The organism is Pseudoalteromonas arabiensis (assembly GCF_001550155.1).
GTDB classification, from domain to species: domain Bacteria; phylum Pseudomonadota; class Gammaproteobacteria; order Enterobacterales; family Alteromonadaceae; genus Pseudoalteromonas; species Pseudoalteromonas arabiensis.
This window is the reverse complement of sequence record NZ_LRUF01000009.1, coordinates 57,672-100,261: the sequence shown is the minus strand read 5'-3', so window position 1 is coordinate 100,261 and position 42,590 is coordinate 57,672. Positions and strand designations below refer to the sequence as shown.

Below are 42,590 nucleotides of genomic sequence, written 5' to 3'. Positions count from 1 at the left end.
TAATGCCGATCAGTTAAGAATATTTTCATGATCGGTTGACCGATCTTTTAAAGGCTTCAAAATCCGATATCAGAAACTGATATCGGATTTTTTTATGTCTTTACTCACAAACCTCGATGAAACATTTAGTCATGCGGAAGACTTGAAGGCTGTCGATAAGCTTATGTCTTTTGTCGACCCTGAACTTCTTCAGCAAGCCTATACACTATCGGGCGTAGCAACTATCAGACGTCGCCGGTTACCTCTGGATTCGGTCGTATTTACTATCGTGGGTATGAGTCTTTTTCGTAATGACCCTGTCTGGGACATCGCAAATAAACTTGATATCTCATTACCAGGTAAAAATCGATTTGTTGCCCCCAGTGCGGTAGTTCAAGCTCGGCAACGACTAGGTGATGAAGCTGTCGGTCACGTCTTTAAGCTGATGGCACAACGGGCCTTTGGTGATTTTGCCTTTGAACAGTGGTGTGGTTTAAATGTGTTAGCAGTTGATGGCGTGATGTTTCGTGCTCAGGATACCGGTGAGAACCTTACTGCATTCGGTTGTGACCGTAATGCTAAAGGCGATAATCCGTATCCACAGGTACGCATGTGTAGTCTGATGGAAACCTCCAGCCACCTTCTACTGGCCAGTGAGTTTGACAGTCGGGATGTGGGGGAGATGTCTCTTGCGCAGCGGCTTATTCCTTCGGTTCCCAATAACTCTCTGACTCTTTTCGACAGAGGATATTATTCGCTGGGGTTATTGTACTTATGGATGACTAAAGGCGTTAATACGCACTGGATGCTCCCTGCCCGTAAAGATCTACAGTACACAGTAAAACACCGACTAAGCGAACATGATGCTGTTATCACTCTCAAGACTTCGCCTCAGGCTCGGAAAAAATTTGATGGTCTACCAGAAACCATCGACGCGAGGCTAACCAGTTACAAAGTAGACGGGAAAAGCTACCATGTGCTCAGTTCAATGGTCGATGTATTGCAGTTTCCCTACGAAGAAGTTGTTGATGTGTACGTTCAACGCTGGGAAATAGAGCTAGGGTTCAGGGAAATGAAACAGACGCTAAATCAGGCCAAGCTAACACTTCGTAGCAAGAAACCTGAGATGGTACGACAGGAGCTCTGGGGACTACTACTGGCCTACAACCTGATTCGGATGATTATGCTGGATGCCGTTAAAGATATGCCTGAGCTATCCCCATCGCGGCTTAGCTTCGGCCTCTGCATGAGACACATCATCGTGTTCTTCCTAACCACTTTACCGGAAACAGTAACCAAGTTGCCCGTTCACTATGAATACCTGATGGAATCGTTAAGGATGATGAAATTACCTGACAAACGGCCTGATAGGTATTACCCAAGAGTTGTGAGGAAAAGACCGACTAAATACCCCACAAAGAAAAAAGCCAGTCAGCTTAACTGACTGGCATTAGGCAAGTTGCCGGCTTTTTCAATTTAAAACGATTTACAGACCTAATTTCTTCTCTAGATAGTGAATGTTTGTTCCACCATTTTGGAAGTTTTCATCTGCTAAAATTTTCTTGTGCAGTGGTGTATTCGTCTTAATACCATCAATGACTAATTCATTTAACGCATTACGTGAACGCGCAATTGCTACATCACGGTTTTCGCCATAACAAATAAGCTTACCAATCATTGAATCGTAATGAGGAGGTACTGTGTAATCTGCATAAATATGGCTGTCCCAACGAATACCTAAACCGCCTGCAGGGTGGAATCGCGTGATTTTACCTGGTGATGGAATAAAGGTTTCTGGGTCTTCTGCATTAATACGGCACTCAATTGCATGACCGCGAATAACCACATCTTCTTGTGTGAATGACAATGGCTGGCCAGCTGCAATCTTTAGTTGTTCTTTGATTAAGTCAACACCAGTCACCATTTCTGTTACTGGGTGCTCAACCTGAATACGTGTGTTCATTTCAATGAAGTAGAACTCGCCGTTTTCATATAAGAACTCGAACGTACCTGCACCGCGATAACCAATTTCGATACATGCACGAGTACAGCGGTCGCCGATAAATTTACGCATTTCAGCAGTGATACCTGGCGCTGGCGCTTCTTCAACTACTTTTTGGTGACGACGCTGCATTGAACAATCACGCTCACCTAAATGAACCGCATTACCTTGACCATCGGCAAGTACTTGTACTTCGATATGACGTGGGTTTTCAAGGAATTTCTCCATGTAAACCATGCCATTACCAAAGAACTGTTTCGCTTCTTGCTGAGTAAGAGCAATTGAATCGATTAGTTCTTTTTCACTGCGAACAACACGCATACCACGACCACCGCCGCCGCCTGCTGCTTTAATGATTACAGGGTAACCAATACGCTTAGCTATTTGGATATTACGTTCGCTGTCAGCCGTTAATGGACCATCAGAGCCTGGTACACAAGGCACGCCTGCTTTACGCATTGCTTCAATTGCCGACACTTTGTCGCCCATTAAGCGAATAGTGTCACCTTTAGGACCGATGAAAACAAAGCCGCTTTGTTCAACCTGATCTGCGAAATCCGCATTTTCAGATAAGAAACCGTAACCTGGGTGAATCGCAACCGCATCTGTTACTTCTGCCGCAGCAATGATACGTGGAATATCTAGGTAACTTTCAGACGCAGCTGGTTTACCAATACAAATTGTTTCGTCTGCCAGTAACACGTGCTTAAGATCACGGTCTGCCGTTGAGTGCACAGCAACAGTTTTGATCCCAAGCTCTTTGCAGGCGCGCAATACGCGAAGTGCAATTTCACCTCGGTTTGCAATGACTACTTTATCTAACATAGAGTTGGCCTTTTGTTGCGCTATTATTCAATGATGAATAAAGGTTGATCGAATTCTACCGGCTCGCCATTTTCAACTAAGATAGCTTTTACTGTGCCTGCTTTATCAGATTCGATTTGGTTCATCATCTTCATTGCTTCAACGATACATAACGTATCGCCAACATTTACTTTTGAGCCTACTTCTACATAAGGTGCTGCTTCAGGAGAAGCTGCTGAGTAGAATGAACCAACCATAGGTGATTTAACTTGGTGGCCAGTCGGTGCAGCTGGAGCAGGCGCTTCTGCTGCTGGTGCCTCTGCTACTGGAGCTGGTGCCGCTGCTGGCGCAGGTGCTGCAAACTGTTGAGGTGCATAATGCATTGCAGGACCTGCACTCATATTATTACGGTTAATGCGTACTGACTCTTCACCTTCAGTGATTTCTAATTCAGCAATACCCGATTCTTCTACTAGTTCGATAAGTTTTTTAATCTTGCGAATATCCATTAAACGACCCGCCTGTTAGTTTATTTAAAAATTATTGTGTGTTTTGCAATCGGTTAACAGCAGCTTCCAACGCTACTTTATAACCCATTGCACCTAATCCAATTACAACGCCTTGTGCTACATCCGAAAAATACGAATGATGACGAAATGCCTCACGAGCATGTACATTACTTAAATGCACCTCGTAAAAGGGAACGTCTATACTCAATAATGCATCTCGCAATGCGACGCTGGTATGCGTATAGGCTGCAGGATTGATAATAATTGCATCAACCGCTTGCCAAGCTTGGTGAATACGCTCAATGAGCGCGGCTTCACTATTGCTTTGAAAATGCGCCAAATCAACATTGTGACCAACAGCGACCTTGCTAAGTTCAGCCATAATCTCGTCAAGAGACTGTGTGCCGTACTTTTCAGGCTCTCGCTTGCCAAGCATGTTTAAATTAGGCCCATTTATAACTAAAAGCTTTAATTTTGCAGCCATAATACGCGATATATCCTTTAAGTAACTAGTTTAACTATATTCACTCTAAACCCTTCCTTAACTTAAGGGCTCAAATGAAAAATAGCAACTATTTCTCACGTTAACCACCTATTATAGATATTTCGACGTAAATAGCAGCAAAATACTGGTCTAATCACTACCCAAATAAGTGAAGAGCAGGTATAGCAAGGCACACAACTTCGTTAGGAAAGTGCTTTGAGTCTAAACAAAACTAGTTACTCTCAAAAAAAACAATCCAAATATATTAGATTTGCAAATTAAAAGTGGTATAAAAAACGAAAACGCCACTCGAATGAGTGGCGTTTTAAAATTTCGCTGCAAAGTTACGCTTATTTTGCTGTTTTTCGTACTTTTGCTAAATGCTCAGCAAAATCTTTGGCATTTAAAAAACCTGTTACGCGTTGCTCAACTAACTCATTACCTTGTGTGTCGAAGAATAAAATACTTGGTAAACCAAATACGGTGTACTCTTCCATCAGCTCGATGGTTTTAGCGTCACTTTCAGTTAAATCAACTTGAATCAGTTCAAAATGTGCAAACTCGCTTTGTACAGCTGTATCTGGGAAAGTGTAATGTTCAAACTCTTTACACGCGACACACCAGTCGGCATATAAGTCGACCATCACTAAACGCCCTTCGCTACTTGCCTGAACAATCTCTTCTTTCAATTCAGTTAAATTAGCAACTTGTTTAAAGCCATGTGTTTGCGCTGATGCTCCGGCAACAGAAGCTTGGCTAGGCCAAAAATAATTTTTTGTTAAACTCGCACCAGTAACAACTAATAAAGTTGCAGCAAACCATAATGCAGTTTTTAACTTGCCCTGTGATTGCCCACTTTGCCAATGGTGTAAATACAACGCCGTTGCAAGTGCTAACAATCCTGCCATCAGCCAAATAATGTCAATATCGACAATACGCTCTAGCAGAATAAGCGGCACAACGAGCATGATAAAACCAAACAGGGTTTTTACTTGCTCCATCCAACCACCCGCTTTGGGTAATAGCTTACCGCCTGATGTACCTAACAATAACAAGGGTATGCCCATGCCTAAACTCAGCACATACAAGGTTAAACCACCCACTAGGTAGTCACCGCTTTGCGCTACATATAAAAGTGCTGCCGATAGCGGTGCTGTTGTACACGGTGAGGCTATCAAGCCAGATAAAACCCCCATCATAAAGACGCCAACATAATTACCGCCTTTTTGCTGGTTGCTTACCTGTGTGAGCTTATTCATCATGCCACTTGGCAGCTTAATTTCGTACCAACCAAACATCGACATTGCTAAAAGTACAAATAAAATACTAAAGCTAATAAGCACTGTCGGGTGTTGTAAATACCCTTGCACTTGGCCACCCAGTGACGCAACCACTAACCCTAATGCAGCGTATGTGACGGCCATGCCTTGCACATAAACAAACGACAACGAAAACGCCTTTTTGGTTGATAGGTTTTGCTGACCCGCGATCAAGCTAGACAAAATAGGGAACATCGGAAATACACAAGGTGTAAACGCAAGGCCAATCCCCACTAAAAAGAAAATAACGAGATTAGTAAGTAGTCCTTGTGATGCCAATTTATCAGTATAAGATTGCTCTTGAGCTGGCTTGGCGCTCTCATCAATAGTCGTTTGGTTTACAGTCGGTGACTCAGCATTTACACCTAATGCAGCTAAGGCGTTACTTGTTGACGCATTGTCTGAAACTTGTTCACCAGCAATCACAGATAGGGGAATAGTACGCACTTCTGGTGGATAACAAAGCCCCGCTTCAGCGCAGCCCTGAAAACGTACTTTTACAACCGCTCCCTCAGTAACATTACTGACTTTATTGATAATACTGAGAGAATTAAAAAATACCTCAGTCTTTCCAAAGAACTCATCTTCGATGATGACTCCCTCACCCAGATCAGGCGTTTCAATGTCAGCGCCTTTTGCGATAATTTCAATTTTCTTTTTATACAAATAGTAATCTGGCGCAATATCCCAACCAATAAATAACGTTTTGCCTTGCTGATCAAAGTCAAAAACAAATGCTTGATCAACGGGTAAAAAGGTTTGCTCAGCGGGTTGCTGTAATAAATTTCCGAGTAAGTTGCTATTACTTGCACTGGCTGGCATTAGCCATAGCGCACAGAGTAATAAAAAGAACGATCGCATTAACTGAGTACCTCATCCATCCAATTAAAATAGGCTAAATTGCCTGTAGCAACATCAACGACCTGAATTTCAGGTATCTCATAACTATGCAACTTCTTGATAGTTTGGATCACCTCATTCATTTTTTCTGACTTAGTTTTAATAAGTAACTTGCTTTCTGTTTCACTCGTTACCTCACCTTCCCACATGTAAATGGACTCAACAGTTGGCAAAATGTTCACACACGCAGCGAGTTTCTCTTTCACTAAATGTTGTGCTAACTGACGAGCCTCTGCTTCATTTGCGCAGGTCGTAAAAATAAGTCGAAAATGCGTTGTCATAAGGAACCTTTATTTGATTACTTGAGTCGCACCATAGTAGCCGATAGCGGATACAATGTGTAGCGGCGACAGTGATCCATGGTTCCACCTTGAAAAAAGACCTGTTCACCCTTATTTATATTTCATTGACTCGTAAGAGTGGCATTTTTAGAGAGTGTTATGTTTAGATTTTTGTTTTTATTATTTATTTTAGTGCCCATCGTGGAGATTGCTTTACTCATCCAAGTGAGTGAAGTGATCGGCGGCTTTGCCACCATAGCACTTGTGATTGTGACCGCCCTAGTTGGCGCGAAATTAGTGAAGCAACAAGGTATAGGCGCCATTCAAAACGTGCAATTACAGATGGCACAAGGACAAATGCCAGCAAAAGAGTTATTCACTGGATTATGTGTGATTATTGCCGGTGTTTTACTCGTTACACCTGGCATCATGACTGATGTTTTTGGCTTTTTATTGCTAACACCTGCTATTCGTAACAAGCTTGCTGCAAGCCTTGCGAGTCAAGCAACGGTGCGTATGAGTTCACAAGCAAATCACAGCTCTGCTCACTTTCAATATCACAGCAAAACCCCACAACATGAAGAGCCAACTCACCAACCAACAACGATTGATGGTGAGTATGAAAGAAAAGATTAAAATTTTTTAATTTTTATACTTGGATTTTTTTAAGCCACCCCCATTATTGAAGGCAATGAAATGCATCGGGTGGCTCAACCTCCCCTGCAAAACACACGATTTTTTCTGTACTGTTCAGAAACTGTTAGGAGAACTAAATAAATGAACATTCGCCCTTTACATGATCGCGTCATCGTTAAGCGTCTAGAAGAAGAAACTAAGTCTGCTGGCGGTATTGTATTAACTGGCTCTGCAGCTGAAAAATCAACGCGCGGAGAAGTAATCGCTGTTGGTAATGGCCGTATTTTAGACAACGGTGAAGTAAGAGCTCTAGAAGTAAAAGCTGGTGACACAGTGCTATTCGGCTCATACGTTGAAAAAACTGAAAAGATCGAAGGTCAAGAGTACCTGATCATGCGTGAAGACAACATTCTAGGCATTGTAGGCTAATCCTACTTTTCGTTTAGCAACCCGTTTATAGAATTTAAGAGGAATTTAATCATGGCAGCAAAAGAAGTACTTTTTGCAGGTGACGCACGTGGCAAAATGCTAACTGGCGTAAATATTTTAGCAAACGCAGTGAAAGTAACTTTAGGTCCTAAAGGCCGTAACGTTGTATTAGATAAATCATTCGGCGCGCCAGTCATCACCAAAGATGGTGTATCTGTCGCTAAAGAGATCGAGCTTGAAGACAAGTTCGAAAACATGGGCGCACAAATGGTTAAAGAAGTAGCGTCTAAAGCGAATGACGCAGCAGGTGACGGTACAACAACTGCAACAGTATTAGCGCAAGCTATCGTAAACGAAGGCTTAAAAGCGGTTGCAGCGGGTATGAACCCTATGGACCTTAAGCGCGGTATCGACAAAGCGGTCATTGCAGCAGTTGAAGAGCTTAAAGCGCTTTCTGTTCCATGTGCTGATACAAAAGCGATTGCACAAGTAGGTACTATTTCAGCTAACTCTGATAAAGAAATCGGTGACATCATTGCACAAGCAATGGAAAAAGTGGGCCGTGATTCAGGCGTTATCACTGTTGAAGAAGGTCAGTCGTTAGAAAACGAACTAGACGTAGTGGAAGGTATGCAGTTTGACCGTGGTTACCTATCTCCTTACTTCATCAACAACGCTGAAAAAGGTGCTGTAGAGCTAGACAACCCTTACATTCTACTTGTAGACAAAAAAGTATCTAACATTCGTGAGCTACTACCTACATTAGAAGCGGTTGCTAAAGCAAGTAAGCCATTACTTATCATTGCTGAAGACCTAGAAGGTGAAGCACTTGCAACACTTGTTGTAAATAACATGCGCGGTATCGTTAAAGTGTCTGCGGTTAAAGCACCAGGTTTTGGCGACCGTCGTAAAGCAATGCTACAAGACATCGCAGTATTAACCGGCGGTACTGTCATTTCTGAAGAAATCGGTTTAGAGCTTGAAAAAGCAACTATCGAAGACCTAGGTACAGCCAAGCGCGTTGTGATCACTAAAGATGACACAACGATCATCGACGGTGCAGGTGAAGAAGACGGCATCAATGGTCGTGTTGCACAAATCAAAGCACAAATCGAAGAAGCGACGTCTGACTACGATAAAGAGAAACTACAAGAGCGTATGGCTAAACTAGCTGGCGGTGTTGCAGTAATCAAAGTTGGCGCAGCGACTGAAATCGAAATGAAAGAGAAGAAAGACCGTGTTGAAGATGCACTACACGCAACTCGCGCAGCGGTTGAAGAAGGTGTAGTACCGGGTGGTGGTGTTGCATTAGTACGTGCAGCAAGCAAACTTGCTGAACTACTTGGTGACAATGAAGACCAAAGCCACGGTATTAAAGTTGCACTACGTGCGATGGAAGCACCACTTCGTCAAATCGTGACTAACGCAGGTGACGAAGCATCAGTTGTCGTTAACTCTGTAAAAGGTGGTGAAGGTAACTACGGTTACAATGCAGCATCTGGTGAGTACAACGACATGATTGAAATGGGTATCTTAGACCCAACTAAAGTAACGCGTTCTGCACTACAGTACGCAGCTTCAATCGCGGGTCTTATGATCACAACTGAAGCAATGGTTGCTGAGATCCCGAAAGATGAACCAGCTGCTCCAGACATGGGCGGTATGGGCGGCATGGGTGGTATGGGCGGCATGATGTGATAAACATCCCTTCCTAAGCGCTTTGCTTTAAAAACCCAGCTTCGGCTGGGTTTTTGCTTTTTATTTTAAAACAATCACTTGCTAGTATGATAAGCGATTTAAAATAAGCGCAGCTTAGTTATCACTCACCTACTAAAGTCTTAAATTTCTATTTTACATACTTGTACCTAAGTATATACTGGTCAAAGTACGTCACACATGCACTAAAAAAGCCTTCAGGATAATAATGGATTCAGCTGTATTACACGCCACCGAAATAATTAGAGATAGCAGTCAACTTAACATTCATACTTTTATAAAAAAGAGTACCGACCCGCTTCACTCTCATGTAGAAAAACAACTCGGTGCGGTATTGTTCGATAAAAATATGACGCAGCAATCGTATTTAAACATTTTAATCGCGATGCGTAATAGCTATTCAATAATGGAGCACTCTGTATCAGCTTATGGTGCCACTCAGCAACTGCTTATTGGCCGCAGTAAGCTTGGTTGGTTAGATCAAGATATTGCTTATTTACAGGCATCCCAAAAAGCCTCATCTGCTAATTTAAACAAGCACGTTGATCTAAATAATATCCATAACGTATCACAAGCATTCGGAATGATGTATGTAATGGAGGGTGCCACTATGGGTGGGGGTCACATATTTAAAGCGCTTAAAAAGCACAATTGGATAAATGAGCTTGAAGGGATCCGCTTTTTTTATAGTTATGGCGATCTCAGAGGTGAAAAGTGGGCTCAATATATACAAGCACTAAAACAGTATCATAACCATAATCCACATTCGGCTGATGATATTTTATTGGGAGCGAACACCGCATTTAGCGTAATCTCTCAATCACTTGGAGATATAAATTGAGCAACAAGTTTGAAGTCTCATTAGATAATTGCCATAAAGAACCCATTCATATTCCAGGCTCTATTCAACCGCATGGCTACTTGCTTGTTGTTGACCCTCAAACACTCAAAGTATACTATTTCAGCGAAAACATTTTAGCACTTTTAAATACACAAAAAGAGCGCTTATTAGGCTCGCATATCAGAGATATTTTTGAACCGAGTACATCCAACATCATCGAGAGGAATAAAGCTGAGCGAGACTTCCATACTATTAACCCCCTTACCATTGAAATAAAAGGCAAATCGGACGACACCTCGATTAAAGGGGCTATTTCTCGTAACGATGAATACCTACTAATTGAACTTGAGTTTAATAAAAAGAAAGAGCACTCAAGTTTCGACCCTATGAATTACTTGATGAAACAATCACTTCATTTGATTGCGGATTCAAAAGAGCTAAGCTCATCATACGACACGGCGGTAAAAGAGGTTCGCAACTTAACCGGCTTTGATCGCGTGATGCTCTATCAGTTTGATCATGAATATAATGGTCAGGTCGTGGCAGAAGCCAAAAAAGATGAGTTAAACTCATTTTTACACCAACACTTTCCTGAGTCAGATATTCCAAAACAGGCGCGTGCTTTATACTTACGTAACCCTATTCGGTTACTTGCCGATGTAGATGCTGAGGTATCACCTATTTACCCACAAGATAAGCCGGTAGATTTAAGCACGTGTATAATAAGAAGTGTATCCCCTATCCATTGCCAATACTTGCGCAACATGGGGGTTAAAGCATCAATGTCCATCAGTATTATTATTGCTGGTAAATTATGGGGACTGATTGCTTGCCACCATTATTCAAGTCATGTTGTTCCATTTGAAGCACGCCAAGTTGCGCAATATATGGGCTTGATGCTGTCTTATATTATCTCACTGAAAACACAATCAGTTGAAGCAATTCAAGAGGCCAATGCCACTTCAATCAGTGCAGAAATAGCTGAGCACATGTCTGAAGAGGTCTTTTTTATTGATGGTTTACGCAAACAGGCCCCTGCTCTGCTTAGCATGCTAAACGCAGATGGCGTTGCATGGCGACTAGAAAAAGACATTGAAAGTTTTGGTGATGTGCCCGCAAACGATGATATTAATGATTTGTTTGAATGGATAAAAGAACACCATCTAGAAGATGAGTTACTTTATCATAATCATCATTTATCTAATGAGCATGCTGACTTTAATAAGTTTGCTAATCTAGCCAGTGGCGTGCTTGCTATGCCCATCTCTACGAATGAAAACCTATTTATTATGTGGTTTCGTAAAGAGGTCATTGAAACAAAGAACTGGGGAGGGAAACCCGAAAAAATAATTGAGTTTCTTGATGACGGTAGTCATCGCCTGATGCCTCGTAGCTCGTTCCGCTTATGGCAAGAAAATGTTCGCAATAAGTGCACTCCTTGGAAAGCCAACGAAATCTCTTGCGCGTTAAAGTTTCGCAATCATTTGATTAATCATGTAATCGAAAAGTCAGAGCGACTTAAAAAGCTAAACAACGTGTTAGAAACTAAAGTGAATGAGCGAACCGTCGCTTTAAAAGCGGAAATACTCACCCGACAACAAGCCGAGCTTGACCTTGAAATCGCGCTTAGAACCGCTGAAGAGTCTAACAAAGAGTTGGAACGTTTTGCTTTTGTTGCGTCTCATGATTTACAAGAGCCGTTACGTAAAATCCAAATGTTCGGTGATCGCCTGCAAAACTCTAAAGAACAGATTGGAGAAAGAAACGCTTCGTATATCTCACGTATGATGGACTCTGCTGAAAGAATGCAAAAACTCATCAAAGGGGTACTGAGCTTTTCTAGGATCAATCGAAAAGGTGAAGATTTTCGTCGCTTCTCAGCACAAGATATTTTAGATGATATTCTTGATGACCTTGAGCTAATTATAGCTGACAAGTCAGCGGTGTTTCACATCGAAGAGGTTGGTGAGATTTATGGCGACAAACGACAAATCCAGCGTTTGTTTCAAAACTTAATTCTCAATGCACTTAAGTTTAGCCACCCAAATCAGCCACCCATTATAGAAATTAAGTTAGTTGAGCGAACAGATGAGCATATTGTTATCGCTGTTGTTGATAACGGAATTGGCTTCAATAGCGAGTTTAAAGACAGAATATTTAACCTTTTTGAACGGGTTCACTCTAAACATGCCTACGAAGGAACAGGCCTAGGCTTAGCAATTTGTAAGAAAATAGTTGAACGTCATTATGGTTCAATTACAGCACAAGCGAGTATCAATGAAGGCGCGCAATTTTACGTTACTTTGCCGCTAAAAGAAGTAGAGTTAACTCAACTTTAGTATTTTACCGCTACGTTTGTGGCGGTAAAACTCTACTAATATGCTCTTTTAGTTGTCTAATTTCATTTTCAATGGACTGAAAACGTTGATTCTGAATATAGGACTCCTGATCAGTTATAGAGCTTATCTTTGCCTTAACATGCCAGATCTCTAAAATATCATCTCCCTGAATAGAGTATGTTTTGTATTCAGGGTTATCACTCTTAAATAAGTAACTGATAGGGTTTGTGTCATGACGGAACAGGCGCTTAGCAATAATGCCATCCTTAGTGACAACAACGCAAACAGAACCGTTTTCTAACTGTGTAATGTCTTTAACTTGCTCAGTGATAACCGTTTCTCTCGGCCGAATAGTGGGTAACATGCTGTCGCCTTCTACTTCAAAGAGTCGATAGTTACCATTTTCAAATCCTGGAATTTTATAGACATCTGAGGTTTTGATGTAACCTTCATCATTGCATTGATCTATATAACCAGCATGAGCCTCTTCCTTTACAAGTGGAATGAATGAAGTCCCTAAGACTTTTTGATAGCTCTGAAAATGTGAATCATCATACCCCTCTATTCCCAAAATAAGCCAATTGCAGTCAACATTAAACACTTGGCTGATTTTAGTAATCGTACTGAGAGATAAGGTCGACTTGCCAGATTCTAATTGCGATAAAGCACCTTGAGTTATGCCTATTTTATCCGCAAACTCTTGTTGAGAAAGGTTCAATTTTTCGCGTAGAGCTGTCACTCTATTTGTACTAGTGTTATTTAATATCATCGTGTTATTAATAAACTTATGTTTGTATTATAGGTATAAGCAAGTTAATATAACACTTGCTTAGCTAAAGTATATACTACTCGAGTAACTAATTATTTAATTTGTTGTTTTTTATGAAAAAGTAGCTACATAACACAGATAAGCCACATTCTATAAATTCAGGGGTTGCCAATGTTTAACGACAAATTATTTACTAAAAAATTACGCTCTGTGAGCTATATTTTAGTTGCTGATGATGATCTTGATGATCAAGAGCTCATCCGTGATGCCCTTGTTGAAAACAATGTCGACGAAAATAAAATTCAATTTGTCGATGACGGCATGCAATTACTTGAGTCACTTGATAAAAATAAAATTTTACCAAGTCTAATTTTATTAGATTTAAACATGCCAAGAAAGGGCGGAAAAGAAGCATTAGTTGAGCTAAAAAAATCGGAGCGTTATCGTCATATTCCGATTATTATTTTTACAACCTCTGACTCAGAAATTGATATTAAGCAATGTTACAGCTTAGGTACGAATGCTTTTATGACCAAGCCATCCAGTTATTTTGATTTAGTTGAATCAATGAAAATGTTAACTCAATATTGGCTTGTTCAAGCTAGGATTGTGTTAGACTGAGCCGAAAGTTTTTTCGGCTTAGCAGTTAAAATCATCGTTACTCGCCAATTCCTTAATCAACTGCCTTACAACGCTAAATAAGTCACTGGGTAACATCCCACGCTCTCCTTCAGCCTTTGCTAAAATATCACCCGCTTTTGCGTGCAAGGTAACACCTAAAGTGGCCGCTTGCGTTGTATTAATCCCCTGTGCAAGCAGCCCAGCAATAATGCCGGTCAGAACATCACCACTGCCACCAACAGCAAGTGCAGGGTTACCATCTGTACACACCCATACTTGGTTTTTGTTAGCCATTAAGGTTCCTGCTCCTTTTAGAACACAGGTTGTTGTGTAGCTATGTGCAAGCTCACTTACCGCAGCAAAGCGATTTGCTTCAACATCACTTGCTTTACAGTTAAGCAAACGGGCGGCTTCACCAGGATGTGGGGTGATCACCGAATTGACAATTGGAAATGAAGAGGCGTGCTGAGCCAACAATGTAAGTGCATCTGCATCAATTACCAAAGGCTTGTTATGCGTAAAACAATACTGCATAACCGTTTCAAAGACCTCTTCTGACCAAGTATCCAAACCAAGTCCTGGGCCTATTGCAATACAACTTGCCCACTCAAGTGCAGCAGTTAAGTTTGCTGCACTCACCATCAGCTCTGGCCTGCCAATACTCACACTAAGCACAGATTCTGAATGCGTGAACACTTTGACCATACCCGCACCAGTACGCAGAGCTGCTTCTGCCGTTAAACGAATTGCTCCTGCAGTGCCCGTATTGCCACCGACACATAGTAATTTGCCATGACTTGTTTTATGACTGTTGTTATCTCTGGCAGGCAATGCATCAACTGTTTGATAGCTAATAAGCGCTGCCGTTGGCTCTGTAAGCTTTAAAAAGGCCTCACCAATACCTAAGTCGGTAAATTCACATACGCCAGCTTGTGCTCTTCCTTGCCCCGTAACAAGACCTTGCTTAATCCCAACAAAGGTAACAGTAACAAGTGCCTTAATCGCAACACCTAATATTGAGCCAGTATCAGCATGAATACCTGAGGGCAGGTCTATCGCAATTATTGGGGCACGGCTACTATTCGCTAATTGAATAAGTTGGCTAAACGGCGTGCGAACTTCGTTTTGAATACCCGTACCAAGTAAACCATCAACGATGACATCGGCTTGATCGAATGCGCTTAAACTCTTCGTAATTGTACCACCAGCATCAAACCACGCTTGTTGAGCAGTGAGTGCATCGCCTTTTAATGGCTTGTCAGGCAAAGCGGCGATCACTGTCACCTGCTTACCCGCTTGTTTTGCTAATCGGGCAACCACATAGCCATCACCGGCGTTATTACCCACACCGACTAATACCACGTACCTGCTAGCATTAGGAAAATAAGCACACGTATGGTCAAAAACGGCCTTTCCTGCGCGTTCCATCAATTCATAAAGTGTTACTGCGCTTGTTGTAGCAGCAAGCCCTTCATTTTTGCGGACTTGCTCTGCAAGAAATACAGAATGAGAGAGATTAACTGTCATAGTTGTCCTTAACAGAGGCTTTTTATCAGCATATAAGTCCTTAAAAGCGCAGTCAATTCAGTGCTCAATTTGAAGCATAAAAAAACGGCGTATAAGCTAGCTTATACGCCGTTTTTAATTCTTCCTGTCACTTACTCTGTATCAGGTAAATTACGACCGTAGAAGATTTCTTGCATCTCACGGGTTAATTTAGAGTAGATAACTTCTTCTTCTTCTTCAGAAAGATCGGCTGTAGAAACCCCGAATAGATAAGTATTCAAGTCAGTTTCTTTTAACATCATCTTGGTGTGGAACAAGTTCTCTTGATACACGTTTACGTCCATCATTTGGTACGCTTCTTTTGTATCTTCAGTCATGTAGTTCTGAATTGAGTTAATCGCGTGATCGATATAGTGCTTAACGCCATCTACGTCACGGGTAAAACCACGTACACGGTAGTCAATTGTTACAACATCAGACTCTAGGCTGTGGATTAAGAAGTTTAACGCTTTTAATGGCGAAATAATGCCACAGGTTGATACTTCGATATCGGCACGGAACGTACAAATACCGTCATCAGGGTGAGCTTCTGGGTATGTATGAACACATATGTGGCTCTTATCTAAGTGTGCTACAACCGTTTCAGGAAGAGGCCCTGGCGCTTCATCAACGTCATACGTTGTTTGTTGCTCAATTGGCTCTTCAGAAATCAAAATTGTTACACTGGCACCTTGCGGATCATAATCTTGGCGAGAAACATTCAAAATGTTTGCACCAATAATATCCACAACTTCACCTAAAATATCGGTAAGGCGATCAGCACTGTACTGTTCGTCGATATATTCAATATATTCTTTACGTTGTTGTTCCGTCTTTGCGTAACAAATATCGTAAATACTAAAGCTTAAGCTCTTAGTTAAGTTATTAAAGCCATGAAGCTTAATTTTATCGAAGGGTTTATTCATGCTAAACCAACCTTAAAACGAGTGAAACCTGCACCAGCAGAAATAAAAGTTCGCGGATTTTATACGAATTTTCTGCTCGGAAAAAGCGTTATTTTACCTGTTCTTGCACAACTTCATGGCTGTGAGTGATTTCTACTGTTTTATCAAGCATTAAGGCTACCGAACAATACTTTTCAGCAGACAGTTGAACAGCACGGGCAAGGTGTTTTTCAGAGACATTATCGCCAGTAACCACAAAGTGTAGATTAATCTTAGTAAACACGCGAGGGGCTGACTCAGCACGCTCAGCAGTTAACTTTACGTGTACATCACTAAACGACTGTTTGGCTTTTTTAAGGATGCTTACTACATCAACAGATGAGCAACAACCCGCTGACATTAGCACCATTTCCATTGGACTTGGTGCAGCACTGTCACTACCGGCATCAAAAACTACATTGTGGCCTGAATTTGAAAGGCCGATAAACGTATCACCTTCTACCCATTTTACATTCGCTTGCATATGTTTTATCTCTTACAATTATTTTTGTTTGATTGTAAGCAAGTCACACTGATATGCAATCGAAAAACGATATTAGGCTTTGAAAGGTTATGCGCTCTCTATTACGGCATTGTCGAACAAGTTTTTCACAAGGCCTGCAAACTCATCGATAAACGCATGCTGCTCAACAGTGACGGGTTGATTAGTTACACTACTGAGTACTTCTTGTAAGTCATACACAATACCGTCAACTTCACGAACTATTTGACTTCGCTGTTCGGTGTTTAGCTCTGTATGTTGTTCACAAAGAAGCATCACATTCTCAGCAATAACATCTTCAATTAACTCTAAAACGGTAGGAGCTCCTGGTTTTATTTGACCAGGCTTCTCAAATAGCGCTAAATTTTGAGTGAGATACATGACGAGATCATCGTATCCTTGCCTATCTAAAACCATACCACTGTACACCTAATAAAATTTATAACTCTATTGATTTAAGCAGAAAGCGCTTTTAATTGCTACCTTTGCTATAAAGCTAATACAAAAAAAGCAGCCTAGGCTGCTTTTTTCAATTATAAGTACCGATTAATCAATTTTTAGACCTGGGCTTAAGGTAGCCGGCATCGCTACTTTTTCTAGCTCAACCGAAGCAACTGGATAAGCACAGTAATCGGCCGCATAGTAGGCACTCGCTCTATGATTACCCGACGCGCCAATACCACCAAATGGTGCAGCACTTGATGCGCCCGTGATTGGTCGGTTCCAGTTCACAATACCAGCACGAATACGACGTAAGAAGTGGTCGTAATCTGCTGCGCTGTCGCTTAATAAGCCCGCAGATAAGCCAAAGCTTGTGTCATTCGCTTTATCAATAGCAGCATCAAAATCAGTGAAACGGAATACTTTAAGTAGTGGTCCAAAGTGTTCTTCATCTGGGAAGTTAGCTACATTTGTACACTCTAAGATACCCGGTGTTACAAAGCCGGTATTTTCTTTGTGCGTTAGCTCAACTAGCACCTCAGCGCCAAGCTCAACAAGTTGTTGTTGCGCAGCAGCCATACCGGCAGCAGCCGCTGCTGAAATCATCGAGCCCATGAAAGGTTGGTCTTCAGCGTCGTAGTCACCCACTTTAATCGCTTTAGTCGCCTTAATAAGACCTGCAAGGATTGCATCACCCTGCTCACCTGTTGGTAAAAACAGCTTACGCGCACACGTACAACGCTGACCTGTAGAGATAAACGCTGATTGAATAATATCGTGAATAGCTGCTTTTGTATCTGCAACATCAGTAACGATTAGCGGGTTGTTACCGCCCATCTCTAACGCTAAGATTTTACCAGGTTGACCTGCAAACTGTTCATGTAAAATGTGACCTGTGCGTGAAGAGCCCGTAAAGAATAAGCCATCGATACCTTTATGAGACGCAAGTGCTTTACCGGTTTCAACTTCACCTTGCACAAGGTTAATTACGCCCGCAGGAAGACCCGCCTTTTGCCATAACTTTAACGTTAACTCAGCAACTACTGGTGTTAGCTCAGAGGGTTTAAATACCACGGTATTACCCGCTAAAAGCGCTGGCACAATGTGGCCATTTGGCAAGTGACCTGGGAAATTATAAGGGCCGAATACTGCTACAACACCATGAGGCTTGTGGCGGATCATCGCACGGCCCTGTGGCATTGGGTTTTCAACATCACCTGTACGCTCTAAAAATGCTTTTTCAGAGATAGCAATTTTACCCACCATAGCGCCTGCTTCAGTGCGTGTTTCCCAAAGTGGTTTACCGGTTTCTTGTGCGATAGCAACCGCTAATTCTTCGCTGTGCTCTTTTAATGTTTCTGCGAATGTTTTTACAATCGCTAAACGCGCTGCAAATGATTTGTCAGCCCAGCTGTAGAATGCTTCACGCGCAGCACTAACTGCGCTGTCTACTTGTTCGGCAGTTGCTGTGTTTGCTTGCCAAATAACCTCGTTGTTTGCAGGGTTTACAGATTGAAATGCATGACCAAGGCCTGCTTGCCATTGACCATTAATAAATTGCGCTGCATGCGTCATGACTGTCTCTCCTAAATTCTAAAGTGCGGCAACTGATACACTGTCACCCACATTAAGGTGTAGTGCTTTTGCAAGTTCTGCTGATAATGTGATTGTATCTGCATCACATAGCAAATTAACTTGCGCTACAGTCGCTCTAAAATCGACAAGTTTATCGTTTGCTATCAGTGCGGTAGTTTCACCTTGGCATTCACCAATTTCCACGCTAAGTGTTTTAGCATTACGAATGGTAGCGATATTATCTACTTTTGCTTCCACTGTCGGACCGGCATCAAAAATATCCACATAACCATTAAAGGTAAACCCTTCACTTTTAAGCAGTTCAATGGCTGGACGTGTGTTGTCGTGCACTTGTCCAATAACTGCTTGTGCGTCTTTGCTAAGTAAGTTGACGTAAATTGGATATTTAGGCATTAACTCAGCAATAAAGACTTTCTGACCAATACCTGTTAAGTAATCGGCAGTCGGAAAATCCATTGAAAAAAAGTGCTCTTCTAACCATTGCCAGAATGGGCTTTCACCATTTTCGTCTGAAACACCGCGCATCTCTGCAATAACAGTTTCTGCAAAACGTTGCTTATGTTGATTAATAAACATAAAACGCGCTTTTGAAAGCAGCTTACCGTTATTATTTTTACGGTAACCATCTTTTAAAAACAAAGTACAAAGCTCTGTCGCACCCGTGTAGTCATTACATAACGTAAGAATATCAACCGCTTTGTAAACATTCAGTGTGCGCGATGAATGAATTGCCTTGCTTAAATGATAGTGATAAAACGCATCATCCAAGCCAACCGCTGCTTCGATACCTGAGGTACCAACCACTTCACCGGTTTCGCTATCTTCAAGAACAAACAAGTAACCTTCATCACCTGGTTGCGATGCAGCTTTAGCAAACGAGCTTACAGAGTGATCAATTTTCTTTTGTAACAACTCTTCATTATTAGGCAAAGACGTAAAGCCATGGCCTGATTCATCAGCAATTTTTACTAATGCTGAAAAGTCGTTTTGCTGGATTGGGCGAAGGATCATCATGAGTCCGCTTGCTCCCTTATAAATAACGGTAAATAAGAAATGTGGGCAAGCAAATACTTGCCCTGAAATGACAGTTGGATAATTAGCCGTTTACGACTTTAGCCACTGCTTTTTCGAAACGAGCCATACCTTCGCGGATATCAGCTTCTGGAATAACAAGTGACGGTGTGAAACGAACAACATCTGCACCAGCAACTAAAGACATAACGCCTTCTTCTGTGCCTGCAACTAGGAATTCTTTTGCACGACCTTTAAATTGCTCAGTAACAACAGCACCAATTAAAAGGCCTTCGCCACGAATTTCAGTGAATACATTGTACTTGTCGTTAATATTCGTTAGTAGCTCACGGAATAATGCTGACTTTTCTTTAACGCCATTAAGTACTTCTGGTGTGTTTACTGTATCAAACGCTGCTTCTGCTACTGCACACGCAAGTGGGTTACCGCCATAAGTAGAACCATGTGTACCTACTTTTAAGTGCTTAGCGATATCAGTTGTCGTGATCATCGCACCGATTGGGAAACCACCACCTAACGCTTTTGCAGTCGTTAAGATATCTGGTGTTACATTAAGACCTTGGTACGCGTATAGCTCACCCGTACGGCCAACACCTGTTTGTACTTCATCAAAGATAAGTAGTGCATTATGCTTAGTACATAACTCACGAACACCTTCAACAAACTCCGCTGTTGGCGAAATAATACCGCCTTCACCTTGCAGAGGCTCCATCATTACAGCGCACGTTTTGTCTGAGATAAGCGCTTCAAATGCTGCTAAATCGTTGTAATCACAGTGAACAATGTCACCTGGCTTTGGACCAAAACCATCAGAGTATGCGGCTTGACCGCCTACCGTTACTGTGAAGAAGGTACGGCCGTGGAAGCCTTTGTTGAATGAGATAATTTGTGACTTTTGCTCACCATAGTTATCAAGGGCAAAACGACGTGCTAATTTAAGCGCCGCTTCATTTGCTTCTGCACCCGAGTTAGCAAAATACACTTTTTCTGCAAACGTAGCGTCAGTCAGTTTTTTAGCAAGACGCAGTGCAGGCTCATTGGTCATTACATTTGATAGATGCCAAATTTTCTCGCCTTGCTCTTTTAATGCATTTACTAGAGCTGGGTGACAGTGGCCAAGACAGTTAACAGCAATACCACCTGCAAAGTCGATAAACTCACGACCTTCTTGGTCCCACACGCGAGAGCCTTCGCCTCGAACAGGAATAACACTTGATGGTGCGTAGTTTGGAACCATTACTTGATCAAATAATTCGCGATTGACTGTCATTTTATATCCTCATAATTGTAAGCACACACAGAGTAAGCTGGCACTAGCAAGTAAAAAACAAGCCCTTTTAATGAGCCGATTGAGCTTAGCGCAAAATCACCAAAATTACTCTTTGGTTCAATTTTCATTCATCCATTATTTCAGAAAATTATCCATCTGTCTCTTAGAAAACTTTCATGCAGCCCTTGAAAATAAAGGGCTTGAGATATTTTTTCATAGATAGTGAATAAGTATTTGAAAGTGATTTTATCAGTAAATTACAAGAATAAGGCGCGATACTAGGAGGGCAAGCTTATATAGATTAGCAAAACATTGTTGATGAATTGAGCTCAACTATGAATGAATAGTCGCAAAAAAAATGTTAATTTTTTTAATTGATTTTGATATTGAAATTCTCAAAATTGCATTTAGCCAGATGTTTGAGCTCTGTTTGAGTAAAACCAAAATACGTAAACCAAGACTGGATTTCGTCTTTTTCAACTAATTGATGTTCGTTCAAGCTCAAAAATTGTGCATAACATCGTGCTTTTAAAATAACACGAGTTAAAGGTAAGCTTTCATCGCTAATCGGATGTGACGAGATAAGTTGCTCCATGACCGCTTTGAAAGGCAGGTAACGAAAAGCCATTTGCTCAATTACCTTAGCAGTAATCGTCATTGATAACTTACTCAACAAAGAGCTTAAAAATAATGGGTCAGGTTTAAGTTCAAGCAAAGCGGTATGAAGATCCTTATTCTGCTCTTCACGTGCCATAGTTACTTTACGTTGCCACACACGTTCGAATGTACGCAAGTACAACCTTACCAAGGCAATCTTGCCTACATCCATTAACATGCCAAGGGTAAATGCGTGTTCTTCATTTACATCATTCAACTTTGCAATCTCTTGCGCTGCAATCGCACACGCCATCGAGTTGTCGCGTAAACGACGCTTTAACAATGGAAATGGTTCAGTGCTATGAGGCATCCAATGACGTACAGCAAACGTAGGAACAACAAACTTTAAATTATCCAGCCCAATATAACGTAGTGCTAATAACGGGTTATCGACCTTAACTGATGTATTTTTACTGCGTTGCTTACGATAAAAAGGCAAATTAACAAGCGCGACCAACTCTCGTCCTAACCATGATAAGTCTTGTACCAAAGGCTCAATTCGCCCTACAGAAGCCGACTTTACAGCGAGGATATCAATAATTGCTGGAACAGCATCCTGTATGCCAATTGTTTCATGGATAACAGAATCAATATCCTCAAGCTGCTTGTTCATTGCCGTTTCGATAACTTGATGTAATTGTTTACTCGCTTGTGCGCGGTATTTATGATGAGCCGTACTGGATTTTTGGCGCTTCTTATGGGCGGCAACTTCCACCTCTAGTAAAGTGCGTTGCTCGATTTTTTCACCATAGTCAATTTCAAGTGTATGAATATAACCAATTTGACGTTGTGCAAAACTATGGCCAAGCAATAAATCATGCGCGCGCTCGTCAAGCATCATTGCAATCCTTTGTTGGCGATCTTGTTCAGTTATTTGCACAGGCGTTTTTTCGTTCATAATTGTTAATTCAATAAACTTAAGATTAGAAGCGAGTTAAAAAGTTAGCAAGTAGTTCAAGCCCCTGCTCTGTCAAAATTGCCTCGGGGTGAAACTGAACCCCTTCAAGCGCTAAGTTACGATGCATTAATCCCATAATCTCGTCTAAATCATGGTTTACTTCAGTCCATGCGGTAACCGTCAATTCATTTGGTAATGTTTGCTTATCAACAACCAAAGAGTGGTAACGACACACACGAAGCGGGTTTTCAAGCCCAGTAAAAACACCTTGGTTGGTATGCTGAATAACGGATGTTTTACCATGCATCACCTGCTTGGCCCGAATAATCTTTGCTCCTAGAGCTTGTGCAATAGATTGATGACCAAGACAAATTCCCAAAATTGGCAACTGGCCTCTTAATTGTTCAACAACCTCAAGTGAAATACCAGCTTCGTTGGGAGAGCAAGGTCCTGGTGAAAGCACAATGTGCTCAGGCTTGAGCTGCTTGATTTCAGCAATACTGATTTCATCATTTCGTTTTACCAATACATCTTGATCTAAGCGCTGAAAATACTGCACTAAGTTATAGGTAAACGAATCATAATTATCAATCATTAACAGCATTGCGTGTAACCCAGAAATACGGACTCAAAATAATGAGCGCGTATATTACCTCAAGCACTAAAGAATGTCGGCATAAATGCCCTATTCTGAAGCGAATAAATGTGCTGCAAGTGCCGTTTTTTCATCTTCATCAAGCTTTTGTGAGCATTTATTATTAAAATCATAGCGCACCAACACTGTTTTACCGACTGCGCAACATGTGCCTTGCTGCCAAGCTTCTTGCCTCACCACAAATGAACTTGAACCGATATGCTCCACGCTTGTTTTTATTTCAACCTCATGGCCGTAAAAAAGCTCACCAACAAAACTGACTTCAACCTTAGCAATAATCAATTTCCAGTCGTGAGGGTTTAAATCAGGTGTAAAAAATTTAAAAATAGGGACACGCGCTGCTTCAAACCATACGGGGAGTACGGTATTGTTGATGTGCCCTAGAACATCCGTTTCGCTAAAACGAGGCGAGATTTTTTCTGTAAACATAGTAACCCTATAAAAAATATAAATAAAAGGTAGCTCATGACGGACTTTATTCGTGTATACGAAAACGCCCTTAGTAAAGAATTTTGCGACAACTTTATCACGCTATTTGAACAAAGCGCGCATTTAAAGCAGGGCATGACCTCTGGCGGTATCGATTTAGCAAAGAAAGATAGTCATGACTTATATCTGAGTAATCACCCAGAATATGCTGAACAATTAAAACACATTCAGCAAGTCACTGCTGGTTACGTCTTTAAATACATTGAAGAGCACATTTTCATGATGATTGGTGCCTTTGGGTTGAAAGTGTATCATCCGAAAACAGGAAAACCAGTTGATTTAACACACGATAACTATGAAGAAGTTGGTAAACCTCAACTGCCACTATTAGTCCAGCAAATTTTTAGAATGGGTCCTATTCAGGCACAAAAGTACGACATTAATAAAGGTGGCTACCCGTATTGGCATAGTGAGGTATACCCACAAATTGGCCATAACGAAGCCTTGCATCGTGTGCTGTTATTTATGTTTTACTTAAATGATGTCGAAGAAGGTGGAGAAACAGAGTTTTACTATCAACAACGTAAAATATCGCCAAAACAAGGCTCTATGGTAATAGCACCAGGTTACTTTACGCATACTCACCGTGGCAACAAGCCTATTTCAAACGATAAGTATATTCTAACGTCGTGGATTTTATTTAACCGCGCAGAACAAATTTATGGACAGCCGCAATCGTAAACTTGTTATATTAGCTATCAGAAACGACATTCTGATAGCTAACTAGTTACATGTTTACATTTTTAATAACTGATCAAATAAATCGAAAACCTGATCGAGTTCTTCAATAGTGTTGTAATGCATACAACCAATACGTACTACACCGCCGGTATCTAATACACCTAGCTGCTTACATAAACCTTGTGCATAGAAATTACCATCCCACACACAGATATGCTGTTTGCCTAAAAATTCAGACACGATACGCGGCTCGATACCTTCAAACGTTAAAGCAAAGGTCGGTGTACGCTCTTCTAAACGCGCCAAATCATTAATACCAAATAACTTAATACGTGGGTAATCTGCTAAGCGAGTTAAGAAATGCTTACTGAGTGACATTTCGTGTTGTTTAGTGATAGCAAAAGCGGCCGCGAGTTTTTCTCGGCGTGCATGACTGTCATCAAGCTCACTAATTGCAGCAATGTAGTCAACCGCAGCAATAAGGCCAGCCAGGGCTTCGAAGCTTTGTGTACCGGTTTCCCAGCGACCTGGCGCAATATCTTTTGCAGGTTCAACTTTGTATGGTGTGAAACCTTCAAGGTGCTCACGTTTGCCATATACAATACCAAGGTGAGGACCAAAGAACTTGTATGCAGAGCAGGCTAAGAAGTCGCAATCAAGTGCTTGTACGTCTACCAGCTCATGAGGTGCATAGTGAACGGCATCAACATAAACGAGCGCACCAACAGCATGTGCAAGCTCAACGATGCGTTTAATGTCATTAATTGAACCTGTGGTGTTTGATGCATACGTCACTGCTACAAGCTTTGTTTTGCTTGATAAAAGGCTTTCAAAGTGGGCCATGTCTAAGCTGCAATCAGCTTCGTTGATAAGCGCCGTTTTTACTGTCGCACCTTTATCTTCAGCAGCTTGCTGCCACGATGAAACGTTTGAGAAGTGATCAGCATTGGTGACAATAATTTCATCATTTTCAGTCCAATCACGCGAAATTGCACGGCTAAAGCTAAACGTTAAGCTTGTCATGTTTGCACCAAATACGATTTGCTCTTTAGATGGCGCATTTAGTAAATCGGCTGCAGCTTGACGAGCGTTTGCCATTAACTCAACCGTTTTATCACTTGAGAAAAATGCACCGCCTAAGTTTGAGTTGTAGTAACCCAAATAAGCAGTCATGGCACTTAAAACTGACTGTGGCACTTGAGAGCCACCTGGGCCATCAAGGAAAATCGGCGACTGACCCGCAACTTGTTGCATAAGTGCAGGAAATTGGCGACGTAATTGCGTTAAGTTCATGTTTTATCCTTACGCAGTTAGTACGAAGCAATCAAGGTAACCTTCTTTGCTTGCGTCTAATTTATTCATTGGCGTTGCGTTGTGCCATACTTCACGGTCATTAATAAGCGCGAACATGCCGTCTTTAATTTCCATTTTGAAACATGGCTCTGCTTGCTGGTGTTCATACACAAGTAGCTCACCACCTTCTAGGTTTTCGTGTGATACACCACATACACACACGTGATCAAAACCATCTTGGTGAACACCTTCAGGGGCAGCAGGTGTGTCGCTGTCGATCGCAAGCATTCTAAATTGATGGATTTCAATATCGCGGTCATCGCTAATACCGGTCATATCGCGGAACTGATTAACGATTTGCTTCATGCCATCAGTGGCTAATAAGCTATCTTCTAGATTTTCATAGGTACGCTCAACATTACCTTGAAAGGTATTGATAGAGTCGTCTTGTACGAATGCTTTTGTTGGTTGTAGTTTTAGTTCGCCATCAACAACTTTAATTACTGAATAACGACGCTTACGAAATTCACCATCTGCGTATGGATTAGCAGGAAGGTTAGCAAAAGAAGGCTTAACTGCGTCAATATGTGCTTGGCTTACAAAGCGAAGTTGTAAGAGGTTCTGGTTGTTTAATGTAGTCATAAAGATCTCGCCTTAAATGTTGAGAATATTGGCGAGGATTTTAATGCAATTGAAGGGAAAATATTGCGTTATTATGTAAACTCTATGCAGTTATTGATCAATTTTAAGATCGATAAAGTCAAAATAATGAAAATTTAATCTAAAATATAAAAAGCCCGCAAAAATGCGGGCTTTAAAGTAAAAATACACTATTTACTTATTAAACAGCTTGCTGAATGATTACTTCATCTGCCTTTTTCGTATACTGAGGCATACGGTGGAAGTTTAAGTAACGGTAAGTATCAGCTGCCGTTGCATTGATCTTAGCTGCGTACTCTTGGTACTCAGCAGGTGTAGGAAGTTTACCTAAGATTGCCGCTACTGCTGCAAGCTCTGCTGATGCTAAGAATACGTTTGCGCCAGTACCTAGACGGTTAGGGAAGTTACGCGTAGAGGTAGACACAACCGTTGCTTTATCAGCAACACGTGCTTGGTTACCCATACAGAGTGAACATCCTGGCGTTTCGATACGTGCACCTACACGGCCAAAGATACCGTAGTAACCTTCGTCAGTAAGCTGGTCTTTATCCATCTTCGTTGGTGGTGCAACCCAAAGTTGAGTTGGGATTCGACCACTGAAACCATCGAGTAGTTTACCTGCAGCACGGAAGTGACCGATGTTAGTCATACAAGAACCGATAAATACTTCATCGATTTTCTCGCCAGTAACGTCTGAAAGAAGGCGTGCATCATCAGGATCATTTGGAGCACAAAGAATAGGCTCTTTAATGTCTGCAAGGTCGATTTCAAGTACATGTTTGTACTCTGCATCTGCATCCGCTTCCATAAGTTCAGGGTTAGCTAACCACTCTTGCATTGCTGTGATACGACGCTCAATAGTACGAACATCACCGTAACCTTCAGAGATCATCCACTTAAGCATTACGATGTTTGACTCTAGGTATTCAGCAATAGACTCTTTAGAAAGCTTAACTGTACAACCTGCCGCTGAACGCTCAGCTGACGCATCAGAAAGTTCGAAAGCTTGCTCAACAGTTAGGTGCTCAACACCTTCAATTTCTAGTACACGACCAGAGAATTCGTTGATTTTACCTTTCTTCTCAACTGTTAGAAGACCTTCTTTGATACCGTAGTAAGGGATAGCATGAACGAGGTCACGTAATGTGATACCTGGCTGCATTTCGCCTTTGAAACGTACTAAGATTGACTCAGGCATATCAAGAGGCATTACACCTGTTGCCGCTGCAAATGCGACTGCACCAGAACCCGCTGGGAATGAAATACCAAGAGGGAAACGAGTATGCGAGTCACCACCCGTACCTACTGTATCTGGTAATAACATACGGTTTAACCATGAGTGGATTACACCGTCACCTGGACGTAGTGATACACCGCCACGGTTCATGATGAAATCAGGAAGTGTGTGGTGAGTGTTTACGTCGATTGGTTTAGGATAAGCTGATGTATGACAGAAAGACTGCATTGTTAAATCTGCAGAGAAACCTAAACAAGCAAGGTCTTTAAGTTCATCACGGGTCATAGGACCTGTTGTATCTTGCGAACCAACAGTGGTCATTTTCGGCTCACAGTATTGACCAGGACGTACGCCAGGCATGTTACATGCTTTACCAACCATCTTCTGAGCTAATGTGAAGCCTTTACCAGAATCAGTTACAAGAGCAGGTTTGCGGAAGATATCTTCAGCTTCCATACCTAGTGATGCACGCGCTTTATCCGTTAAACCACGACCGATGATTAGTGGAATACGACCACCAGCACGCACTTCATCAAGAATTACGTCTGATTTTAAAGAGAAAGTAGAGATTACTTCATCAGTACCGTGACGCTTAACAACACCTTCGTATGGGAAGATATCGATTTGGTCACCCATGTTTAGCTCATCAACAGGTAGCTCAATTGGTAACGCACCAGAGTCTTCCATTGTGTTGAAGAAGATAGGGGCGATTTTACCGCCTAAACATACACCACCAACGCGTTTGTTAGGTACGTGAGGAATATCATCACCCATGAACCAAAGTACAGAGTTAGTTGCAGATTTACGAGAGGAACCCGTACCAACTACATCACCAACATATGCAAGAGGTAAACCTTTCGTTTTAAGCTCTTCTAGCTGTGAGATTGGCCCCACTTCACCTGGTTTGTCAGGATTGATGCCATCACGTTCATTCTTCAGCATTGCTAAAGCATGTAGTGGAATATCTGGACGTGACCATGCATCAGGTGCTGGAGAAAGGTCATCCGTATTTGTTTCGCCAGTTACTTTGAATACCGTAACTGAGATTTTTTCAGCAACTGCAGGCTTGTTTACAAACCACTCTGCATTTGCCCAAGACTCGATTACTTGCTTAGCAAACTCGTTACCTGCTTTCGCTTTTTCTTCTACATCGTAGAAAGCATCGAACATTAATAATGTGTTAGATAAACCTTTAACAACAATTGGTGCTAACGCTGCGTCATCCAAAAGATCAATCATAGGTGCTATGTTGTAACCACCTAACATAGTACCAAGTAGCTCAGCAGCTTTTTCTTTTGATACCAGTGGAGAGCTCGCTTCACCTTTTGCAACTGCAGCTAAGAAACCTGCTTTGATGTAAGCAGCATCATCAACACCTGGTGGTACGCGGTTAACAAGAAGATCAACAATAAACTCTTCTTCGCCTGCTGGTGGATTTTTAATTAGTTCAATAAGATCAGCCGTTTGCTGAGCATCTAATGGCGCTGGTACGATACCTAACGCGGCACGTTCTTCTACGTGTTTACGATATTCTTGTAGCACAATATTGCCCTCTTGGTGACGTGAAAGTACTCGGTAGTATTAAACTAAATACCAAATATATAACCCAGTACTTATAGTATTCTGACGATTGATTATAAAGCTTTTAAGTATAGATGAAAATCCATGCTGCGGTTAGGCACTTTATATTCACTATAAATAGCATGAATAGTAGTTAAAAAAAAAGCTATTCAGATGAATATTTATTAAGTAAGAATCATTCTTATTTTGGGCATAAAAAAACCCAGCCACTTGGCTGGGTTTATCAAAACTTACAACTCACTATTAACGCATAACTTTTACACGTTGAGTTGATGTTAATTGTGCTTCAACACGACGGTTTTCAGCGTGAGCTTCTAAAGTGTTTGCTTCATTCTTCAAACGCTCTTCACCATAGCCTACAGTTGAAATACGATCTTCAGAGATGCCGTCTTTGATTAATTCATCAGCAACATCATCCGCACGCTTCTTAGATAGAGTCATATTGTACTCAGCATCACCTACTGCTGAAGCATGGCCTTCTAAAACAACCGTTGCGTCTGTGTTTTCTTTCATGAAGGTAGCAACTTCAGCAATGTCATCAAAGTAGCGTTGTGGAACGGCTGCTGAGTCATGAGCAAAGCTAACTAGTAGGCTAATTGTTACTGGCTTCTCTTCATATAAAGTACAACCCGTTGCATCTACAGCATCTGTCATAGGCGTGTTTGCACATTGGTCATCAGCATCAAGTACACCATCATTATCAGAATCTGAATCTGTTGGCTCTTGAACAACAACTGGAGCTGGCTCAACAGGCGCCGCTGGCTCGCTTGATTGACCGAATAAGTAGCTTACACCAAACTTAGCGTTTAAGTCTGACTCACTGAACTCTAAACCTCGGTAGTAAGATGTTTCAAAGTTAACTGATAGACCTTCAGTTACAAAGTGCTGGTAACCTAAACCAATGTTTGCAAATGTACTTTTCTCGTACACATCAATTTCTTTCAGACCTAATACACCGTAGAATGGACCACCAGAAAAATGGTGCAGCATGTCAATGCCGTATCTATCCATGTCCATGTCGTACTTATCACCCGTGATTAGGTGTTCAGTATCAATATTTCCATCAGCGTACTCTAAACGAGCACTCCAGTAATCTGAGAATCGGTAACCAATCTCAGCACCGAAGCCCGTTGCATAACCAGTTCTCACGTTAGGTGAGTAATCTGTTGCAATCCAAGATGCATCGTAGTAGTCACCGAATACACCGATATAAAAACCTTCTTTTTCTGCAGCAAATGTTGATGCACTAGTTGCAGCTAATGCGATCGCCATTGTAAGTGATTTTAATTTCATTGTTTCCTTCCCATTTTCACAATTAAAATTTTCAGCTAAGTCATCCCAGCCCATTTTATAAGCAGAATACTCTTCGTTTTGTTAACCTATACTTAATAGGTAGCAGGTTATATTACCAACTCAAATCATAGTTTGATTTAGGTCATTAGAAACTATAGGTGATAATATAAAACTTACCTAATACTATAGTTAAATCGTCATTCAAATTAACAATACGTTATTATTGTTAATGAACAACCACTATAAATTAACTAAAAAATAGACTTAATAACTAGGTACATAAATTTATATAAAAAGTGTTCAGTCATATTTCTTAGCATAGTGTTAAATATTACACTTAGGCACAGTCGCTAACAATCAGCCTTTTCTGGAATTTTTTAAGTTCCACAAAAAGTTTGATAATTCGCATCACCTTCCTTAGGAGGCGCGTACCAATGTGTATTTTCAGCTTTATAATTATAAGGATTTGATATCACTTTCAAAAATGCTTCCAGTGAAGCGCTTTTTCCAGAGTTCTCATATTCACCTATAATCATTTCGATATTATGGTTGCGTGGAATGACTGCAGGATTAACAGCACGCATCGTTTTATAACTTTGAGTAGATGTTCTTAAAAACCATTTTTTATACCATTCTTTTATATTGGCAGGTATGGTTACCGGAGACTGTAATGACTCAGTCAAAAGATTAAATGTGTTGGTATAATCCAATTTATGTTGCTTCATTAACGTCAACAATTCAGAAACAAGTATATGATCATCTTCTTCCATGCTTTCTAAGCCCAGCTTTTGTTGCCACATCAAATTAAAGGCATCATTGAACCGAGTTGAAAAACTATTTATAACCGCCGAAATGTCTGTAAGCGCCTGTTTCTCATCTTTAAATAAGAGCAATAGACTTTCAGCTAGGCGTGCACAATTCCAATTGGCAATCGTCGGCTGATTGCCAAATGCATAACGCCCTTGGTGATCAATTGAGCTAAACACAGTATCAAAATCAAAGTTGTTCATCATAGCGCAAGGACCATAATCAATGGTTTCACCACTTATCAAGGTGTTATCAGTATTCATAACACCGTGTATAAAACCGACACGCATCCAACTTACTATCAACTCAATTTGTTTGTCTTGTACAGCTGTTAAAAAGTCGATATAGCGCTGTTCTCCAGTGCTATTAATTTCAGGAAAATGACAACTGATAGCGTAATCGACAAGCTTTTCTAACCCTTCTATATCACCCTGTGTTGCTAAGTATTGAAATGAACCTACACGTATATGGCTTTTAGCTAAGCGAGTGACGACTGCACCAGGTCGAGGAGGATTGCGATATACCGTTTCACCAGTAGTCACCACAGCTAAACAGCGTGTAGTCGCGATACCTAGCGCATGAAGCGCCTCACTCATAATGTACTCACGTACTGCAGGGCCAATGGCACAGCGACCATCACCACCGCGCGAGAATACAGTTGCTCCCGCCCCTTTTAATTGCATATCCCACAATGTGCCTCCTTGATCCTCAATCGCACCAAGCAAATGCGCTCTGCCATCACCAAGACGCGGTGAAAAATGACCAAACTGATGACCTGAGTAACCAAGTGCAACCGGAGCAACGGCGCTATCTATCGTTGAACCAGATAGCAATTTAGCTAAAAGTTCGCTGTCATGTTTAATTAAAAAGTTATCAGCCAGCCTATCATTGAATAGCAGTAATTGCGGCTCAGCAACGGCGCTCGGCATATCTTTAATGGCAAGCAGTTCACTAATATCTGTGTATCGAGTTTGCAGTTTCATAGCTGTCCTTAACGTGTGGCTACACCTACGCGGTTATCACCAACCCCATAGGCCACAAGCTGACTAAGTGCTTGCAGGCTATAGCCACTTTGCTGTTGTAGTTCATTGAAAAAATCTTGCGCTGCTTGTAACGATTTTTTAGTTTGTAAGCCCCCGTCTATCAACTCGTGAGCACGCAAGTAGGTTTCTACATCGCGAGAAAGTAAAAAGGTATCTTTACCAAGCGCTCGCAAAGCGTAAGGGCCAGTATTCCCTCCTAAACGCGCACCATGTTTTTTAAGATAGGCCCACAAGCCAATAATATTGTCAGTTGGCCAATCCGCAATAAACTGGCTGAAGCTGCCATGTTGCTCAGCAACTTCGTGGATCATGTATGCGTTTTCTGGGATCGTTTGTACTTTTTTAAAATTACGAACTATGCGCTCGTCACTGGCTTTTTGCTCAAGCATATCCGGTGGCATCATCAACAATTTTTCTACGCTGAAATCCCAAAACACGTCGCGAAAACCTGCCCACTTGTTATTGATAACAGACCAATAAAAGCCACTTTGAAAAACTTTACGTGTGAACTCTTCTAACCATAAATCGTCATGCATTTTGGCAATATCAGTATCATCGAGCGGGTTTGATAACAGTGTCTGCAGCATGTCTTCGCTGCCCTTTCGAGATACGGCTCGTTGATAAATATCGTTAAATTTTTCCATCATTTTTCCAATTTATTTGGTTAACGCTAAGTGTACGTAAAAACACGCTTATACGTAACCATGTTGCAAAATCGGTCACTAAAAACAAACCCTTCGCCTTGACACCTAGATGGCTAAAATGCTTTAATCGCCGAATATACCCTATTTAACTATGTTGGCTTTAACCTTTAAAGCGAGCATAAAGGGCTGGAAGAGGTGCGTTATTCAGGTAGCGTATGGGAAGAGCACAGACTCTGTTGATCATACGTGAGGGGAATTAACGCCGAGAAGTAACACCGTTTGTGAGGTGCTTATTTCGGGCGACTGGGCTGAATCCCAGCGACTGTCACCAACAATAGCAAAGTGCTATTGATTAGTTTGGTGGAGAGCTTCTGGTCTTAGTATAATAAGGCCGTCGCGTCTTTATTATTTTAAGCCCATTCGCTCTTCGAATTATACCTTGTTCGAATGACGACATGCGGCTCCATTCAAATGTTCCCGCATAAACTCTTCGAATACCTTATAAGTTCGTGAGAGATGATCAACAATTTTGATTTAAACGACTATCCATTATGGACAGCGCTTGTCACGCCATTTTCTGAATCTGGCGAGGTCGATTACACGGCCCTTGAACAACTGGTGGCTGAGCAGCAAGATGCAAATAACGGCATTTTATTACTTGGCAGTACCGGTGAAGGACTGGCGCTTTCACTTAAAGAGCAGCAAGCCATTGTTGAGCATGTTTGCCAATTAGCACCGAGTGTCCCCCTCATGGTTGCTGTAGGCGGCATGAACCTTAAGCAACAAATTGCTTGGGTTGAATACTGCAATCAACTCCCTATTCATGGCTATCTATTGGGCTCACCTCTGTATGCAAAACCTGGGGTTGTTGGCCAAACACATTGGTTTGAAAGCCTACTTAACGCAAGTCATCACCCTTGTATGTTGTATAACGTACCTGGAAGAAGCGCAGTTGAGATTGCACCGCAGGTGATCAAAAACCTTGCTGAGCACAAAAACCTGTGGGCTTTAAAAGAAGCCAGTGGCGACATTAGTAAATTTGAAGGTTTTAGAACGGCATCGCCAACACTGGCCATTTTCAGTGGCGATGATGCACTTATGCCGTATTTTGCTCAAGCTGGTGCAAAAGGTTTAGTGTCGGTTGCCGCGAATGCTTGGCCGAGTCAAACCCATGAGTTTGTTAAACGCAGTTTAAGTGGTCAATACCCAAATCTATTCACCGATTGGTCGCAAGCAATCCAAAGTTTATTCGCTGTGGCAAACCCAATCCCCGTAAAAGTACTGATGCACCTGCAAGGTAAAATAAATACCCCGCATTTACGTCCGCCGCTTACGCATTTAGAGCTTGAGCAAACAGACGGCATCACCCACGCAAACAACACAATTTTATCTTGGAACTAAAAACAGGTTTTATCATGAGCTGGTTAGAATTATTAAACAACTTAGAATCAGGCGCAGTTCGCGCAGCAACACAAGACGAGAACGGCAACTGGCACGCCAATGTTGACGTTAAGCAAGGCATTTTAGACGCTTTCAAAAATGGCACGAATACCGAGTTCCCAGGTGGTTTTGTTGATAAGCACAACTTAGCACCACAAGGCTTTGCAGCCGATGCAGGCGTGCGTATGGTACCAGGTGGTAGCAGTGTTCGTCGTGGCGCACACGTTGCCAAAGGCACGATTATCATGCCACCAGCGTATGTAAATATTGGTGCTTTTATCGATGAAGGCACGATGGTCGACAGCCACGCACTAGTGGGCTCATGCGCACAAGTAGGTAAAAATGTCCACCTAAGTGCAGCAGTACAGTTAGGTGGCGTACTTGAGCCAATTGGTGCCAGCCCAGTGGTGATTGAAGATGATGCATTCATCGGCGCAGGCTGCGTTATTGTTGAAGGTGTGGTTGTGAAAAAAGGTGCTGTGCTTGCGCCGGGTGTGCGCTTATCTGCAACTATTCCCGTCTACGATTGTGTGAATGAGCGCCAGCTAGATAAAGGTGAAGCGATCCCAGAAAACGCGATTGTGATCCCAGGCTCTCGCCCTGCTTCAAATGCGTGGGCTCGCGAGCAAGGTCTAAGCATGTCTTGTGCACTGATAGTGAAATACCGTGACGAACAAAGCGATGCATCATTATTGTTAGAAGAGGTTTTACGTTAATGAGCTTTTTGAGCACGCCCATCAAGCAAGCGGTTGAACACGTTTCAACGCATCTTGATACGCCATTTTTTATCTATGATTTAGATAAATTAACTGCACATTTAAATCAACTGACTGCGCAAACCGATGTGAAACTTTGGTATGCCGTTAAGGCCAACCCACTGTCTCGCATTATTCAATGTTTAGACAGCGCAGGGTTTAACTTTGATGTTGCAAGTAAAGGTGAACTTGAGCAAGTACTTGCCCAGGGCATCGATAGCGAGCGCGTGCTCAACACAGGGCCTGCAAAAAGCCCTGCACAAATTTCACATTTTATTGCTCGCGGCGTACGTACCTTTGTGGCCGAGAGCATTAACCAAGTGCGCTGGTTAAACGAACAAGCAATGAAAGCAAGTTGTCAGTTGCAAGTTCTATTGCGTGTACAACTGCGTTGGCCAGACAGCGAAAAGAACCCGCTTGGCGGCGACAGCCTCACTCCTTTTGGTTTGGGCTGTGATGAGTGGCAAGCTCTCACGGTCAGTGATTACCCAGCTCTTAGCTTTGACGGTCTGCATATTTTCCAATGGGGCAATATGCTGAGCACTAACAAGCTCGCAGAGTTATGGCGCACGATGATTTCGCCATTACAACAGCTGGCTAACTCACTAAATATTAATCTTAATATTCTCGATTTAGGCGGGGGCTTAGGCATCCCTTATACCCAAGATGCTAACCGACTTGATTGGTCTGCACTTATCGAGACCCTCGCGAGCATTAAAGCTGATGCTGGTGTCAAAGAGCTTTGGATGGAACTTGGCCGCTATGCGGTGGGCGAATGTGGTCATTACGCAACCCCAGTCGTTGAGCGCAAAGAGAATTACAATCAACAGCAGGTGATTTTATCAGGCGGTATTAACCATTTACTTCGCCCTGCAGTGACAAGCCAAAATTTTCCTGCGGCGTTATTGCGTAAATCGACAGCTGAACCTAAGGCAATGACTTTATACGGCCCACTTTGCACCGCCCTTGATTGCTTGGGTGAACACCAATTAGCAAGCGATTTAAATGAACAAGACTGGTTGGTATTCAGCCAATGTGGTGCATACGGCTTTACCGAAAGTATGCCGTACTTTTTATGCCACGAATTAGCGGCTGAATACATCCTTGAACAAGGCAATATTGAGTGCATCCGTAGCGCTGAAAATGCCAGCTATTATTTAAGGTAATTGCCATGAGTAAAGAATTAATCAGCCAAGAGAATATTGTGGTTGGCGAGATTGCCAACGGCCTACCACTGACAATCCCTGTGTATCGCTTAAAAGGCGATGGCTCAGGACCAAACGTGTATGTACAAGCCAATATGCACGGCGCTGAAGTACAAGGTAATGCAGTAATTTATCAATTGCTTGAGCAGCTAAAATCACTCAAACTGCGTGGCGATATTACCCTAGTGCCTTATGCCAACCCTATTGGTTGCAACCAAAAATCAGGTGAGTTTACCTTAGGTCGCTTCGATCCAATTACGGGCACCAACTGGAACCGTATGTATCGCTTTAACAAAGCGTTACCATCACAAATTGCTGAACAGCACAAAGACAGTGATGATGCGACCCTTAAAGCAGCGTTTAAACGGGCACTCGTTACTGACATTGACAGCCAATTAACGGGCCCAGATTACAGCCTAACAACCGGTAAACGTATTGCCCTTAACTTGCAAAAGCTCGCCCATCAGGCTGATATTGTTTTAGACCTTCACACTGGGCCTATCTCAAGTCAGCACTTATACTGCCCTGAATACGCTAAAGGCAGCGCCCGCTATTTCAACATTGAGCATGTGTTATTGATCCCGAATGATTTTGATGGCGCGATGGATGAAGCGAGTTTCTGCCCATGGTGGTCACTATCTGAAGAGCTTGGCAAACAAGGCCGAGAATTTGCTGTTCAAGTCGAAGCATTCACCGTTGAACTTGGTAGCCAAGAAAAAATCGATTTAAGTGCGGCTTTTGAAGATGCAAATAGCATTTTAAGCTACCTCAATCACAAAGAGGTATTGGTTGATGCAGCGTATCAACCAAAAGCGATGACACGCTATGCCTGCATGCTTGAAGATTATGTAGCCTACTACGCACCTATGGGTGGCATGGTTGAATATCTTGCCCCACTGGGCGGCCATATTAAAGCAGGCGAGCCCATTGCCCGTATTTTAAGAATGGAGCGCTACCTTTCTGAGCAGCCTCTACAAACATTAAGCTTTGATAAAGACGCCATTGCTATTTTGCATTTTGCTTCAGCAAGCGTGAATCAAGGCACCGAATTATATAAGTTTTTTACCAACGTATTTGAGCTATAAGCTCACCTCTTCTCATTGCGTGAGAGTCACGGCTTAGGCCGTAACAGCAGAGCCCCAAGTTTCGCTTGGGGCTCTATTTACCTAAAAATTTAACAATTCAGTACAAGTTCACGGTTACTTATGTAAAAATCGTTATACTTATCTCAACTTCACCTCTATTCAATAAGGAAATCGCAATGGGATGGCGCATGTGGCTAGCTGTCGCTAGTTTACTTTCTGTACCTGTTATGGCGCAGACTGAAGAAACAAAAACCAATGAACAAGATGACGCGCTCGAATTAGTAAAACAATGTATTTTAAATGAAGCGATTGGCGGTGACGGTAAACAAACACTCGAAGAACTTCGCAAAAAATGCTCAGACTTAGATGAAAGTAAAAAGCTTACTGCACTTGATAAACGAAAAGCACGCGAAGAAGTAAGTAAAAAAAACCGCAATGTAATCACGCCACATAAACGTAACTATATCTTGCCACTGTCTTACGTATCGCATCCAAATACTCGCCCTTTTGACGGTTTAAAAGATCTAGCAGAAGAAACAAATGGTGAGCCACTCGACAACCTCGAAGTAAAATATCAGCTGTCAATTAAGGTACCTATCTTTGAAGGCTTCTCAGATAAAGATCAAGGTGTGTACTTTGCGTTTACGATGCAGTCGTTTTGGCAGTTTTACAACAAAGATATCTCTTCACCATTTCGTGAAACCAACTATGAGCCAGAGGTATTCTGGATAAACTACCTTGATGAAGAAAATGTCTTATGGGGAGATGAAATGGCAATTGCGATTGGTGCATCACATCAATCAAATGGCCGCAGCCAACCAAACTCACGTTCATGGAACCGTATTTATGCCAACTTTTTATGGGAAAAAGAGGGGTTCGTGTTTGGTTTCAAGCCTTGGTACCGCATCCCAGAAGATAAAAAAGACGATGAACTAGAAGCCAGTGGTGATGACAACCCTGATATCTATAAATACATGGGTTACTTTGAGTTTTCTGGCGCTTACCGTTATAACGAACATGAATTCAGCTTTATGACACGCAATAATCTAAACTCAGATAATCGCGGGGCAATTCAACTCGATTGGTCTTTCCCTCTTTGGGGCAGGTTACGTGGTTATGCACAGTACTTTAATGGTTATGGTGAGAGTTTGATTGATTACAACGCCGATATTGAACGCTTCGGCGTGGGTATTCTGTTAACTGACTTACTTTAAGTTTCATTTTTAGTTTGTATTAATTTAGTTGATTTTAAGTGAGAAACAAAAAGCACTAAACAATTCTACGTTTAGTGCTTTTACATTTTAGCTTAGTTAACTATAAGTTAAGCTTAAAGTTAAGGGCATGCCCCCTGGATGCTCGCGATTGGATTGCCATGATGGTCATAATAGTGGTGGGTACACGTGCCTCCACCTCCAGAAGTACCTAATCTACCACCACCTCTTACAACTGGTATATTTCCCCAACCTAAAGGTGCACTTCCTGATCCTGCAGGAGTACCTATGGCACCACCTCCAGGGCTACTTATTGACTTTGGAAATTTTTTGTCAAACAACTCAGCTAAGCAGTTTGAAATTTGTGAAACAGAGAAATTAACCCTTTTCAAGACTGTTAAAGATATACCATCAAATTTAGTCTCATCGGGATTAATGTCAATCGAGATAGAGCCTGCACTGTTTAAACTTAACTCATAGCCAACTTGATTTCGCGGATAGTTTACTGGCACGTCAGTATTTAGTGTAAAATTTTGAATGACAGTTCTATTTACAGGGATATACTCCCACGTCCCACCCACAGAAACGCCCCCTGCACTGACCCCAAAATTAACTCCGGTAAAGCGTGTCTTATGAAATGAGCGAGTATCTAATTTTTTTTGCCTTGCGTATTCTTGTGCACGGTTTTGAACATTCGCCATATTTCGTCCGTCAAGCATCGCATTCATAGCTTTAGCCTCAGGCGCATTGTCACAAGTCGTATTTGTTGTGTTGGCAGTACTGTATGTATTGAATTTTAACTTTTCTGTACTACTTGGCATCGTCCCTTGATTAAAGTCAGCTGTAACTTGCGCTGCGATCTCATCTAGCTGAGCATATGTATCTAGTACGTCATTAATCAAAGTATCAACTGCTGTAGGATAGCTACTCATATCTCTAAGTGTATTTGACATATTGTAACGCGGTGTACCTTGATTACTATGCTCATTATAAAAACCGAATATTTCTCGGGTAGCTTGGTTAACCACTAATACTTTATTTGTCGTTGAATAGCATTGCTCTTCACTTCCAAATACAGGATTAGGATTTCTACCAACTTGCTGGCATACAAGTTTTGGCTTTAACTTTTTCGCAATTTCTTTAGCTTCTGAATAAGTACAGTCTTTACAGATCCTAGCCTTAAAATCCTGACTAAATGTTTTCCCTGACACGCTTAGCAAAACTAAGCAGATAATAAATTTATACATAATATCAATCCCTAGCTCGATGTATCCATAATCGGAACTTAAACTATAGCTAAGAAACTCAAGAGATCAACATAAAATCAACTAATGCAACATAACCACAACAAACACTCCTTCAAATTCTGCAACAACGTCGTTGCCATCAAATATAGTAACAGGCACTACGTAACTGGTTTTGCCTTTTGTTTGCAGTTCGCTAAGGTTACCTTTACAAGTTTTCACATCAACACAACCTCGTGGGTCGGTATTAAGCGGTTTTAAGTATTTAATGTTGGCATCAGCTAACACGATATTCCCTTCAAGGCCTGCTTCTTTCAGTGCAAGGTAAGTTGCTCCCCACCCTGTTAATGTGGCTAAACTATAAATAGAGCCAGCAAACATGGTGTTGTGAAGGTTTAAGTTCGCATCTAAATCAGCACGGGTAGTAAACTGCCAATCAGTATAACTTTCAACTTTAATACCCATCGCATCACTAATTGGAATTGATTCACGCCATGTATTTTGTAGCACCTGTGTCCAATTGGGGTGACGGAACCAGCCTGGTTCAGAGGGCTTTTGTTTAATCATTTTCCAGTGCTGTACGTCATCATAAGCTAAATGTGCTTTTTCCTTTAATTCATAGCCATGACGCTTATAGAAATCAAGAGCTCGCTCACGAGCAAACAACACGAGTTCATCTGCATCTTGAGTCCATGCGATTTTTTCTAATTCATGTAATAAACGGCTACCAATATGCTGATTGCGGTTACCTTCGGCTACCGCCATGTAACGTACTTGCGCTTGCTGATGATTATTAAAGTGAAGACGTGCCACACCTAATACTTCACCATCATTATTTTTGATAAAGCGGTGCTCTGCGTCTTGCTCTAGATCATCCTGTTCAGAACCGCGCGGCTCGCCCCATGGCGCTCTTAAAACCTGCCAACGCAATGAATAATACGCTTGCCAATCTTCGCTGCTTTGTGGGGTGGTCACTTTAAACATAAATACTCCTGTGATAATTCAGCCATCTCATGTTGTTTTTTCGTGGCCTAACGAATGCAAATTACGATACGCTATCTTCCATCAAGTTGGAATAATACTTTGGTGACCTAGCCAAAATTATTATTCTTCGCTGTAAAAACTACTGCACAATTGGCACTTTAGCTAGGCTGGTCTATGCTGAAGTAATTGTCATACTTTATACACAAAAACTTAAAGGCCCGAAATATGGAACATTTTTTTGAACCCAGTGGCGCGATAAAACAGTGTTTCATTGAAGATTGCCACAGGCTCGGGCAGCTTATTTATTGGCATAAGCAAGGCAGGGAGTCTATTCAAGTAAGACAAATGAATCAGTTTCGCTGGCTGCTAATTAATGAAACATTACAATCTGTAGTCGAAAAGCGTCGCCCTGCACGATTACTTTTCCCTCATTTACAGTACCTTGCAAGGCTTTGGCAAGAGTTGGAGGAACCCAACAAAATACTCGAGCTGGGGTTAGGTGGAGGTGCTATCCGAAATTATTTACAGCATACCTACCCGCAAAGCCACTTAACTTCTGTTGATAAAAACCCCGATATTATTCACTGCTACAAACGTTATTTTGGTGGTCATCATGATAATAATTTACGCTGCTTCGATGCTCAGCAGGTGTTAGAGCAAGGCCATGAGTATGATTGGATTATTTTAGATTTATTCAGTGAAGTAGATGCACCATTATTTTTATTTAAACATCAATTTTATGCCAAGTTACGTGCAGCAATGGCAAAAGATGGCTTACTATTCATAAATTTTCTGTCAAACCATCCATCACAGCTAAAACAACTTGAGCACTTACTCATCACTGAATTTGGTAAACGCCCAAGTATTGAAAAAATTCCTAACTACGTCAATCATATCGTCATGATCACAAAGTAATCATACTGATAGGTTAAACGTTACAGGGCCATCGTTGCACAGGCTCACTTGCATGTCAGCTGCAAATTGCCCAGTCGCTACACGTAAACCGGCCTCTTTTGCTTGAGCGATAAAATACTCATATAACTCATTTGCCTGCGCTGGTGTGCCCGCACTTGAAAAGCTTGGACGCATGCCCTTTTTAGTGTCAGCCGCTAGCGTAAACTGCGAAACCACTAAAAGCTCTCCCTTGATATCATTCAAACTTAAGTTCATCTTTCCTTGTTCATCGGTAAAAATGCGGTAATTACTAACTTTATGTAAAAGCTTCTGAGCGCTTTGCTCAGTATCTTGTTTTTCCACACCTAATAGCAGCAAAATACCTTGTGAAATTTCACCCACTACTTCGCCTGCCACTTCTACTTTCGCTTGTGTAACTCTTTGAATTAAGCCTTGCATTGCTCCCTCGATAACTTGATATACATTAAATCTGCGGCACGTCGCATTGCCGCCAAATATACCTGATTATCACTGCTGTGCCCAATGCCATCTAATATCAACAATTGCGCATTGAGCCGCTCTGCTAATTGCTGCACCGCACTGTAACGACACACCAAATCAGCTCGACCATGAATAAACCAAGTAGGGATATGCGCCAATATATTACTGTGTTTCGTAATATAGTGATCCTCAATAAAGCAACGATGACGAAAGTAGTGAACCATTAAGCGTGCTTGATTCAGTGCTGAGTGGGGTTCAGATATACACCAGCTTGTACATGGCTCAGCGTGACATAAAACCTGCTCCCAATGACACCATCTTTTTGCATACTTATTAGCATTTATTTGGTCTTCACTACTAAGCTGGCATTGATA

At 41.7% G+C, this 42,590-nt stretch carries 40 protein-coding genes and 1 riboswitch (1 of these 41 only partly in view); of the genes, 14 read left to right on the top strand and 26 right to left on the bottom strand.

Features of this window, described 5'->3' with window-relative positions:
• Nucleotides 1-94: 94 nt before the first annotated feature.
• Nucleotides 95-1,423, top strand: a complete 1,329-nt coding sequence (locus PAARA_RS06465) for an IS4 family transposase (RefSeq protein WP_062567086.1) — start codon at nt 95-97, stop codon at nt 1,421-1,423.
• Between the two features lie 42 nt (nt 1,424-1,465).
• Here PAARA_RS06465 and accC read toward each other — a convergent pair whose 3' ends face one another.
• From accC to cutA, 5 genes are all read right to left on the bottom strand, one after another.
• Nucleotides 1,466-2,806, bottom strand: a complete 1,341-nt coding sequence (gene accC / locus PAARA_RS06460) for an acetyl-CoA carboxylase biotin carboxylase subunit (protein ID WP_062568261.1) — start codon at nt 2,804-2,806, stop codon at nt 1,466-1,468.
• A gap of 23 nt (nt 2,807-2,829) precedes the next feature.
• Nucleotides 2,830-3,294, bottom strand: a complete 465-nt coding sequence (gene accB / locus PAARA_RS06455) for an acetyl-CoA carboxylase biotin carboxyl carrier protein (RefSeq protein WP_062568260.1) — start codon at nt 3,292-3,294, stop codon at nt 2,830-2,832.
• Nucleotides 3,295-3,325: 31 nt separating this feature from the next.
• Nucleotides 3,326-3,778 (bottom strand): type II 3-dehydroquinate dehydratase, encoded by a 453-nt coding sequence (aroQ, locus tag PAARA_RS06450; protein WP_062568259.1) that lies wholly within the window; start codon nt 3,776-3,778, stop codon nt 3,326-3,328.
• 350 nt (nt 3,779-4,128) lie between these two features.
• Nucleotides 4,129-5,958, bottom strand: coding sequence for a protein-disulfide reductase DsbD (locus PAARA_RS06445; RefSeq protein WP_062568258.1), 1,830 nt, complete (start codon nt 5,956-5,958; stop codon nt 4,129-4,131).
• Nucleotides 5,958-6,278 (bottom strand): divalent-cation tolerance protein CutA, encoded by a 321-nt coding sequence (cutA, locus tag PAARA_RS06440; RefSeq protein ID WP_062568257.1) that lies wholly within the window; start codon nt 6,276-6,278, stop codon nt 5,958-5,960. Before cutA ends, PAARA_RS06445 begins: the two co-directional genes overlap by 1 nt.
• A 159-nt stretch (nt 6,279-6,437) precedes the next feature.
• Here cutA and PAARA_RS06435 point away from each other — a divergent pair, with 159 nt between their 5' ends.
• The 5 genes from PAARA_RS06435 (at nt 6,438) to PAARA_RS06415 (ending at nt 12,239) form a co-directional block, all read left to right on the top strand.
• Nucleotides 6,438-6,914 carry an FxsA family protein gene (locus PAARA_RS06435; RefSeq protein ID WP_062568256.1) on the top strand — a complete coding sequence of 159 codons (477 nt, stop codon included), beginning with the start codon at nt 6,438-6,440 and terminating at the stop codon, nt 6,912-6,914.
• A 141-nt stretch (nt 6,915-7,055) separates the two neighbouring features.
• Nucleotides 7,056-7,343, top strand: coding sequence for a co-chaperone GroES (locus PAARA_RS06430; protein ID WP_062568255.1), 288 nt, complete (start codon nt 7,056-7,058; stop codon nt 7,341-7,343).
• A gap of 51 nt (nt 7,344-7,394) precedes the next feature.
• A complete protein-coding gene (groL, locus tag PAARA_RS06425; protein WP_062568254.1) occupies nt 7,395-9,041 on the top strand; it encodes a chaperonin GroEL in 1,647 nt (548 codons plus the stop codon).
• 226 nt (nt 9,042-9,267) lie between these two features.
• Nucleotides 9,268-9,900 (top strand): biliverdin-producing heme oxygenase, encoded by a 633-nt coding sequence (locus PAARA_RS06420; protein WP_062568253.1) that lies wholly within the window; start codon nt 9,268-9,270, stop codon nt 9,898-9,900.
• Complete coding sequence (locus PAARA_RS06415; RefSeq protein ID WP_083515275.1) at nt 9,897-12,239, top strand: ATP-binding protein; 2,343 nt, start codon at nt 9,897-9,899, stop codon at nt 12,237-12,239. Before PAARA_RS06420 ends, PAARA_RS06415 begins: the two co-directional genes overlap by 4 nt.
• 10 nt (nt 12,240-12,249) lie before the next feature.
• Here the strand turns inward: PAARA_RS06415 and PAARA_RS06410 are convergent, their stop codons facing one another.
• The gene (locus PAARA_RS06410; RefSeq protein ID WP_167346337.1) at nt 12,250-12,978 is read right to left on the bottom strand and encodes an XRE family transcriptional regulator; all 729 of its coding nucleotides are present in this window, start codon (nt 12,976-12,978) and stop codon (nt 12,250-12,252) included.
• Between the two features lie 201 nt (nt 12,979-13,179).
• Between PAARA_RS06410 and PAARA_RS06405 the strand changes: the two genes are divergently transcribed.
• Nucleotides 13,180-13,629, top strand: a complete 450-nt coding sequence (locus tag PAARA_RS06405) for a response regulator (protein WP_062568251.1) — start codon at nt 13,180-13,182, stop codon at nt 13,627-13,629.
• A gap of 18 nt (nt 13,630-13,647) precedes the next feature.
• On the opposite strand, the gene PAARA_RS06400 is transcribed toward PAARA_RS06405, so the two are convergent.
• The 10 genes from PAARA_RS06400 to PAARA_RS06355 form a co-directional block, all read right to left on the bottom strand.
• A complete protein-coding gene (locus PAARA_RS06400) occupies nt 13,648-15,156 on the bottom strand; it encodes a bifunctional ADP-dependent NAD(P)H-hydrate dehydratase/NAD(P)H-hydrate epimerase (protein ID WP_062568250.1) in 1,509 nt (502 codons plus the stop codon).
• Between the two features lie 131 nt (nt 15,157-15,287).
• Nucleotides 15,288-16,100 (bottom strand): adenosylmethionine decarboxylase, encoded by an 813-nt coding sequence (speD, locus tag PAARA_RS06395; RefSeq protein WP_054552422.1) that lies wholly within the window; start codon nt 16,098-16,100, stop codon nt 15,288-15,290.
• Nucleotides 16,101-16,188: 88 nt separating this feature from the next.
• On the bottom strand, nt 16,189-16,602 hold the full coding sequence (locus PAARA_RS06390) for an OsmC family protein (protein WP_062568249.1): 414 nt from the start codon (nt 16,600-16,602) through the stop codon (nt 16,189-16,191).
• A gap of 87 nt (nt 16,603-16,689) precedes the next feature.
• A complete protein-coding gene (locus PAARA_RS06385) occupies nt 16,690-17,037 on the bottom strand; it encodes a DUF3802 family protein (RefSeq protein WP_062568248.1) in 348 nt (115 codons plus the stop codon).
• Between the two features lie 129 nt (nt 17,038-17,166).
• Nucleotides 17,167-18,636, bottom strand: coding sequence for a succinylglutamate-semialdehyde dehydrogenase (gene astD / locus PAARA_RS06380; RefSeq protein WP_062568247.1), 1,470 nt, complete (start codon nt 18,634-18,636; stop codon nt 17,167-17,169).
• Between the two features lie 18 nt (nt 18,637-18,654).
• Nucleotides 18,655-19,671: an arginine N-succinyltransferase gene (astA, locus tag PAARA_RS06375; protein ID WP_062568246.1), complete on the bottom strand. Its 1,017-nt coding sequence runs from the start codon at nt 19,669-19,671 to the stop codon at nt 18,655-18,657.
• 82 nt (nt 19,672-19,753) lie between these two features.
• Nucleotides 19,754-20,959 (bottom strand): aspartate aminotransferase family protein, encoded by a 1,206-nt coding sequence (locus PAARA_RS06370; RefSeq protein WP_062568245.1) that lies wholly within the window; start codon nt 20,957-20,959, stop codon nt 19,754-19,756.
• 370 nt (nt 20,960-21,329) lie between these two features.
• Entirely contained in the window at nt 21,330-22,490 is a 1,161-nt protein-coding gene (locus PAARA_RS06365) for an HDOD domain-containing protein (protein WP_062568264.1), read from the bottom strand.
• A gap of 49 nt (nt 22,491-22,539) precedes the next feature.
• Nucleotides 22,540-23,118 carry an anthranilate synthase component II gene (locus PAARA_RS06360; RefSeq protein ID WP_062568244.1) on the bottom strand — a complete coding sequence of 193 codons (579 nt, stop codon included), beginning with the start codon at nt 23,116-23,118 and terminating at the stop codon, nt 22,540-22,542.
• An 81-nt stretch (nt 23,119-23,199) separates the two neighbouring features.
• Entirely contained in the window at nt 23,200-23,598 is a 399-nt protein-coding gene (locus tag PAARA_RS06355) for an acyl-CoA thioesterase (protein WP_062568243.1), read from the bottom strand.
• Nucleotides 23,599-23,634: 36 nt separating this feature from the next.
• Between PAARA_RS06355 and PAARA_RS06350 the strand changes: the two genes are divergently transcribed.
• Nucleotides 23,635-24,339, top strand: coding sequence for a 2OG-Fe(II) oxygenase (locus PAARA_RS06350; protein ID WP_062568242.1), 705 nt, complete (start codon nt 23,635-23,637; stop codon nt 24,337-24,339).
• A 54-nt stretch (nt 24,340-24,393) separates the two neighbouring features.
• Here PAARA_RS06350 and PAARA_RS06345 read toward each other — a convergent pair whose 3' ends face one another.
• The 6 genes from PAARA_RS06345 to PAARA_RS06320 form a co-directional block, all read right to left on the bottom strand.
• The gene (locus tag PAARA_RS06345; protein WP_062568241.1) at nt 24,394-25,632 is read right to left on the bottom strand and encodes a cysteine desulfurase-like protein; all 1,239 of its coding nucleotides are present in this window, start codon (nt 25,630-25,632) and stop codon (nt 24,394-24,396) included.
• A gap of 9 nt (nt 25,633-25,641) precedes the next feature.
• Nucleotides 25,642-26,274: a 2OG-Fe dioxygenase family protein gene (locus tag PAARA_RS06340; protein WP_054563473.1), complete on the bottom strand. Its 633-nt coding sequence runs from the start codon at nt 26,272-26,274 to the stop codon at nt 25,642-25,644.
• Between the two features lie 199 nt (nt 26,275-26,473).
• On the bottom strand, nt 26,474-29,071 hold the full coding sequence (gene acnB, locus PAARA_RS06335; RefSeq protein WP_062568240.1) for a bifunctional aconitate hydratase 2/2-methylisocitrate dehydratase: 2,598 nt from the start codon (nt 29,069-29,071) through the stop codon (nt 26,474-26,476).
• 282 nt (nt 29,072-29,353) lie between these two features.
• Nucleotides 29,354-30,403, bottom strand: coding sequence for an OmpA family protein (locus PAARA_RS06330; RefSeq protein ID WP_062568263.1), 1,050 nt, complete (start codon nt 30,401-30,403; stop codon nt 29,354-29,356).
• A 377-nt stretch (nt 30,404-30,780) separates the two neighbouring features.
• Nucleotides 30,781-32,193 (bottom strand): protein adenylyltransferase SelO, encoded by a 1,413-nt coding sequence (locus PAARA_RS06325; protein ID WP_062568239.1) that lies wholly within the window; start codon nt 32,191-32,193, stop codon nt 30,781-30,783.
• An 8-nt stretch (nt 32,194-32,201) separates the two neighbouring features.
• Nucleotides 32,202-32,897: a DNA-3-methyladenine glycosylase I gene (locus PAARA_RS06320; RefSeq protein WP_062568238.1), complete on the bottom strand. Its 696-nt coding sequence runs from the start codon at nt 32,895-32,897 to the stop codon at nt 32,202-32,204.
• A gap of 182 nt (nt 32,898-33,079) precedes the next feature.
• A riboswitch (Lysine riboswitch) is annotated at nt 33,080-33,276 on the top strand.
• Between the two features lie 137 nt (nt 33,277-33,413).
• Between PAARA_RS06320 and dapA the strand changes: the two genes are divergently transcribed.
• The 5 genes from dapA to PAARA_RS06295 all read left to right on the top strand — a co-directional run bounded on the left by dapA (nt 33,414) and on the right by PAARA_RS06295 (nt 38,596).
• Nucleotides 33,414-34,298, top strand: a complete 885-nt coding sequence (gene dapA, locus PAARA_RS06315) for a 4-hydroxy-tetrahydrodipicolinate synthase (protein WP_062568237.1) — start codon at nt 33,414-33,416, stop codon at nt 34,296-34,298.
• Between the two features lie 14 nt (nt 34,299-34,312).
• On the top strand, nt 34,313-35,053 hold the full coding sequence (locus PAARA_RS06310; RefSeq protein WP_062568236.1) for a 2,3,4,5-tetrahydropyridine-2,6-dicarboxylate N-succinyltransferase: 741 nt from the start codon (nt 34,313-34,315) through the stop codon (nt 35,051-35,053).
• Nucleotides 35,053-36,258: a PLP-dependent decarboxylase gene (locus tag PAARA_RS06305; protein ID WP_062568235.1), complete on the top strand. Its 1,206-nt coding sequence runs from the start codon at nt 35,053-35,055 to the stop codon at nt 36,256-36,258. The genes PAARA_RS06310 and PAARA_RS06305 overlap by 1 nt, the downstream gene beginning before the upstream one ends.
• A 5-nt stretch (nt 36,259-36,263) precedes the next feature.
• Nucleotides 36,264-37,382: a succinylglutamate desuccinylase/aspartoacylase family protein gene (locus PAARA_RS06300; protein WP_062568234.1), complete on the top strand. Its 1,119-nt coding sequence runs from the start codon at nt 36,264-36,266 to the stop codon at nt 37,380-37,382.
• Between the two features lie 176 nt (nt 37,383-37,558).
• The gene (locus PAARA_RS06295; protein ID WP_062568233.1) at nt 37,559-38,596 is read left to right on the top strand and encodes a phospholipase A; all 1,038 of its coding nucleotides are present in this window, start codon (nt 37,559-37,561) and stop codon (nt 38,594-38,596) included.
• Between the two features lie 119 nt (nt 38,597-38,715).
• On the opposite strand, the gene PAARA_RS06290 is transcribed toward PAARA_RS06295, so the two are convergent.
• Nucleotides 38,716-39,840, bottom strand: a complete 1,125-nt coding sequence (locus PAARA_RS06290; protein ID WP_062568232.1) for a hypothetical protein — start codon at nt 39,838-39,840, stop codon at nt 38,716-38,718.
• Between the two features lie 81 nt (nt 39,841-39,921).
• Entirely contained in the window at nt 39,922-40,821 is a 900-nt protein-coding gene (locus tag PAARA_RS06285; protein WP_062568231.1) for a bifunctional GNAT family N-acetyltransferase/hotdog fold thioesterase, read from the bottom strand.
• Between the two features lie 225 nt (nt 40,822-41,046).
• Here PAARA_RS06285 and PAARA_RS06280 point away from each other — a divergent pair, with 225 nt between their 5' ends.
• Entirely contained in the window at nt 41,047-41,736 is a 690-nt protein-coding gene (locus PAARA_RS06280) for a spermidine synthase (RefSeq protein ID WP_062568230.1), read from the top strand.
• Here PAARA_RS06280 and dtd read toward each other — a convergent pair whose 3' ends face one another.
• Nucleotides 41,737-42,174, bottom strand: a complete 438-nt coding sequence (gene dtd, locus PAARA_RS06275) for a D-aminoacyl-tRNA deacylase (RefSeq protein ID WP_062568229.1) — start codon at nt 42,172-42,174, stop codon at nt 41,737-41,739.
• On the bottom strand, nt 42,162-42,590 hold the 3' end of the coding sequence (locus PAARA_RS06270; RefSeq protein WP_062568228.1) for an alpha/beta fold hydrolase. The gene runs 525 nt beyond the window's last position; only the last 429 of its 954 coding nucleotides appear in the window; its start codon lies off the right edge, out of view — the gene reads right to left on this strand; the stop codon is at nt 42,162-42,164. Before PAARA_RS06270 ends, dtd begins: the two co-directional genes overlap by 13 nt.

What these genes read in the sequence shown, in the direction of transcription:
- PAARA_RS06465 (WP_062567086.1), top strand. Translation starts at nt 95, where the DNA reads ATGTCTTTACTCACAAACCTCGATGAAACATTTAGTCATGCGGAAGAC.
- accC (WP_062568261.1), bottom strand. Translation starts at nt 2,806, where the DNA reads ATGTTAGATAAAGTAGTCATTGCAAACCGAGGTGAAATTGCACTTCGC.
- accB (WP_062568260.1), bottom strand. Translation starts at nt 3,294, where the DNA reads ATGGATATTCGCAAGATTAAAAAACTTATCGAACTAGTAGAAGAATCG.
- aroQ (WP_062568259.1), bottom strand. Translation starts at nt 3,778, where the DNA reads ATGGCTGCAAAATTAAAGCTTTTAGTTATAAATGGGCCTAATTTAAAC.
- PAARA_RS06445 (WP_062568258.1), bottom strand. Translation starts at nt 5,958, where the DNA reads ATGCGATCGTTCTTTTTATTACTCTGTGCGCTATGGCTAATGCCAGCC.
- cutA (WP_062568257.1), bottom strand. Translation starts at nt 6,278, where the DNA reads ATGACAACGCATTTTCGACTTATTTTTACGACCTGCGCAAATGAAGCA.
- PAARA_RS06435 (WP_062568256.1), top strand. Translation starts at nt 6,438, where the DNA reads ATGTTTAGATTTTTGTTTTTATTATTTATTTTAGTGCCCATCGTGGAG.
- PAARA_RS06430 (WP_062568255.1), top strand. Translation starts at nt 7,056, where the DNA reads ATGAACATTCGCCCTTTACATGATCGCGTCATCGTTAAGCGTCTAGAA.
- groL (WP_062568254.1), top strand. Translation starts at nt 7,395, where the DNA reads ATGGCAGCAAAAGAAGTACTTTTTGCAGGTGACGCACGTGGCAAAATG.
- PAARA_RS06420 (WP_062568253.1), top strand. Translation starts at nt 9,268, where the DNA reads ATGGATTCAGCTGTATTACACGCCACCGAAATAATTAGAGATAGCAGT.
- PAARA_RS06405 (WP_062568251.1), top strand. Translation starts at nt 13,180, where the DNA reads ATGTTTAACGACAAATTATTTACTAAAAAATTACGCTCTGTGAGCTAT.
- PAARA_RS06400 (WP_062568250.1), bottom strand. Translation starts at nt 15,156, where the DNA reads ATGACAGTTAATCTCTCTCATTCTGTATTTCTTGCAGAGCAAGTCCGC.
- speD (WP_054552422.1), bottom strand. Translation starts at nt 16,100, where the DNA reads ATGAATAAACCCTTCGATAAAATTAAGCTTCATGGCTTTAATAACTTA.
- PAARA_RS06390 (WP_062568249.1), bottom strand. Translation starts at nt 16,602, where the DNA reads ATGCAAGCGAATGTAAAATGGGTAGAAGGTGATACGTTTATCGGCCTT.
- PAARA_RS06385 (WP_062568248.1), bottom strand. Translation starts at nt 17,037, where the DNA reads ATGGTTTTAGATAGGCAAGGATACGATGATCTCGTCATGTATCTCACT.
- astD (WP_062568247.1), bottom strand. Translation starts at nt 18,636, where the DNA reads ATGACGCATGCAGCGCAATTTATTAATGGTCAATGGCAAGCAGGCCTT.
- astA (WP_062568246.1), bottom strand. Translation starts at nt 19,671, where the DNA reads ATGATGATCCTTCGCCCAATCCAGCAAAACGACTTTTCAGCATTAGTA.
- PAARA_RS06370 (WP_062568245.1), bottom strand. Translation starts at nt 20,959, where the DNA reads ATGACAGTCAATCGCGAATTATTTGATCAAGTAATGGTTCCAAACTAC.
- PAARA_RS06360 (WP_062568244.1), bottom strand. Translation starts at nt 23,118, where the DNA reads ATGCTGTTAATGATTGATAATTATGATTCGTTTACCTATAACTTAGTG.
- PAARA_RS06355 (WP_062568243.1), bottom strand. Translation starts at nt 23,598, where the DNA reads ATGTTTACAGAAAAAATCTCGCCTCGTTTTAGCGAAACGGATGTTCTA.
- PAARA_RS06350 (WP_062568242.1), top strand. Translation starts at nt 23,635, where the DNA reads ATGACGGACTTTATTCGTGTATACGAAAACGCCCTTAGTAAAGAATTT.
- PAARA_RS06345 (WP_062568241.1), bottom strand. Translation starts at nt 25,632, where the DNA reads ATGAACTTAACGCAATTACGTCGCCAATTTCCTGCACTTATGCAACAA.
- PAARA_RS06340 (WP_054563473.1), bottom strand. Translation starts at nt 26,274, where the DNA reads ATGACTACATTAAACAACCAGAACCTCTTACAACTTCGCTTTGTAAGC.
- PAARA_RS06330 (WP_062568263.1), bottom strand. Translation starts at nt 30,403, where the DNA reads ATGAAATTAAAATCACTTACAATGGCGATCGCATTAGCTGCAACTAGT.
- PAARA_RS06325 (WP_062568239.1), bottom strand. Translation starts at nt 32,193, where the DNA reads ATGAAACTGCAAACTCGATACACAGATATTAGTGAACTGCTTGCCATT.
- PAARA_RS06320 (WP_062568238.1), bottom strand. Translation starts at nt 32,897, where the DNA reads ATGGAAAAATTTAACGATATTTATCAACGAGCCGTATCTCGAAAGGGC.
- dapA (WP_062568237.1), top strand. Translation starts at nt 33,414, where the DNA reads ATGATCAACAATTTTGATTTAAACGACTATCCATTATGGACAGCGCTT.
- PAARA_RS06310 (WP_062568236.1), top strand. Translation starts at nt 34,313, where the DNA reads ATGAGCTGGTTAGAATTATTAAACAACTTAGAATCAGGCGCAGTTCGC.
- PAARA_RS06305 (WP_062568235.1), top strand. Translation starts at nt 35,053, where the DNA reads ATGAGCTTTTTGAGCACGCCCATCAAGCAAGCGGTTGAACACGTTTCA.
- PAARA_RS06300 (WP_062568234.1), top strand. Translation starts at nt 36,264, where the DNA reads ATGAGTAAAGAATTAATCAGCCAAGAGAATATTGTGGTTGGCGAGATT.
- PAARA_RS06295 (WP_062568233.1), top strand. Translation starts at nt 37,559, where the DNA reads ATGGGATGGCGCATGTGGCTAGCTGTCGCTAGTTTACTTTCTGTACCT.
- PAARA_RS06290 (WP_062568232.1), bottom strand. Translation starts at nt 39,840, where the DNA reads ATGTATAAATTTATTATCTGCTTAGTTTTGCTAAGCGTGTCAGGGAAA.
- PAARA_RS06285 (WP_062568231.1), bottom strand. Translation starts at nt 40,821, where the DNA reads ATGTTTAAAGTGACCACCCCACAAAGCAGCGAAGATTGGCAAGCGTAT.
- PAARA_RS06280 (WP_062568230.1), top strand. Translation starts at nt 41,047, where the DNA reads ATGGAACATTTTTTTGAACCCAGTGGCGCGATAAAACAGTGTTTCATT.
- dtd (WP_062568229.1), bottom strand. Translation starts at nt 42,174, where the DNA reads ATGCAAGGCTTAATTCAAAGAGTTACACAAGCGAAAGTAGAAGTGGCA.